Below are 56,208 nucleotides of genomic sequence, written 5' to 3'. Positions count from 1 at the left end.
GCATTTCGGGGACGTGAAAGTGACAACACAGGTGGTCTCCTTCCAGCGCAAGGCGCTGATTTCGAATGAGATCCTGGGCGAGGAACCGCTGGAGCTCGGCGCCCGGGACCTGTTCACGAAAGCTGTCTGGTTTGTGGTGGACAACCGTTCGCTGACCGGGGCCGGGCTGATCGAAGCCCAGTTCCCCGGAGCCCTGCACGCAGCCGAACACGCCGCCATCGGGCTGCTCCCGCTCGTGGCGTCCAGCGACCGCTGGGACATCGGCGGGGTCTCCACTGCCATTCACGCCGACACCGGGGTGCCCACGATCTTTGTGTACGACGGGCACCCCGGCGGCGCCGGTTTTGCCGAACGCGGCTTCGATAAGGCCAAGGTGTGGCTGTCTGCCACCCGTGACGCGATCGCCGCCTGCGAGTGCGACACCGGCTGCCCGTCCTGCGTCCAGTCGCCCAAGTGCGGCAACAAGAACAACCCGCTGGACAAGGCGGCTGCGATCACCCTGATCGACGTGCTGCTGAAAGACGCTACTGAGCAGCAGGGAGGTCCTCAGCCGGCTCCTGCAGGGCAGACGAGGCAGACGGAGGAGCACGCGGCCCCGTTCTGAGCCCGAGTTCTGGGCCCGGTCGGCTGACTACCCGCGGACTGACTGGCACATGCGACCGCACGGCTTCGTGGGAACGCGCACGTCATGGGGGCGGCCCGGCCCTGGCGTGGCCGGTGGCGGCGCCGAACATACTGCGGCTCAAGAGCTCCGTCCGGATCTCCACCGTTTCATCTCCCCCTTCCGTGCAGCCGACTACCCTTGCCCCCTGCCTGCCCGCGACATCAGCCGCGACCGAGCACGGCGCACCCGGGCTGATTCCCCGCAGGGCGTCGGCGGCCGCCAGTGCTGCAAGGTCGGCTGCCGCCGCGGCCCTGGACGCCATCACTGCGGATTGGGCGAGCAGGAGCATCAACGCCATGGCCACCATCACCACCATCCCGAGCCCGGCGGCAAGAACCGTTCCGGATCCGCGCTCATACGAACGCTTCGGACGGCTCTCCACCGGATTCCGCGGGTGAGCCATCCGTAGCCCTGCCGTCCGAGGTTCCCGATTCCGCTGTTTGGTCATGAGGCCGAAGCTTCCGGATGATGCTCCCCCGCGGGTGCGGACCATGGCACTGACTGACGAAGGCCTGCTGATTCGGCGGTTTCGCCCGGCGCCGTGGCCCGGGCGGACAGGGTCCAGGGGACCATCGACCCGACGGGACCGGAGACCCGGCCGGAAACCGTGACGCTTAGCCATGCGCCATCGGCCACGATTGACGACGACGCGGAGGCGCCAGCGAGTTGCCGGACGATTCCGTCCACTGCTCCGGCGTCCTCCCCCCGGGCCAGCGCCCTCGCCCCGGCCCTTGCCGCTTCTTCGAGCCGCAGCTGAGTAATCCCGGCCGCTGAGCCGGCGAGCAGCAGGGCGAGGAGTAGCAGGACTGCCGGCAGCGCCACCGCGAATTCGGCGGTGACAGCTCCGCGGTCCTTCCCCGGACCCCCGAGTGCCTTCCCGGCGGGTGCACCACGGTGCACGACATGGGTCATGGCAACGCCAGTGCTGTCCGGATCAGGTTCAGCAGGAAACCACGGACTTCATCGCTGCGGAGAATGAACACCAGAATCCCGGCAAAGCCCACTGCCGCCAAAGTGGCGATGGCATATTCCGCAGTGGCCATTCCCATCTCCGATCCCATCAGGCGTCCGCGCGCACGGGCGGAGACCGGTGCCGCGGCCCTGGCTCCGGGGTAGATTTCCCGGACCTCCGCTTCTTCCGATGCGGCGGGGCCAGAGGGCTCCGGCTGGGGATAGGGACGGTGGTTGGACGTGGTTGACATGGCAGTTCCTTTCATTGGTTTCCGGCTGAATTGCCGGCTGACTCGACTCTCCCGGCTCCGGCAAACGCGGATAAGGCAGAAGTTCGGCTAAGTGGAAAAGCCGGTGAAGTCCTGGCTGTGGAGGAACACTCGAACGCCGACCTCGGCCGCACAGGGGCATCGGGCTCAGGCTCCGGACGGGAGCATGGCGAGCAGTACCGGCACAACACCCAAACAGATGAAGGCGGGCAGCGAACACAGGCCGAGCGGGATAACCAGCCTGACGCCGAGCGCGGCGGCGCGCTTTTCCGCCGCGCGGAAGCGCTCCCGCCGCAGCCGGGCGGCCTGGGCGTAGAGAATGGCCGACGACGGCGCCCCGGTCAGGGCGGCAAACCCCAGCGCCTGGCGCAGGATCAGCAGCTCGGGCGTCCGGACCTCGGAACTTCGCCAGGCTGTTTCCCAGTCGGCTCCGATGGCCAGGGCCGACACAACCGGGCGCAGCGACCGGTGATACTCGGGTGAGGCTGAATCTGCGACCAGCTCCAGCGCCCGCCCGATCCCCGAACCGGCATCCAGCATCGCCCCGATCAGCTCCAGCATCATGGCCGTGTCACGCAGGCCCTCATCGGCCCGCCGATCCGGCCCGTCCGTTGTGCCGCCGTCGCCGTTTCTGCCTTCTCCCACGTGCACCTGATGCTGCCTGAGGAGCCTTCTGTGCGCACCGGCACGGCCGGTCAAAGCCAGCGTCACGGCGGCGGCCAGCGCCAGGGCGAAGAATACGGACGGCAGCCATTCCACCGTCATGGTGTTCCAATGGCAGAGCGGACCAGCCTGGCGGACCAGATCCGGCCGGTGGCTGTCAGCACCACGCCCGTGGCGAGCGCAGCCACGCCAAACGGTGTGCCGAGCAGGATGGCCAACGGATCCACGCCAAGGGCAACCCCCAACCCCAGACCCAACAGCGGCAGCCAGGTAAGGAGCGTGACGGTAGCCTTCGGCCCTGCCAAGGCAGTCTGCCGGGCGGCTTCGGCGTCATCCTCCACTTCAAGCTGGGCGGCCAAGCGGGTCAGGACGTCCGCAAGCGGGCATCCGCTGGCGGCCGCAATATCAAAGCAGGCGGCCAGCTCGCCCCAGATTCTCCGTTCCCGGTTTTGTCGCCCGGAGAAGGCAGCGGCAGACGCTGCCCGAATGGCGTCCGCTACCGGGGAACCCCTCATGGCGGCTGCCCGGGCCACCGACAGCAACGACAATGACGCAGGCGTGAGTGCCGGTCCGTCTTCGGCCCCGTGGCGCTCTTCCGCGGCATAGACCAGCCACGGTTCCTCCCACAGGCGGGCGGCCGTACGGCCGCCCTTGAGCAGTGCTGCCAACTGCTGGACAACAACCGTCATCGGCACAGAGGCGGAGCGTCGGCCGGACTTTCCTCGCCAGATTGCACGCCCGACCCCGGGTGTGTCCCGCTGGCCGACGCTTCCCGTGCCACGACCTCTGCCGGCACCCCGGCCCCGGCCGCCGCCCCTCCCCTGAGGCTCTGAGTGCCCCGGATCCAGTGTCTTGCGGATCCTGCCTGACCGGCCGCCGGGAGGCCGCAGAGCCAGCCACGCAGCAAGTGCCAACGCGGCGATCAGCAGAACCATCATTCGCTTGCCCCGTGCATTGATCCCCGCGGCACGGATCCCCGGTCCGCCGTCCCGCGTTCGCCGTCCACCACCCCGGAATCATCAAGGCCAAGCCTCCGGGCCAGCGCCGGCCATGCCGGTCCCAGACTGACGGTTCCCGCCTGCACCGCTACGGCCGCGGAAACCTCCAGTCCGTGGGCGGCATCGTCGACGACGCCGATGCATGCAACGTGGCGTCCCTCGCGGGACCGTTCAACATGCACCACGACGTCGAGAGCGCTGGCGACCTGCAACCGCATGGCGTCCTGGCCCAGCCCGGCTAGGGCGCCCAGGGCCGTGAGCCGTGCAGGCACGGCGGCCGCGGTGTTGGCATGGATGGTGCCTCCTCCTCCTGTGTGTCCGGTGTTCATGGCGGTCAGCAGTTCACGGACTTCGGCTCCGCGGCACTCGCCCACCACCAGCCGGTCGGGCCTCATCCGGAGGGACTGGCGGACCAGTTCGGCAAGGTCCACGCCACCGCCTCCTTCGAGGTTTCCGTGCCTCGATTCAAGCGACACCACGTGCGGATGGACAGGGTTCAGTTCGGAAGCATCCTCTATCAGGACCAGCCGTTCGCCAGGATGGCTCAGCCCCAGCAACGTGGAGAGAAGGGTGGTCTTGCCTGATCCGGTCGCCCCGCTGATCAGGAAGCTCAGCCGGCGGGAAACCATGCGCTCCAGCACGTCCTGGACCAGGCCGCCGAACATGCCGCCCTCCCGGAGTTCGTCCAGTGTGAACACCTCGTGCCGGCGGATACGGACGCTCAGCAGGGTTCCCGCAGTCGAAATGGGCGGCAGGACGGCGTGGATGCGGTAGCCGGCCTGGAGCCTGACGTCCACGCACGGGGAACCGTCGTCGAGGCGCCGCCCACCTGCCGCCACGAGCCTGGATGCCAGGGCGCGGACCTCGGTTTCGGAGGAAAACGATACCCCCGCATTCTCCAGGCCGTTTCCTCGGTCCAGCCAGACGGAGTCCGGGGCGTTGACGAAGATGTCCGTGACTGACGGATCCCGGGTCAACACCTGGAGAGGTCCGAGGCCGTTGAGCTCGGCACTGATTCGCTCCACCGCGGCCAGCGACCCTGCTGTCCCGAGGAGTTTGCCGGTGGCCTGCACCGCAGCGGCCACCCGGGACGGTGTCACCGGGCCGGAATCGGCCATTACTGACTCCCGGACGGATTCGAGCAGGCCCGCATCCAGGGCACGGTGCGGGCGCCGCCTGGAGTCCCCGCCAGAGCCTGGAAACCGGGACAGCCCCGGCGACTGCGGGGGTGTGCTCATGGAAGCTCACCGCCCAGCAATTCCAGGACCGACGCCGCGAACCGGCGTACGGTGCGCCGGCGGCCCATTTCCAGCAGGCGGCCGAGTTCTGTGGCGCTGGCGGTGCCTTTTACCTCCGGGACAAGTCCCTGCAGCGGCAGGCCCACGGATTCGGCGATCAGCGGCCCGTCGAGAACTGCCCCGGCCTTGCCCCTGATGACCAGCGCCGTCTCCACCGGAGGAAGCTCCTGCAGCAGCCTGGCCGAGGCAACGGCTGCTTTAAGCTGCGCAGGAGCCACCACGAGGATGCGGTCACAGTCCCACGCGAACGTCCGCAGCGGCTCCGTTCCACGCCCGATGTCCACGAGGACCAGTTCGTACCCCCGCCGGGCGGCATCGAGAACCCCGCCGACAGTGGCAGCTTCCACGCCCGACTGGCGTTCACGGCTGCCCGGCCAGGACAGGAAGGAGAACCCGCCCGCCACGGGCAGTGCATCGGATAGCTGTTCCGGATCAATGCTTCCGCTGGCATCCGAAAGGTCAGTCCAGCGAAGCCCGGGGGATTCCTCGGCGGCGAGCGCAAGCTCGAGGCCGCCGCCCCAGGGATCGCCGTCGATCAAGAGGACCCGGGCTCCCCATTCCGCGGCTGACTGCGCGATCCAGATGGCAGCGGTAGTGGCGCCGGCACCCCCGCACCCGCCGGTCACGCCCAGAACAAGTCCTCCCGCTTCCGGAGACCGGGAGCGGCTCAGGTATTCAGCCAGCCATGCGGCAGCATCGGGGAGCACTGCCACGCGTTCGGCTCCCAGGGCCGCGGCAAGGTGCCAGAGGCTGTCGCCCTCGCCGCCCAGACCCACGAGAACGGCGGGGGCCCGGCGCCGTGGCGGCAGCTCCCGGATATCGCTGCCCACCAGGACGACGGCAGCGGTGTCCCAGAAGGGAGCCGCTTCCGTGGCGTCGGCCACCACGCGGAGCTGGCCGCCGGCAGCGGCCACGATCCGTTCAACCTCGCCGCGCAGGAAGTCGAAGCCCGTCACCAGGAGCGTTTCCGCGGACTCGGCCGGAAGCCATGCGCCCGGAGCCCGTGCACCCGCCGGTGCATCCCTTGCCGGCGGAAAGGCGCGGCCAGGCGCAGTGTCCGGGCGAGGGCCAGGGCCAGGCAACTTTGCCGCCGCCGATTGCCTTGCGGGACTTTGCCGTCCCCACGCTGACCGTCCGGTCGCGGCGCGAGCAGCACGGCGTGCCGCCGGGGCCGGCTCCGGAGGGCCCGCGGCTCCACCGGAATCTTCCCGGGAAGCTCCTCCGGAAGCTGCCGCCGGTCCGGGGCCGGTAAATTCCGGCGAAGGTTTCTGAAGATGCTGCCTGCTCATCCTGACACTGTGCCCAGCAGCCTGGCGGCGCAACAGACCACCCTCGTGCCATGTGGACAACGCTCGCATCCGGGCGCCTGTGGAGGGAGAGTGCGTCGACCCAGACCCCTACGCGGACACACCCTGTCCGCAATTGACCCGCCAACGGCGCAAACCATGACGCACCACAGGGCAGAATTAGGGCTATGTATCTGCTGCTGTCCGCCCACACCGACGGCGCAGCCCTACAGGAACTCACGGCGGACGGCACGCCGGCCCCGGCGAACCCGGAAACCCGCGTGATCAGCGCCGCCGAGCTGGCAGGCGTCGTGCATGAACTCGAAAAGCGGCGCCCGCGCTGGATCTGGCACCGCACGCAGGACTGGTACCCGGCGCTGCTGAATGCCGGCGTCGAGCTGGAACGCTGCTACGACCTCACGCTCTGCGGCGCCATCCTGGCACATTCGGAATTCACCGCCCACACTGTCTACGCCCGGAACGCGGAAAAGCTCACGCAGGACGACGACCTGCAGCAACCGCCCCGGAGCCTCCAGCCACCGCCCCAGCCGGCACACCAGGGGGCTTTGTTCGAGGATTCCGGGCTCAGCCGTGCGCCCAGGCACTCGCCGGAGGAGCTGCGCACCGAGTACGGGGCCCAGCAGGAGGCCCTGGGCCAGGCGGGCACGGACGCGAACCGCAAGCAGCGGCTGCAGCTGCTTCTCGCCGCGGAATCCGCCGGTGCCATGATCGCCGCGGAAATGCAGCACACCGGCGTGCCCTGGCGGGAAGAACTGCACGAACAGATCCTTGCGGACTATCTGGGCCCCCGCCCGCCGCTGGGACACCGGCCCGCCAAGCTCGAGGCGCTGAACACCGAGCTCCGCAGGCTCCTGAACTCGCCAAGCCTGAACCCGGATTCGCCGCAGGAACTCATGCGGGCCCTGCACCGGAACGGCATCGAAGTGAAGACCACCCGGCAATGGGAGCTGAAGGAATCCAGCCATCCTGCCATCGAGCCGCTCCTTGCCTACAAGAAGCTGTCACGGCTGCATGCGGCCAACGGCTGGGCCTGGCTGGACGCCTGGGTGAAGAACGGCCGCTTCCAGCCCGAGTACGTGGTGGGCGGAGTCGTCTCCGGGCGCTGGGCTTCCCGGGGCGGCGGTGCCCTGCAGATACCGCGCCAGATCCGCGGCGCCGTGCACGCCGATCCCGGCCACAAACTCATCGTGGCTGACGCCTCACAGCTGGAGCCGCGGGTTCTGGTGGCCCTGGCCCAGGACTCCAAAATGGCCGAAGCCGCCCGAGACAAGGACATCTACGCCGGCATCGCAGCGCAAGGCTTCGGCGGTGACCGCGCCAAGGCCAAAATCGCCCTGCTCGGTGCCATCTACGGCGCCACCACCGGCGAATCCGGGCGCCTCATGCCGCAGCTGACCCGCACGTATCCGCGTGCCGTCGGCTTCGTGGAACAGGCCGCCCGCGACGGCGAAGCAGGCGGGACAGTCTCCTCACGGCTGGGCCGCAGCAGCCCGCCGCCGTCGGACCGCTGGCTGCAAAGCCAGAAGTCCACCACCGCCGAGGAACAGCGGCGGGCAGATGCGGTAGCCCGCTCGAGGGGCCGCTTCACCCGCAACTTCGTGGTCCAGGGCTCTGCCGCTGACTGGGCTGCCTGCTGGCTGGCGGAATTACGACGGCGGCTCCGCGCCATGCGGTCAGCCGGCCAACCAGCCGGCGAGCTGGTGTTCTTCCTGCATGACGAAGTCATGGTTCACTGCCCTGATGATTCGGTGGACGCCTGCATCGCGGCCATCGAGGCAGCAGCCGCTGCGGCCAAGGAGCTGCTGTTCGGCCGGATTCCGGTCGAATTTCCGGTGAGCGTTGCCGTGGTCGACTCCTACGACAAAGCCAAATAGTTCCCCATAAGACGCGGCCTGTAACGTACCCGCGGGTAGCTTTGTGAACTGTCTCACCTCCCGGTTAAGCTCAATTAGCCGGTTTGCAGCAGTGGCAGTGCAGCACCGAAAAAGAACCGGCCGATGCAATGACGCATGGATATTTGGGGAGGCACCACACAATGGCTGGCACATTCGAAATCATCAACGCTGAAGAAGAAGCTTTCTACTTCCGGCTCAAGGCCGACGACGGCACGGTAGTGGCGGTTTCGCCGCGGTTTAAGACACTCAAAGGCGTGGTCGCCGGCATTGATGCCGTCCGCGAGAACGCAGCCACAGGGCTTGTGGTCAACCGCGCCCGGCTGGAACTGGCTGCAGGGTAGGCCCCGGGCTGACAGGGCGGGCTGCCTGAGGCGGCGACCGCGTCCGGTAAGTCAGATGTCGATCTGGTGCAGCCGGGTCCGGTCCCACGGAACGGCCCAGCCCAGCTGATCGAACAGTTCGTTCAGGATCATCCCGGTGAAACCCCAGACCACTACTTTGTTCACCACAAACGCGGGGCTCAGGAACGACTGGCCGCCCCGGCTGACGGTGGCCATCACCCTGTTGTCCGGGTCCAGCAGGTCGCGGACCGGCACCCGGAACACCTGGGCCGATTCGCCGTAGTCCACCACGCGGACCGGAGAAGGCGAGTGCCACCAAGCGAGCACCGGCGTCACCAGGAAATTCCCGCGCGGCAAGGCCAGCTGAGGCATGGCGCCGAGAACCTCCACACCGGCCGAATCGAGGCCGGTCTCCTCCTCCGCTTCACGGAGGGCAGCTTCAATGGGCGTCTCGCCCGGATCGATTCCCCCGCCGGGAAACGCCACCTGGCCGGGGTGGTCGTCCAGGGTGTGGGCACGTTCGAGCAGCAGGACATCGAGGTCGGCCGGGGCCAGGTGCTTCGAGGAAACGGCGGGGACGTTATCCAGCGCACCGAACAGCATCAGTACGGCGGCCTTGCGGGCCACGGAGTCGTCGACACTCAGCTCGCGCCAGTACGGGTTGCGGGCCGGGCCGGCCCCGGCGTCAATGGCGGCAATGAGTTCGACGAGATCCTGGCGGGCGGTCATGGCTCCCGCTTTTGTGATTCCATCCGGATTTCCGCCGCCCGGTGTGTTTCCGCCAGTAATTGCGCCAGCAGGGCCTCCTGGCCCGGGGCCAACTCGTACTTGAGCAGCTTCCGCGCCTTCTCCGGATCCGTCTCCCCTGCCCCGTAGCTGGGGCACCACGTGGCCACCGCGCACGCACCGCAGGCGGGCTTGCGTGAATGGCAGACGCGGCGACCGTGGAACACCACGCGGTGCGAAAGCATGGTCCAATCCCTCGGCTCGAACAGTTCGGCCACATCCGCTTCGACGCGCACGGGATCATCCGACTCTGTCCAGCCGAAGCGCCGCGACAGCCGGCCGAAGTGCGTGTCCACTGTGATTCCGGGAATGCCGAAGGCATTGCCCAGCACCACGTTGGCGGTCTTGCGCCCCACCCCCGGAAGCGTCACCAGGTCCTGCAGCCGGGGCGGCACCTCGCCGTCGTACTCGTCCACCAGCCGGTTGCAGAGCGCCATGACGTTCCGCGCCTTCGCGCGGAAGAACCCGGTCGGCTTGAGGATCACCTCAAGCTCGGCCGGGTCCGCCTCGGCCATGCTCCGGGCATCCGGATACCGGTCGAAGAGCATCGGCGTGATCTGGTTGACCACCACGTCGGTGGTCTGGGCCGAGAGCACCGTTGCCACCAGCAGCTCGAACGGGCTGCGGAAGTCCAGCTCGGCGTGCGCATACGGGTACAGTTCCGCGAGCGCCCGGTTGATCCTGCGGGCGCGGCGCTTCAGCGCCAGCAGTGACTCCCCGGACGCCTGCGGTGTGATGCTGCCCGGCTTCGGTGTGCCGGAGTGGGTGGCCATCGGGGGCCGGCTAGCCGCGCTCGATGTGGCTGAGGTCACGCAGGACGCCCACGCGTCCATCAGTGTGCTGGACCAGGAATTCATGTCCGCGGTCTTCCAGGGCAAGAACCCAACCACCGGGTTCGATCACGAATGCCGGCGTGCCCGTCCGTTCTTCGACCGCGGTGCGGGGCTGGGCTACTGCGAACCAGAACGCCTCGTGGACCGGCTCCTCGTCGTGCTCTTCGGGGCGGCTGGACGGGTCCACTGTGGCACCGATGGGCTCCTGCGAAGTCACCTGCGGGTGCAGCATCGTCTGGGCCGGCGCCGACGCTGCGGGCACCGCGCCTGTGGCGGGACCGCTGGCGGACCCGCGGCCGGCGGCGGGAACGCCGGCCGTCTGGGTCGCTTCCGGTGCGGACGGTACGACGGCGGCGGCCTGCGTCTGCTCCGCTGCTGAAGGCACGACGTCGGCGGCCTGGGTTGTAGGCGACGCGTCGGCACCGCGGCTTGCAGCGGCGGCACCTGCCGCTGCAGCGGCCCCCGCAGAGGCAGCGGCTGCGTTGCCGGATCCGGCCGCGGCAGCGGCTGCGTTGCCGGATCCGGCGGCGGCAGCGGCCGGTGTGGCGTCAGCCTGCGGGGTGGACCGCTCGTGTGCCGAATCGGACAGGGCCCAGCTCTGCGAGGCAGAACCCTGCTGACCCGTGCCCTGCTGGGCAGCACCGAACTGCGTTGCCCCGTCGTGCGTTGCCCCATGCGGCGTTGTCCCATGCTGCGTTGTCCCATGCTGCGTTGTCCCATGCTGCGTTGTCCCATGCGGGGATTGGCCAGCCGAAGCCCCAGCTGCACCGCCCGGCGTGAGGCGCTTCGTCCAGCCGGCCAGCGCGCCGGAGCCCGGTTCCTTGGCCGGCTTGGGCTCCTTCGGGGCGCTGGGCTTGCGGAACGGCACGGCGGAGTCACGGGCAACCACGTGTGCAGGCGCCTCGGCGCGGTCCAGGAAGTCGCCGGCGAAGAAAGGAATGAAGCGCGCAAGGACGGTGGCGGCAAAAAGCCCCAGGGATCCGATCAGCGACACCAGCACGGCAGGTGCATAGGTCTCGGCACCGGCCAGGAAGAAGAAGCCGAGCGCAAAGGACGCAACCACGGACGCGAACTGGTCGATGGAAAGGGACCCGACGCGGAGCTTTGACTCCGGAGTGAGGCGGCGTGCCACAAAGAGTGCGGTGACGATCAGCGGCAGGAGGACTCCCAGCCCCAGGAAGAAGAGACTGCCCAGGTTCCACAGGTTGTACCGCGAAGCAAACATCGGGATCAGCGACCCTACAAACAGAATCAGCGTTGATCCGAAGATGGTGAGGTCCCGGATGGTGAAGGGGCCAAGGACCGTCTCATTCTTCCTGGCCGTCAGCCGGCTTCCCGCAGGCTTTGGCCCTTCTGCGTTGGCCGGCTTGCCGGCACTCGCCGGGCTGGACGCCTGACCGGGATGCGGATGGGCGGCCTTATGCTGTCCATGGCTTTGCTGGTTCATTCTGTTCTCCTTAGCACGGTGGCGCTCTGGACAGCGCCTCCTAACGGCAGGCAAGAACAGGACCGCAAGCGGTCCTGTCGCCTCCATCGGATGTCACAACTTCATCTCAGCCTAGCCAAGTGCTTGGCTGATCACTAGCTGACGGGCCGGAGGCGGGCGCGCCGGAATGCAGGCGGAATTCGCCTAGCACACGCGCCTGTTTGCGCGGTGAATGTTTTCGGTGAGGACAGGCGGGTCCAGGAATCCAGCGCCTGCGTGTAGCTCGCAGGATCATTGCGCGTCTCCGCGGACACGGCAAGGTGTCGGCTGGTGATCCGGCTGGCAAAGAACCGCGCATACGGAAGCACAACCACGGTATCCAGGCCGTTCTTCCACGGACTGTGGGGTCCGGTTCCTGCACCGCGCACCAGTCCCAGGCGCGTTCCCATGCACGGTGCGGTACGCCCCGTTCGGGAACCATTCGGCGCTTAATCCGCGCCGCTCACGGTTCACTATGTGACCCGGCACACGTGTGGTGCCGGGCAGGCGTTAGTGTGTATTTCGGAACAGCTCTTTGCGGTACAGCCGTGATCAGCCGCTGCCCGATGCCGCGCAATCGGCACGGCTGCGGCACGGTGACGGCGGGTGCCGCCAAGCAAAGATCGATGAATGATGAGGTTCACCATGTCCCAGGACACACCCAGCTCCACGGCCACTGCTGCCCACGCCGAAGTGCCACTCAACCAGTCCTCCGCCGGAGGAGCCGCAAACGCCTCGGCCAACGGGGGCAAGGCCGGGAACGGCGACGCCTTCGAGAACCTCTCCCACGAGAACCGGAAGTTCGCCCCCTCGGAAGACTTCGCCGCGAACGCGGTGGTCACCGCCGAGGATTATGCGGAGGCCGACGCCGACCGACCCGCTTTCTGGGCCAGGCAGGCCCGTGAGATGCTCACGTGGAGCAAGGACTTCACCCAAACCCTGGACTGGTCCGACCCGCCCTTCGCCAAGTGGTTCGTCGGCGGCGAGGTCAACGCCGCCTACAACGCCCTGGACCGTCACGTGGAGAACGGGCTCGGGGACCGGGTGGCCATCTATTTCGAGGGCGAACCCGGTGACAGCCGCAGCTACACGTACGCGCAGCTCACCGACGAGGTCAAGAAGGCTGCCAACGCCTTCGAGTCCCTTGGCGTGGCCAAGGGTGACCGCGTGGCCGTCTACCTGCCCATGATTCCCGAGGCCGTCATCACGCTGCTGGCCTGCGCCCGGATCGGCGCCGTCCACTCGGTGGTGTTCGGCGGCTTCTCAGCGGACGCCCTCCGCTCCCGGATCGACGACGCCGAAGCCAAGCTGGTGGTCACCGCCGACGGCACCTACCGCCGCGGCAAGCCCAGCGCCCTGAAGCCCGCGGTTGACGAGGCTCTCGCCAAGTCCGGCCACACCGTCCGGAACGTGGTGGTGGTCAAGCGCAACGGCCAGGACGTCGACTGGCACGAGGGCCGGGACCACTGGTGGGCCGACACTGTTGACGCCGCCTCCCCGGAGCACACGGCCGTGGGCCACGACTCCGAACACCCGCTGTTCATCCTCTACACCTCCGGCACCACCGGCAAGCCCAAGGGGATCCTGCACACCACCGGCGGCTACTTGGCCCAGGGCGCCTACACCCACAAGGCCGTGTTCGACCTGCACCCCGAAACAGACGTGTACTGGTGCACCGCCGACATCGGCTGGATCACCGGCCACTCCTACGTCGCCTACGCCCCGCTGATCAACGGCGCCACCCAGGTCATGTACGAGGGCACCCCGGACTCCCCGCACCAGGGCCGCTGGTGGGAAATCATCGAAAAGTACAAGGTCTCCATCCTCTACACGGCACCCACTGCGATCCGCACTTTCATGAAGTGGGGCAAGGACATCCCGGCCAAGTTCGACCTCTCCTCCATCCGCGTCCTGGGCTCCGTGGGCGAACCCATCAACCCCGAAGCCTGGATGTGGTACCGCGACGTCATCGGCGCCAACGCCGGCAAGAACGGCGAGAAGAAGGACAACCCGGCACCGATCGTGGACACCTGGTGGCAGACCGAAACCGGCGCCCAGATGATCGCCCCGCTGCCCGGCGTCACCGCCACCAAGCCCGGCTCGGCGCAGGTCCCGCTGCCCGGCATCGCCGTGGACGTGGTGGATGAAGCCGGTGAGTCCGTGCCCAACGGCCACGGCGGCTTCCTGGTGATCCGCGAACCGTGGCCCGCGATGCTGCGCGGCATCTGGGGCGATCCGGAACGGTTCAAGGAAACCTACTGGTCACGCTTCGAGACCATGTACTTCGCCGGTGACGGCGCCAAGAAGGACGAGGACGGCGACGTCTGGCTCCTGGGCCGCGTGGACGACGTCATGAACATCTCCGGCCACCGCTTGTCCACCGCGGAAATCGAATCGGCCCTGGTCAGCCACCCGGCTGTGGCCGAGGCCGCCGTCGTGGGCGCCGCGGATGAAACCACCGGCCAGGCCGTCGTCGCGTTCGTGATCCTCCGCGAGGACGCCGTGGACTCCGGCGACGCGATCGTCCAGGAGCTCCGCAACCATGTCGGCAAGGAGATCGGCCCGATCGCCAAGCCCAAAACCATCCTGGTGGTGCCCGAACTGCCCAAGACCCGCTCCGGCAAGATCATGCGCCGCCTGCTTAAGGACGTCGCGGAAGGGCGCGAAGTGGGCGACGCCACCACCCTGGCAGATAACACGGTCATGACCCAGATCGCGGCCTCACTCAAGAAGTAACAGCAGTTCCCACAGGCCTGCCGCCGAGGCAGCATACGGCTCCGTTTACCCCGCCGGGCGGGTGTAAACGGGGCCGTTGTGTTTTGTGACGATTCAAACACGGACTGCGGCCAAGATGTTGTTTCCCGTTCTTTCCTGTTCTCTTTTGAGAGGTTATAGTCATGAGCATGTGAGGTCCCTCACATGCAGCTATTTTTCAAGGGAGAGAACATGGCAGCACAGTTTGACGCGTCGGCAGCTGGATATCCGAGCCGGCGGACCATCCTCAAGACCGTCGGCGTCGGGGCGGCAGGACTGGCCGGCATTCCGTTCCTCGCAGCCTGCACCGGCGGCAGCGGGCCGTCAGCCACAGGCTCCGACTCCCCCGGACTGACGTTCGGTTCGGGGTCCTCGGACGATGTCCCCAAACGGGCGTACCAGGCCGTCACCGATGCATTTACCGCCAAGACCGGAAAGAAAGTCACCACCAACGTGGTGCCGCACAACGATTTCCAGAACAAGATCAACTCCTACCTGCAAGGCTCCCCGGACGACACCTTCACGTGGTTCGCCGGCTACCGCATGCAGTATTACGCGGAGAAAGGACTACTGGCCCCCATCGACGACGTCTGGGAGAGCATCGGGGGCAACTACTCGGAGGCGCTGAAGAAAGCCTCTACCGGCCCCGACGGCAAGTTGTACTTCGTACCCAACTACAACTACCCGTGGGGATTCTTCTACCGGAAGAGCCTCTGGACCGAGAGGGGCTATGAAGTTCCCGAGACCTTCGACGCCCTCAAGTCCCTGGCCACGAAGATGAAGGCCGACGGTATCATTCCCATCGGCTTTGCGGACAAGGACGGCTGGCCGGCCATGGGCACCTTCGACTACATCAACATGCGGCTCAACGGCTACCAGTTCCACGTGGACCTGTGCGCCCACAAGGAGTCCTGGGACCAGCAAAAGGTCAGCGCCGTTTTTGACACGTGGGCCGAGCTGCTCCCCTTCCAGGACCCGGCGGCCCTCGGCCAGACCTGGCAGGATGCCGCCAAGGCCCTCGAGGCCAAGAAGACCGGAATGTACCTGCTGGGTTCCTTCGTGACGCAGCAATTCACTGATCCTGCAGTCCTGGCTGATATCGGATTCTTCGCCTTCCCGGAGATCGCCATGGAAGGCCGGGACGCCGTCGAGGCCCCCATCGACGGACTTCTGCTGTCCAAGAAGGGCGGCGAGAACAAGGCTGCCCGCGACTTCATGGCGTTCCTTGGAACCCCCGAGGCGCAGGACGCGTACGCTGCGGTGGATGCGTCGAACATCGCCACCGCCAAGGGTACGGACACGTCCAAGTTCTCCCCGCTCAACAAGACGTGCGCGGATACCATCGCTAACGCCAAATACATCAGCCAGTTCTTCGACCGCGACGCCCTGCCGGCCATGGCCAACAACGTGATGATCCCGGCGCTGCAGACCTTCATCAAGGACGGCAAGATGGACGTCAAAAACCTCGAAACCCAGGCCAAGACACTTTACGCCGCCCAGTAGCGAGGGAAGACTTCCATGAGCAGCACCGCAAGAGACCTGGTTCCGCCCGAAGCGAGGGAGCCCGAGGGGGCTTCCTCGAAGTTGTCCAGAACCAGGCGGGCCAAGGGCGGGCGGGTCCGCCGCCTGTCCGGACGCGACAAGCTTGTCCTGTCGCTGATGGTGGGCATTCCCACCCTGATCGAGCTGACGCTCGTGTGGCTACCGACCCTGATGTCGGTGGGCCTCAGCTTCACCCGGTGGAACGGCCTGGACCTGGGCGCCATCCGCCCGGCTGGACTGGACAACTACCAGTACGTCACCCAGGACTACCCGCCGTTCTGGCCCGCTGTGCAGCACAACCTGCTGTGGCTCCTGTTCCTGGCCCTCGTGGCCACACCGCTGGGTCTGCTGCTGGCCGTGCTGCTGGACCAGAACATCCGCGGCGGCAAGATCTACCAGAGCATCTTCTTTGCGCCGGTCATGCTCTCGCTGGCCCTCATCGGCATCATCTGGCAGCTCTTCTACCAGCGGGACAACGGGCTGCTGAACTTCCTCCTGGGCACAGCCGGGACGCCGCAGGCCGTGGACTGGTTCGGGGACTCCTCCGTCAATATCTGGGCCGCGATGATCGCGGCCACGTGGCGGCATGCCGGCTATGTCATGCTCCTGTACCTGGCCGGGCTGAAGGGCGTGGATCCCAGCCTCAAGGAGGCTGCGGCCATTGACGGGGCCAACGGCTTCCAGACCTTTTTCCGGGTGGTCTTTCCCGCCATGCGGCCCATCAACATCGTGATTGTGGTCATCACCATCATCGAATCGCTGCGCGCCTTCGACGTCGTCTACGTCATCAACCGCGGCACCAACGGCCTGGAAATGCTCAGCGCCCTGGTGATCCAGAACCTCGTGGGTGAAGGCCAGGTGATCGGCGTGGGCTCGGCGCTGGCCGTGGTGCTGCTGGTCATTTCCCTTGTCCCCATCGTCTTCTACCTCAGCCGCACCTTCGGCAAGGAGGGCAAAGCATGAGCACCACCACACGGACCGGCAGAACCGATACCACGGCCGGACTCCGCTCCGGCAGCCGGCCGAAGCGCCACTACGGCACCCATATCTTCCTCACCGTCATGGCCGTCATGTGGCTGGTCCCGCTGGGCTGGTCGCTCTTCACGGCCCTCCGCCCGGTGGCGTCGACCAACGAGCACGGCTATTTCAGCCTGGCCGGCGACTTCAACTTCAACAACTTCACCCAGGCCTGGACGCAGGGCGGGTTTTCCACGTATTTCTGGAACTCCGTCATCATCACGGTTCCGGCCGTGCTGCTGACGCTCTTCCTGGCGTCCCTGATGGCCTTCGCCGTGAGCCGTGTGAGCTGGAAGTTCAACATCACGCTGCTGATCATGTTCACCGCCGGAAACCTGCTGCCGCCGCAGGTCCTCGCCGCGCCGCTGTTCGAAATGGCAAAGCATTTCCAGGTGCCGTACTCCTTCAGCGATTCCGGCAACATGCTGAATACGTACATCGTGGTGATCGCCGTCAACACGGCTTTCCAGATGGGTTTCTGCACCTTCGTCCTGTCGAACTACATGAAGGCCCTCTCCGCCGACCTGACGGAAGCCGCACTGGTGGACGGCGCCGGTATCTGGCGGCAGTACCGGGAGATCATCATGCCGTTGTGCCGGCCGGCGTTTGCCGCCCTCGGCACCTTGCAGGTCATCTTCATTTACAACGACTACTTCTGGCCGCTGATTTTCATCCAGAGCGGCAACCGGCTCCCGATCACCACGGCCATCAACAACCTCCAGGGCCAGTTCCTGAACAACTACAACCTCCTGGCCGCCGGTGCCGTCATCACTGTCATTCCCACCTTGGTGATCTACCTGCTCCTGCAACGGCAGTTTGTTGCAGGGCTGACTCTTGGTTCCAGCAAGGGGTAGACCATGATGGACTCTGACGGGGACCGCATCCCCCCAGCCGCAGCCCGAAAGGAACTCCATGCTCCCCGCAGCACGCCACCAGGCAATCGTGGACGCCGTCCAGCGCGAACGGGTTGTCCGCGTCTCGGACCTCGCCCAGCAGCTGGGTGTGTCGCTCATGACCGTCCGGCGGGACATCGAGCTGCTCGAGGAAGGCGGCCGGGTGGAGCGGATCCATGGCGGCGCCAAGCTGCCGGGCGATGCCAGCACCCATGAACCCGGCTTCGAGCAGAAGTCCACGCAGCTGACGGCGGAGAAAAGGGCCATCGCAGTGGAAGCGGCTTCCCTGGTCCATGAGGGCATGGCGGTGGGACTGGGCGCCGGAACCACCACGTGGGCGCTGGCGAAGGAACTTGTCAACGGCCCGCGCATCACCGTGGTGACCAACTCCATCCGCATTGCCGATGTCTTCCATCACGGCTCGTCGTCCGGCGCGGGACGTTACGGCTCCACGGTGATCCTGATCGGCGGCGAGCGCACGCCGTCGGACGCGCTGGTGGGGCCCATTGCGACGGCGGCGCTGAAGCAGCTGCATCTGGACCTGCTGTTCCTGGGCGTGCACGGCATGGATCCCGATGCCGGGTTCACCACCCCCAACCTGCTGGAGGCCGAGACTGACCGGGCGTTCGTGGCAGCCTCACGCAAGGTGGTGGTGGTTGCCGACCACACCAAGTGGGGCACGCAGGGAATGAGCACCATCGCGGGGTTCGAGGAAGCCGACGAAGTCATCAGCGACGCCGGCCTCAGCGGGGACGCGCGGCGTCGCCTCCAGGAAAGCGTCAGCCGGCTGCGGATCGTCAGCGCCGGGTAGCCCGGCCACTCGACCGCTCGGGGCCAGCAAAGGGCCCAACCGGCAGGCCAGGAGGGAGCCTACGGGCAGCCGCAGGACTGCCTGATGCGCAGTTTGGTGGGGAACAGCCTGTGTTCGGGCGGGCTGCCCTTCGTCTCCCCCACCAACGCACTGACGGCTGCCTCGGCCATGGCCCGCACGGGCTGCTCCACCGTGGTCAGCGCGGGCCAGCTGAATTCCGCCTCTGCCGAACCGTCGAAGGACGTCAGCGCCATGTCCTGTGGCACGGAGAGGCCTGCTTCGTGCAGGGCCCGGAGGATCCCGATGGCCTGCATGTCGGAGCTCGCAAAAACAGCCGTCGGGCGGCCTGCCGAAGCGACCAGGCGCTGCCCCGCCTTGTAGCCGCCCTCGCGGGTGAATTCGCCGCGGACAACGGGGCCCTCCGGTAACCCGGCGCCGGCCAGGGCCTGAAGCCAGCCCTGCTCGCGTCCATCGAACTCGTTGGAGACGTTGGAACCCATGGCAAGTGCGATGTTGGTGTGGCCGTGGCCGATCAGGTGCTCCACCCCGATCTTCGCTCCGGCGGCCAGGTCCACGCCGACGCTGTTGAATCCGGGCGATTCGCCGCCGTGGTTGAGCAGGACCGAGGGGATCTCTGCCGATTCGAGGTCCGCCAGGTCAGGTTCAAAAAGGACACTGGCCAGCACCACTCCGTCCACCTGACGGGCCGCCAGGTTGCGGATGTTCCGGCGTTCCTTCGCCACACTGCCGTCTGAGTTCGTTAGGAACAGCGCAAATCCGCGGTCAGCGGCTGCGTCCTCCACAGCGTGGGCCAGCAACGAAAAGAACGGGTTGCTGTTGTCCGGAATGATCAGGCCGATGGTCTCACTGGACCCCAGTTTCAGCGCGCGTGCGGCGGCGTTGGGGCGGTAGCCCAGGACGCGGATTGCGTCCTGGACCTTCGCCTCAGTGGCCGGCGCAACCCGTTTGGGCCCGCCGTTCACCACGTAACTGACCACAGCCGTACTCACGCCTGCATAGCGGGCAACATCCTTGCGGGTTACCGGGCTTCGGGGCGGGTGGGTTGCGGAAGTGGTCATGGAGTACATGCTAGCTATCCACCCTGCGGAGCGTCGCCAAAATCGCGGATGGGGAGGCGTTCGCCGTTCTGCCGGGCCGAGGCGTGGGCCACGATCCCGGGAAGCGTGAACCGCGCGGCGACCCAGGCATTGACCGGCGGCAGCGATCCTGCGTTGACCGCGGTCACGAAGTCGTCCACCAGGAACTGGTGGCTTCCCTCGTGCCCGTTCGGGGCGCCACGGAATTCCTCCGGCAGGCGGCTGCGGTCGTGCACGGGCGCAAGGCCGGAGATGAAGGCGTCCCGCAGTTCGGGTGCGACGTCCGCCAACGACGGGTCATCGAGCGCGATACTCGGTTTGGTCTCCACCTGCTCGGAGATGTCGTGGACGTTTTCCTTGTCCTGCCACACCGTGACCTTCGCCAGCTGCTCGAAACTGGCTTCGGTGCCGAAGAAGCGGAACCGCGACTCCCGGATGTGGGACGGGTAGCCCACCCGGCGCATCTCGTTGGTGCGCATGGCACCGCCGTCGTTCAGTTCAAAGAGCGCCGTAGCGTTGGAGAAGTCGTTGCCGAACATGCTCACCTCTTTGTCGAAGACGCCGTCTTCCCGGTCGTCCTTGACGCCGATGCAGCTGACACTGACCGCGTGGGCGGGAAGCGCACCCAGGACACCGCCGATTGCGTGGGTGGGGTACAGCATCGGCGGGTAGCTCGCCGTCGCCTTCCATGCGTCTCCGCCGCTGTACTGGTAGGCGTCGTAGAAGCCGAGGTCCATGTCGTGGACGTAGTCGCCCTCGCTGTAGAAGATCCGGCCGAACTTGCCGGCGGCGTGCTGGTTGCGTGCGTAGACCGTGGCCGGGTTGTAGTAGCTTGTCTCGCCCATGGCGTAGACGAGCCCGGTTTCCTTCACCGCCTCGATGATGCGTTCGATCTCGTCTTCCGAAACAGCCATGGGAACAGCGGAGTAGACATGCTTGCCGGCGCGCAGCGCCTGCTCCACCAGCGGCCCGTGGGTCCAGCGCTGCGTGAAAATGGCGACGGCGTCGACGTCGGACGCCAGCAGCTCCTCGAAGCTCGCCTTGGTGCCGTCGAGCCCCCAGCGCTCCAGCGCGGCGGCGGCGCGTTCCGGCCGCTCGTCAACGACATAAACCTCGCTCACGCCCGGGTGGAGCTTGAAGAGGTGGGCAAAGTGGCCGCCGAACTGTCCGACACCGACGACTCCGATAGAAAACGTCATTGTTACCTTTCCTGGGTTGCCCGCAGGTCCGGGCATGAAGAGCCCCGTGCGGGCCTGCCGAAAGTCTTTCACCGCAATCTACTCGAGTCAACAGATTGAGAACGTTTCAAAGGTAACTTTCAATGTTTTCAAGAAATAAGGCTTGCTCTACGAAATCTACTCGTGTAGATTCCTATCCAGTTGTTACCCACATCACAGTCAGGAAAGGGTCGAAGATGACCACCCTTACCAAGCAGCAACAGGACCCGTCAGCACGGGCCCGCGGCCCCCAGCCAGCGAAACCTGTCCCGAAAAGCCTCATCCACCGCCTCGGCGACCTGAAGGTGGCACTGTTCTTCATCTTCCCGGCGATGATCGGTTTTGTTCTCTTCTATCTGGTCCCCACCGTCAGGGGCGTCTACCTCAGCTTTACCGAGTACAGCATCCTGGGTGAGCCCACCTGGATCGGCATGAAGAACTACACCGCCATGCTCGGCGATGAACTGTTCTGGAACGCCATGGCAGTCACCATCCAGTACGTCGGGCTGAACATCGGATTCCAGACCGTGATCGCCCTCGGACTGGCACTCCTGATGCACCGGGTGGCAAAGTCCACCTTTATCCGCGGCGCGCTGCTGCTGCCCTTCCTGGTGGCAAACGTGATCGTGGCGCTGCTGTGGTTCTGGATGCTCGACTACCAGATGGGCATCGTCAACGAAATCATCAACTGGATGGGCCTGCCGCGCATCGCCTTCTTCGGCAGCGAACAGTGGGCCATTCCCACCATCGCCGCCGTCAACGTCTGGCGCCACATGGGCTACACCGCCCTGCTGATCTTCGCCGGACTCCAGTCGATCCCCAACCACGTCTACGAGGTTGCATCGCTCGACGGCTCATCGGCCACCCGGACCTTCTGGAGCATCACCATGCCGCTGCTGCGCCCTGTCATGGTGCTCGTGCTGGTGGTCACCGTGATCGGCTCCTTCCAGGTGTTCGACACCGTCGCGGTGACCACCGCCGGCGGCCCCATCAACGCCTCCCGCGTCATCCAGATGTACATCTACCAAAAGGCCTTCGGAGAATCGGACTTCGGCTACGCCTCGGCCCTGTCCGTCATTCTCTTCCTCATTCTTGCCCTGGTGGCCTTCGTACAAATGAAGTTCCTCAAGGGCAACGAATCGGATCTGGACTAAGGAACCCCTGCCATGAGCACCTCCACACTTACCCGCAAGAAGTCCGTCAGCATCGTTCCCGTCAAGAAGCCGGTCAATTGGCGCCGCGTCGGCGCCTGGGCCCTGGTGGCCATCGCCGTAGCTGTCACCGTGGCGCCCTTCCTCTGGATGCTCCGCACTGCGCTGTCCACCAATGCCTCGCTGGCATCCAACGCCGGCAACCTGTTGCCCGCAGACTTCAACCTCGGCGCCTTCAAACGCGTCCTCGGCATGCAGACCCCGGAAGAGGCCATTGCGGAGGGAGGCTCGGGAGCCGCCATCAACTTCTGGCTCTACCTGCGGAACTCGGTCATCTTCGCCACGGTCACCACCGCGGGGCAGGTCTTCTTCAGTGCGATGGCCGCCTACGCCTTCTCCCGGCTCCGCTGGCCCGGACGGAACGTGGTGTTCAGCCTCTTCCTGGCCACCATGATGGTCCCACCGATCTTCACCGCGCTGCCCAACTTCCTCATGATCAAGAACCTGGGGCTGCTCAACACGTTCGCCGGCATGACGCTGCCGTTCCTGTTCATGACACCGTTCGCCATCTTCTTCCTGCGGCAGTTCTTCCTCAGCATGTCCCGGGAAGTCGAGGAAGCCGCCATGCTCGACGGCGCCAAGCACCTGCGCATCTTCTTCCAGATCGTCCTGCCCAACGCCGCCGCACCTCTGGCCACCCTGGCCCTGCTGACCTTCATCGGCCAGTGGAACGAATACTTCTGGCCGCTGCTGGTGGGCCAGGACGAAAGCGTCCGTGTCCTCACCGTCGGCCTGGGCGTCTTCAAGTCCCAGTCCCCGCAGGGCGCCCCTGACTGGACCGGACTGATGGCCGCAACCCTGGTGGCCGCGATCCCGGTGCTGCTGCTGTTCATTGCCTTCGGCAAGAAGGTGGTCAACTCCATCGGCTTCTCCGGCATCAAGTAATCCCCTTCACTTTCACCCCTCCCCTGAAACACCCTCGAAAGGTTCATCATGAAGAAAACCATCGGCGCCGCAGCTGTCGCCGCAGCCATCGCGCTCTCCCTCTCGGCCTGCGGCGGCGGAAGTCCCGCCTCCAGCGAAGCCAAGGGCGAGATCAACTACTGGCTGTGGGACGCCAACCAGCTTCCCGCCTACCAGCAGTGCGCTGACGACTTCACCAAGGCCAACCCGGACATCAAGGTCAAGATCACCCAGCGCGGCTGGGACGACTACTGGACCACGCTCACCAACGGCTTCGTCGCCGGCACCGCCCCGGATGTCTTCACCAACCACCTCTCGAAGTACCCCGAGTACGCCGCAAAGAAGCAGCTCCTCTCCCTCGATGAGGCCGTCTCCAAGGACGGCATCAAGCTGGACAGCTACACCAAGGGCCTGCCCGAACTCTGGGTCGGCCAGGACGGCAAGCGCTACGGCCTGCCCAAGGACTGGGACACCGTAGGCCTGTTCTACAACACGGCCCTGACCGACTCCGCCGGCATCAGCGCCGAAGACATGGCCAGCCTGGACTGGAACCCCTCCGACGGCGGCAGCTACGAGAAGACCATTGCCCACCTGACCGTGGACAAGAATGGCGTGCGCGGCGACGAAGCAGGTTTCGACAAGAACAACGTGGCCACCTACGGCCTGGGCCTGGCAGGCAGCGGCTCCGGCCAGGGCCAGACCGAGTGGAGCTTCCTGAGCGCCACCACGGGATGGACCCACACAGACAAGAACCCCTGGGGCACCAAGTTCAACTACGACGACCCCAAGTTCCAGGAAACCATCGCCTGGTGGGCCGGCCTCGTCGAGAAGGGCTACATGCCCAAGCTGGAAACCACCGTCGGCGCCAGCCTTGCCGACAACTTTGGTGCCGGCAAGGCCGCCATCAACACCACCGGCGACTGGCTGATCGGCCAGTACCAGAGCTACAAGGGCGTGAAAACCGCGTTCGCGCCCACCCCCACGGGCCCCGACGGCAAGCGCGCGTCCATGTTCAACGGCCTGGCCGACTCCGTCTGGGCCGGCACCAAGAACCCGGCTGCATCGGTCAAGTGGGTTGAATACCTCGCCTCCACCGATTGCCAGGACGTCGTGGCCTCCAAGGCCGTAGTCTTCCCCGCCATCACCAGCTCCTCCGAGAAGGCAGCCGAGGCATTCAAGGCCAAGGGCACCGATGTCTCGGCCTTCACCACGCACGTCAAGGAAGGCACCACCTTCCTCTTCCCCATCGCGGACAAAGCGGCCAAAGTTGATGGCATCATGAAGCCTGCAATGGACGCCGTGCTCTCCGGCAAGAAGCCTGCCAGCTCCCTGACCGAAGCCAACAACCAGGTGAACGCCCTCTTCAAGTAGGCCGAACCTGACGTGGCTGCGTAAGTGGTCGCAGCCACAGCCCCGGGTGCCGCTGTTTCTTCCTCGCGAAGCAGCGGCATCCGGGGGAACCCAACTCAACATTTAGAATCCGACGGAGCAGCGCCACATACGCTCACCGCCACAACGAAAGAGAACGCCCTATGAATCCCCTGCACCTCCGCTCCGCCGGCACCAGCCTGGTGATCAGCTTCGACAGCGGGGAGGCCGAGGTCATTCACTGGGGCGCCGATCTGGGCGCTTCACTCCCTGATCTGGCCATCCTCGGCGAAGCTATCCCCAATTCAGCCATCGACGCCACCGTCCCTGCCGGGCTGCTGCCGCAGGCATCCTCCAGTTGGCGCGGACGCCCGGCACTGCGCGGGCACCGGATCGCCGACGGCGTTCCCGGCTACGACTTCTCCGTCCGCCTCCGCGCTTCGGCCGTCGAATTCGGCGGAAAATCCGCCGTCATTCTTCAGTCCGATCCTGATGCCGGCATCACCGTGGAGTCCACGCTGGAACTGCACGACGGCGGCCTGCTGGAAATGCGCCACACCGTCACCAACACCGGCACATCACCCTTTCAGCTCGACGAGCTGGCCACCGTGCTGCCGGTGGCTCCTGACGCCGTCGAACTCCTTGACCTGACCGGCCGCTGGTGCCGTGAACGCCACCCGCAGCGCCGGGCCATCCAGCAGGGCACCTGGGTGCGGACCGGCCGGCACGGACGCACCGGCCACGACTCCTCCCTGGTGCTGGCCGCCGGCACGGCAGGCTTCGGCAACCGCCACGGCAAAGTCTGGGCCACCCACCTCGCCTGGAGCGGCAACCACGAACAGTTCGCGGACAGCATCGGGGACGGACGTACCATGATCGGCGGCTCCGAGCTGCTGGGCCCGGCCGAAGTCGTGCTCCAGCCGAACGGCAGCTACACCACTCCCGCGCTTTTCGCGGCGTACTCGGACCGCGGCCTGGACGGCATCAGCGAAGCCTTCTACAGCTGGTTCAGGAACCGTCCGCACCACGTGCTGCCAGCGGCTTCAGCCAAGTCAGCAGCCGGCAAGGCCGGATCCGGCAAGGCCCGCCCGGTGGTGCTGAATGTCTGGGAAGCCGTCTACTTCAACCACAATCTCGACACGCTGATCGAACTGGCAGACTCCGCGGCGGACCTGGGCGTGGAGCGCTTTGTCCTCGACGACGGCTGGTTCCGCGGCCGCCGCAACGACCAGGCCGGACTGGGCGACTGGTACGTCGACGAAGGCCTGTGGCCCGACGGCCTGACCCCCCTGATCGATGCCGTCACCTCCCGGGGCATGGAGTTCGGCCTCTGGGTCGAGCCGGAGATGATCAACCTGGACTCCGACATCGCGCGCGCCCACCCGGACTGGATCGTCGGCCCCGCCGCGCTGTCGCACAAGGACGGCGGCCGGCTGCCGCTGACGTGGCGCCACCAGCACATCATTGACCTGGTCAACCCCGAGGCCTGGCAGTACATCTTCGACCGCATCGACGCCCTGCTCCGCGAGAACAACGTCAGCTACCTGAAGTGGGACCAGAACCGGGACCTGACCGAGCACGGCCACGCCGGACGATCCTCCGTCCACGAACAGACCCTGGCCGCCTACCGGCTGTTCGACGAACTCAAGAAGGCGCACCCGGGCATCGAGATTGAAAGCTGCTCCTCCGGCGGGGCACGCGTGGACCTGGGCATCCTGGAACGGACCGACCGGATCTGGGGCTCGGACTGCAACGACGCCCTGGAACGCCAGACCATCCAGCGCTGGACCGGGCTCGTGGTACCGCCGGAACTGGTGGGCGGCCACGTCGGCCCCACCACGTCCCACACCACGGCCCGCACGCACGACGTTTCGTTCCGCGCCCTCACTGCCCTGTTCGGCCACTTCGGCCTGGAATGGGACGTCCGCCAGGTGCACGGCGCCGAGCGGGAGGAGCTCAAGCGCTTCATCGGCATCTACAAGGAGCACCGCGGCCTCATCCACTCGGGCCGGATGGTCCACGCGGATGTGGCCGAGGATTCGCTGATGTTCCATGGTGTGGTTTCGCAGCATCCCGCCGCACCGGGTGAAACTGCCGCCCTGTTCACCTTGGTCAGCACCAGGACTGCTTTTGCCGAGCAGCCGGGACGCATCACCGTGCCGGGACTTGAACCGGAGGGCAACTACCGCGTGGAGGCCATCTTCCCGACGCCGGGCGACGCCGACTATGCGCACAACTTCACGCAGGTGCAGCCGCCGGCGTGGCTGGCCGCCGGAGCAGAAGCCAACGGCCGGTTCCTGGCCGAGGTGGGCCTGCCGATGCCCGTCCTCAACCCGGAGCACGCGCTGCTCCTGCGCTTCACCGCCGTGTAAGTCACCGCCGCGCGGGTCACGGCTTGGCCGTTTCACCCAAAAGCCTGCCGTCCGGGTAACCACCCGGCCGGCAGGCTTTTTGGCCCTCAGGCTCACTTAGCGGGCGTCGACCAGGACCACTTCGTACGTGCTTGCCCCTTGAACGCCGAACTTCGCGTTGACCACGGCGAGGGTATCGCCGAACAGGGCCGCCGTCGTCGGGATCTGGAAGTCAGCGCTGGTGATGACGTCCTTGACCTCGAAGGAATCCAGCCGGGAGTCCAGCCGGACGCGGCTCACCTGGTTGATCATGTTCTGCACGGCCCAGAGGGTGTTCCCCTTCACCACAATCCCGTCCACGTAAGGCAGGCTGTCGCCGGTGATGCCAGCACTGGCGCCCGAGTCCGGGTCCACCGTGTACAGGGCCTGGTTGGCGGTGTGTGCCACGATCAGTGTCCGGCCGCCCCGGACGGCCGCAATGCCGTTCAGGTTGAAGTCGGCGGGAGTCTCTGCAGCCGGGCCGGTCAGCGTGAGCGTCCTGACCTCGTCGCCCGGTTTGCCGTGGCGATCCACGGCGACGAAGTAGAGCTCGCCTTTCGCGGAGTTGGTGAACCAGGCGCCGTCGTCCGTCACCGCGACGTCGTTGATGAAGGCCGGCTCCCCGGTCAGCTGGTAGGTGGCCACAGTCTTCCGCGAGTCGGTGTCATAGACGTAGGCCTGGCCGCTGGTGCCGCCGGCAACGAAGAGCAGGCCGTTCTCCACGTCCGCTTTCATGCCAACCGCCATCCGGCCGTCCGGAACGTCGATGAAGAGCCTGGCGGTTCCGCGGCGGGTATCTCCGCGGTAGATGTCCCCCTTGAACAGGTCCCCGGCGAAAAAGGTGGTGCCCTCCCCCTCAGCAATGCCTTCGGCGGACGAGGCCCCCGGAAGCTCAATCACCTTGTCATCGCCCTTCGTGGTCGGCGGACCGGCAGACGCCACGGGTGCCGGAATGATGAGTGCTGCGAGGGCCACGAGTCCCACGGCGGCACGGCGAATTGTTTGTCCTGAATCCTCATTTTTCCGGCGCATGATGACGCTCTCTCCAGATCGGGCTTTCCGCGCGAGCTGACCGGTACGGGAGCTCCGCACGATGGTCCTTCAAGTGTAGGCACCGCCACAACGGGTGGCCAGAGGCGCAGGCTGGCCTACGCCCGCGTGCTGTGGCCGGCCCGCTCGGGCAGCTGTAAAGAACAGCGCGCACGGCGCGCATAGCGATAGATTGGCACACATGACTGAAGCCTCCCCCGCCACCGATGCCGGCCGCGGCACCATCCTGGTCCTCAACGGGCCCAACCTGAACCTGCTGGGAACCCGTGAGCCGGAGAAGTACGGCACGGCAACCCTGGCCGACGTCGAACAGCTCGCCAAGGACGCCGGGGTGGCCCACGGCGTGGAGGTTGAATGCTTCCAGTCCAACCACGAGGGTGCGCTGGTTGATGCGATCCACGCCGCGCGGGGCAGGGCCATCGGCATCGTCCTCAACGCCGGAGCGTACACGCACACGTCCGTGGCCATCCGCGATGCCATCTCCGCAGTGCAAGTACCGGCCGTGGAGGTTCACATCACCAACGTGCACGCCCGCGAGGAATTCCGGCACCACTCCTACCTCTCGGACATCAGCAAGGCCGTGATCGCCGGCGCCGGCGTCATGGGCTACCGCTTCGCCGTCGAATACCTCGCAGAGCTGCACGCCGGCAGGGCCTGAGATGCCATCCGCCGGTGCGGGAGGGCGGGCACGGCGGACTGGTACCGGAACTTCGGCACTGTCGACGCGCCGGGTGCCTCCCCTTGCTACGCCGAATGGTCGCTGGGAATCGAGGCAGGCCGCTGCGCCACCCTGCTGCCGTCCCTCGCCGGCATCGCCGCGGCCGAAGGCCGTCCGCATGCCCTGATCGAGGTGGGAGCGTCGGCCGGCCTGGCGCTGTTCCGGACAAATATGCCTACGAGTACGACAACGGCACGACCGTCACGCGGCTGGCTCCCGACCCCGATGCCCGGCCAGCGGCGGACGGCCCGCCTGTCCTGCGGTGCGCCGTGTCAGGTGCCGTCCCGCTGCCCACGGAACTCCCCGAGGTGGTGTGGCGGGCCGGAATCGACCTGAACCCCCTCGACGTCAGCAATCCCGACGACGTCGCCTGGCTGGAAGCCCTAGTCTGGCCCGAGCAGGACTTCCGCCGCGACCGGCTGCGCCGGGCCATCGCCGTAGCGCAGCAGGACCCGCCGCTCCGGGTGGCGGGTGACCTGAACGGACGGCAAGCCTTCAGAGCGACGCTCGGCAGGCTGGCGGCAGCCCGGCTATATCTGGAGGGCCGGCTATTTCTGGATGCACTGCCCGGACGACACGGCGCTGCTCAGCCCCGGTGCCTGTGCAGCGACCGGTCCAAGATCGTCCATGGTGATGGCAAAGCCCATGTCGGCATCCGAGGTGGCCTTGGCGAAGATCACACCGGCGACCAGGCCGTCGGTGGTCAGGAGCGGCCCGCCCGAGTTGCCCGGCTGGACATCGCCGGCAAGCCGGTAGACGTCTTCGGACGCCGCATTATTGCCGTAGATGTCCGGCACCAGGACGGTGGCGATGTCCTGCACTGTGGCCGGTTTGGACTGGAACGGCCCGCCATGCGGGTACCCGGCGAAAGCGGCCGGGCTGCCCGCAGGAAGGTCCGCACTCAGCTGGAGCGGGGACGACGGCAGGCCGTCAACGGCAAGGATGGCAAGGTCGTGCTGGCTGTCGAAGTAGACCACCCTGCCTGGCAGGGCCCCGCCGCCGGGGATCTCCACCACGGGCTGCGACACGCCCGCGACCACATGGGCATTGGTCACAACGCGTCCCGGTGACACCACGAAGCCGCTCCCGGTCTGGTTCTGGCCGCACTGGTAGGCGGTACCGGCGATTTTCAGGACCGACTCCCCCGCCCGGTTCAGGGCCGGAGTGTCGGTGTTCGCGTTGGGAACGGCCACCTGCCGGCCTTGGCCGAGACCCTCGATCAGCGTGGGAATGCCGTCACCGATCACTGTGGAGCGCAGCTGCGCCACGGCCGTTTTCACCGGCACGGGGGTGAGGCCGTCAATGAAGCGGATGACCTTGGACTCCGCCAGCTGCTGGGACACAAACGGAACGCCCAGCGCGCTGATGCTGAAGGACAGCATGGACATGACCAGTGCGGCAACCACCACGTTGACGCCGCCGCCCACCACACGGTCCATGGCCCGCAGCGGCTGGATCCGCACGGCACTGCGGATTTTGCGGCCGATCATGGTTCCCAGCGCATGCCCCAGGACCATCAGCACGACGGCGGTGGCCACAATCGCGGTGAGCCTCCAGCCGCTGTCCTCCACGAGGTCGCTGACGATGGGCACGGACACGAAGGCGGCCACGGCTCCGACAACAAACCCGGCGATGCCGCCAAGCGTCACCAGGAAGCCATTGCGAAGGCCATAGATCAGGTAGGACAGCAGCGTCAGGATCAACGCCAGGTCCAGGATGGTCAAGCCAAACACACGGGCTCCTCACGAAACAGGTAAGCCCCAATTCTAGTGGCGAAGCCTGACAGTTTGCCGACGACGGGCGGACCCCGGCGCATCCCGCCGGACGCTCCCAAACGCTCCGCAAAACCCTCCCAAAGCCCGCTCCGGTAGGCCCGGTTCGGCCCGGGAAGGGCCTCCAGGGCCCCGTTTCAGGCGTTTCACGTGCCAAGTACGTCACAGAAGCTTCAAAATTCTGAAACAATGGCTGAAGCGCCCCAGCCGACACATTTACTCAGGAGATTTCATGGACATCGAGGTATTGCGCCGCGCACCCCTATTTGCCACGCTCGACGACGAAGCATTCCGTCTGCTCACGGACGAACTCACAGAGGTGGACCTGTCACGCGGAGCATCGGTCTTCCGTGAAGGCGACCAGGGTGATCAGCTGTACTTCATCGTCTCCGGCAAGGTGAAGCTTGGCCGCACGTCCCCGGACGGACGCGAGTCCCTGCTGGCCATCCTCGGCCCGGGCGAGCTCTTCGGCGAAATGGCACTGTTTGACCCGAGCCCGCGCACGGCCACGGCAACTGCCGTCTCGGAAACACGCCTCGCCGGCCTGAAGAACGAAAGCCTCAACGCCCTGCTGCGCACCCGCCCGGAGGTCTCGGCCCAGCTGCTGCAGGCCCTGGCCCGCCGTCTGCGCCGCACCAACGATTCCCTTTCGGACCTCGTGTTCTCCGACGTTCCGGGCCGCGTGGCCAAGGCACTGCTGGACCTGGCCGACCGCTTCGGCCGCCCGGCAACCGACGGCGTCCTGGTGGCCCACGAGCTAACGCAGGAAGAACTGGCCCAGCTGGTGGGTGCGTCCCGCGAAACCGTGAACAAGGCCCTGGCCGAGTTCGTGCAGCGCGGCTGGCTCCGCCTCGAAGCCCGCGCCGTTGTGATCTTGGACATGCAGCGCCTCCGCCAGCGCTCCCGCTAGTTCCGGACGCGCAAAATACGCTGCGAACAATAATAAAGAATGGCGACACCCGGACCCGGTGTCGCCATTCTTATTGTGCGTCTTCAGGAAAATAGTGCGTCGTCAGCGCTCCCGCTGGGGCTCGCCGGCGACCGTCTTGGCGGCCTCGACTTCGAGCATCAGGGTGCCGTTTTCTTCGACCAGCTTCGGCTGGTACACGTGGGCCTTGCGCTTGTAGCTCAGGTACGCGATGCAGCCGTTGGCGGCAGCCATTTTCTCGAGCATGATTTCGGACCCGGGGACCAGCAGCTGGCCGAGCTTCAGGCCGATGGTGTTTTCCTGGCCCACTTCGTCGCCCAGGGCAGTGGTGTCACGTTCGGCGATGACCTTGCTGGCGCAGACCCAGCGGCCCCATACGCCTTTGCTTCCCAGCAGGGTAGGCTGCTGGTTCACGGGCACGGTGGCGGCAAAGTAGCGGGTGTTGAAGCGGCGGTGGGCGAAGTCCGGGCTGAGCCAGTTGACCAGCGGTTTGAGCAGGTCGGTGCGGATGGACAGGCCGCGCTTGGCCAGGACGTCAGTGAAGGATTTCTCCTGATTGGCCACGGCTTCGCGCGCGCGCATCCATTCCGGGGTGGACGTCGCTTCCACCGTGGTGGACAAGTCCGGGCCGGCCAGCAGGACGCCGGTCTCCTCGAAGAGTTCGCGGATGGCGCCCACCACGTAGCGGCGCGCCAGCCCGACGTCGTCCGTTCCCATCTGCTCCGCCCAATGCTGCGCGGTGGGGCCAAGCCAGCCCACGGCGTCGTCGTCGGACGCCTCGAGGGAGCCGCCGGGAAAGGCGAGCACACCGAGCGGGGAAGAACCCGGGCGGTAGCCCAGCCAGGTTTCCAGTCCTGTGGGCGCATCGCGCAACAGGACAACGGAGGAAGCGGGACGGGCGGCACGTGGTGTCCGCTCGCCGTGATCGAGCCAGCTTTGTGCTGCCCCCTCGAGATCGGGAGGCAGCACAAACAGGCGACGGGCTAACTGGGGCAAGGGAAGTGACCGGCCTTTAGCTAAATTCGGCGATCAGTTCGACTTCCACCGGCGAGTCCAGCGGCAGGACCGACACGCCGACGGCGGAGCGGGCGTGCTGGCCGGCGTCGCCCAGGACTTTGCCCAGGAGCTCCGACGCGCCGTTGATGACTCCCGGCTGGCCCGTAAAGGACGGATCGGAGGCCACAAAGCCAACCACCTTGACGATCCGGGTGATGCGGTCGAGGTCGCCGATCACGCTTTTGACGGCCGCCAGCGCGTTCACGGCGCAGACTGCGGCGAAGCGCTTGGCGTCTTCCGGAGACACTGTGGGCTCGTCCGCGAAGCCTTCAGTGCCCGTGGAAACCTTGCCCGTAGCTTCGAGTTTGCCGTTAATAAAGGGCAGCTGACCGGAGGTGTAAACGTGGTTCCCGGAGATGATGGCCGGAACGTAGGCAGCCACCGGGGCCGCGACCTCCGGAAGGGCCAGTCCCAGCTCGGCCAGGCGCTGTTCGACGGCGGATGCCGGCGCTCCGTTTTCCGCGCCGGAGGCCGGATTTTCGGCGTGGGCCGGGGTTTCCGGCGCCGTGCCTGCAGGGCTTGTCATAACTACTGCTTCTCCCTCTTGAGGTAGGCAACGAGGCCGTTGCCGTCAGGACCCGTGACGACCTGGACGAGCTCCCAGCCGTCCTCTCCCCACTGGTCCAGGATCTGCTTCGTGGCGTGAATAATGAGCGGAATCGTGGCGTACTCCCATTTGGTCATGAGCTAAAGACTAGTCCTTGCCGGTAAAGTGGAAAACATGGCGACTGGTAAGAACCCTTTATTCGACACGGCCACCACCCTCGGAAAGATCCTTGCTTTCCTTGGCGTGAGCGCGATTTGTGGTGTCCTGGTGGCAGGCCTGCTGGTCCCGGCGGCGGCTGTTTCCGGCAGCACAGCCAGCGGTTCCATCGAGTTCTTCGACACTCTCCCGGCAGAGCTGCAGGTAGATCCGCCCAGCCAGTCCACCAAGATCCTTGCCGCTGACGGCAGCCTGATCGCCAACCTTTATGCCGAAAACCGCACGCGTGTTTCGCTGGACCAGATGTCGCCATACATCAAGGACGCCGTGATCGCCATCGAGGACAGCCGCTTCTATGAGCACGGCGGTGTGGACACCACAGGCATCATGCGTGCGCTGGTCAGCACGGCCCGCGGCAACAAGCAGGGCGCGTCCACCATCACGCAGCAGTACGTAAACAACGTCATCAACGCGTCGCTCGAGGCCGAAGGCAACACCGAGGACATCAAGCTCAACGGCGTCAACAAGGGCGTGGGAGACAAGCTCCGCGAGATGAAGCTGGCCATCGCCCTGGAGAAGAAGTTCACCAAGGAGCAGATCCTTGAGGGCTACCTCAACATCGTGTTCTTCAACCGGGACGCCTACGGCATCGAAGCCGCGTCCAAGTTCTTCTTCAGCACTCCGGCCAAGGACCTCACGCTCCCCCAGGCCGCACTGCTGGCCGGCGTGGTGAACAGCCCGTCGTTCTACGACCCCACCACCAACCCGGACAACGCGAAGAACCGCCGCGACCAGGTGCTGAACGCCATGTATACCCAGGGCAAGATCAACCAGGCCGACTATGAGGCGGCTGTGGCCACACCGGTGGAAACCAAGGTCACCCCCGCCCGCCAGGGTTGCGCGTACGCCTCCACGGCCCCGTACTTCTGTGACTACGTCCTGCACCTGCTGCTGAACGACCCCGCCTACGGCGCCGATGCCACCGAGCGAGAGCGTAAGATCTTCCGCGGCGGCCTGACCATCACCACCACCCTTGACCCGAACGCCCAGAACGCGGCGCAGGCCCAGGTTGACGGTGCTGCCGGCGCCAACCCGGACAAGTGGGGCGCTTCCATGGTGTCGGTCCAACCGAACACCGGCAAGATCACCAATATGGCCCAAAACACGGTATGGCTGCCCTCGGACGGCAAATTCCAGGCCGAACAGAACTTCAACGTGGACACCCTCGACAAAGACGGCAACGACCTAAACGGCCTGGGCGGGTTCCAGCCCGGTTCCACCATGAAGCCGTTCACGTTTGCGGAGTGGCTCAATGAGGGCAAGTCCATGAACACCGTGGTCAACGGCGCCGTGCGGAAGTACCCGCTGAGCTACAAGTTCCGGAACAGCTGCGGCGTGACCACAGGCGCCTACAACTCTGCGGAAGCGGGCCTCGGCGCGGCGGATGACCTGCAAAACGCCGAGGAAGGCTACTACCGTCCGATGTCGGTGCTGCAGGGCCTTTACAACTCCATCAACACCATCACGTTCGCCTCGGCGGCACAGCTGGACTTCTGCGGAATCCAGAAGGTTGTTGACGCCGTAGGACTGCACTCCGGCCTGCCCCAGCGGGACGACACCGGCAAGGTGGTCGAGGCACAGCCGAAGATCAACATGTTCACGCTGGCCAACCTGCTCGGCTCCACGCAGACCTCGCCGCTGACCATGGCCAGCGCATTCGCCACGTTCTCCAATGACGGCAAGTACTGCGCTCCGATCGCCATCACCTCCATTACGGACCAGACCGGCGCGCAGCTGCCTGCCCAGTCCACCAACTGCCGGGACGCCCTCAAACCCGAAGTCGCGCGCGGCGTGAACTATGCGCTCCAGGAAGTGCTCAACCAGGGATCCGGTTCACTCATCCAGCCCCGGATTTCGACCAAAACCAGCTTCCCCATCGCGGCGAAGACCGGTACCTCCAACAACAACGGATCCACCTGGGTGGTGGGCCACACTACCGGCCTTGCCACAGCGGCCTGGTTCGGCGATCCCCTGGGTGACCAGAAGCGTGCGGGCCAGAACGTCACCATCAACGGCAAGTTCTACAAGGGCATCGACGGCTACATGATCGCCGGCCCGATGTTCTCCAACTTCATGTCCCAGGTGGCTCCGGCCTACGGAACCAACCCGTTCACGGCGCCGCCGTCCAACATGATCGGCGGGGCGCCCACCACCCGGCAGACCACACCGTCAACGCAGAGCACGGCGCCGGCACCCTCCACGCCTGCGCCGGAGCCCAGCAAGGACAACGGCAAGGGCAACGGGTAGCGCACTGATGGGGGACACAACGTCGCTGGTGAGCCGCGCCCGAAGCATCGGGCGCGGCTTTGCCGTCACCGCCGCGGCCGGCGCAGCCGTAGGACTGGCAACGGCGGGTTACGGACTGTGGGAAAAGAACCAGTTCGTCCTCCGTGAGGAAACCCTGCCCATCCTGCCCGCCGGATTCGGACCGTTCCGGATCCTGCACCTGAGTGACATCCACTTTGTCCCGGGGCAGGACCGGAAAGCCCAATGGCTGTCTTCGCTGGCAGAACTGGAACCGGACCTGGTGGTCAACACCGGCGACAACCTCAGCCACGTCAAGGCAATTGACCCGCTGCTGAAGGCACTGGCGCCGCTGCTGGAGTATCCGGGCGTATTCGTGCCGGGCTCCAACGACTACTTCGCGCCCACCATCAAGAACCCCGCCTCCTACTTGCTGGGTCCCTCAAAGGCCCAGAAGAAACCCGTGGAGCTTGACTGGCCGCGGCTGCGCTCCTACTTCGGGATGTCCGGCTGGGTGGACCTGACCAACCGCAACCAGTCCGTCGTGCTGAACGGCCTGCGCTTCGATTTCTCCGGGGTGGACGACCCCCACTTGAAGCTGGAGCGCTACGCAGGCTGGCCCCGCGGGACCAAGGGTCAGGACACCACCCCCCATCTTCGGGTGGCGGTCATCCACGCCCCGTACCAGCGCGTGCTGGACCACTTCACCGAGGACGGCGCGGACCTGCTGCTGGCTGGCCACACCCACGGCGGCCAGATCTGCGTGCCCGGATACGGCGCCCTGGTGGCCAACTGCGACATCCCCACGTGGCGCGCCAAGGGCCTCAACGACTGGGAGAGCAACGGAAGCACGACGCCGGTCAACGTCTCGGGCGGGATTGGCACCTCACGCTTCGCGCCCGTGCGCATCGCCTGCCGGCCTGAGGCCGTGCTGCTGACGCTGACCTCGCCCTGACGGGTTTCGACACGCTCAACCACGGGGCGGACCAGGCCTGACCGCGGCCCGGTCGTATTGCGAAACGCAATGACTGACCAAGATTCCCGCGCCGCCCGGAATCCTGTGAACCGTGTCACTGCATGGCCTAAGGTAGTTGCTAAAGGAAACTACATTCGCAGTTGAGCTTTAAGAAGCGGGCATGGCCAAGCAGACTCCATTCTTCACGTCAATCAGCCGACTCTATCCCCATGTGAAGCCGATCATCCCGCGGCTTTTTATGGGGCTTCTGTGCGCACTCCTGGCCAGCATCGTGGCGCTGGCCATCCCGCAGGTGCTGCGGGTGCTCATCAATGACTCCCTCCAGCCGGGCGGCGCAACGGACGCAGTCTGGATTGCCTCGCTCATCATCCTGGGCCTGGGCGTCGCCGAAGCCGGGCTTGTTGCCCTCCGCCGCCAGTTCGTCATCAACCCGGCAACCACCGTGGAAACGCGGATGCGGGTATCCCTCTACGGCCACCTCCAGGACCTGACGGTGTCCTTCCACGACCGCTGGGGCTCCGGGCAGCTGCTGTCCCGGGCAATGACGGACCTGAACTTCCTGCGGCGCTGGATGGCGTTCGGCGCCATCATGCTGGTGGTGACCACCCTGACGGTGGTGATCGGCGTCGTCGTGATGTTTTCCATGAGCTGGCAGCTGGCACTGATCTTCCTGGCCGCCGCGGCGCCCATCATGATCTACGGTTTCCGGTTCCGGACGCGCTTCAGCAAGGTGGCCCGTCGGAGCCAGGACCAGGCCGGCGACCTCGCCACCACCGTGGAGGAATCAGTGCACGGCATCCGGGTGCTGAAGGCGTTCGGCCGCAGCCGCGAAGCCTTGGAAAGCTTCAACGAGCAGGCCGAGGAACTGCGGCAGACCGAGATCGCGAAGGCCAAGCACCTCGCGACCTTCAGCATGGTGGTCACCCTCCTCCCGGAACTCGCGCTGGGCGCCGGGCTGGTGGTGGGCGTCATGCTGGCCGCGGACGGCCAGCTCAGCATCGGCTCCCTGGTGGCGTTCTTCGCCACCGCTGCCGTCATCGCCGCTCCGGTGGAATTCTGCGGCATGCTGCTGGCCATGGCGCTGACGGCCAAAACGGCCATTGACCGGCACTTTGAGGTCATGGACGCGGCCAACACCATCACCAGCCCTGAGCAGCCCCGGAATCCTGCGCGGCTCAAGGGGGCCCTCAGTTTCAACTCCGCCACGTTCGCGTTCGAGGACGCTCCGGACAAACCCATCCTCAAGGAAGTCAGCCTGGCCATCCGGCCCGGCGAAACCATGGCACTGGTGGGCATCACCGGCAGCGGCAAGAGCGCGCTGCTCCAGCTGGTCCCCCGGCTTTATGACGTCACCGCCGGCTCCATCACCATCGACGGCGTGGACCTGCGCGAGTTCTCCGTGGAGGAACTGCGCACGGAGGTGGGCGTCGCGTTCGAAGACACCACGCTGTTTTCCAATTCCGTCCGGGACAACGTCCTGCTTGGCGCAAGGGAGCGGAGCGAGGAAACGCTGGAGGAAGCCCTCGACGTTGCCCAGGCACACTTTGCCTACTCCCTCCCCGAGGGCCTGGACACCCTGATCGGCGAGGAAGGGCTCAGCCTTTCCGGCGGCCAGCGGCAGCGCATTGCCCTGGCCCGCGCCATCGCCGCCAAGCCCAAGGTGCTGGTTTTGGACGATCCCCTGTCCGCCCTGGACGTCAACACCGAGGAACTCGTCGAAGCGAGGCTGCGCGAAGTCCTGGCCGACACCACCACACTCATCGTCGCCCACCGGCCGTCCACCGTGGCGCTGGCCGACCGGGTGGCGCTGCTCGAGGAAGGGCGGATCGCCGCCGTCGGAACCCATGCGGAACTGCTGGCGCACAACGAGCACTACCGCTACGTGATTGCCAGCCTGGAAACCGGGCCCAGGGACCTGGATTCCGAACTGTCGGACCTCTCAGAATTAAGGGACGAGTCCGAGGAGATTTCGCGATGAGCACCGCAACGTTCGGCACCGCCAACGAGGACAACGCCCACCTGACCAAAAGCGAAAGCAAGACCGTCCGACGGCGCTCGCTCGCCTTGCTCGGGTCCCTGATCCGTCCGGTCCGGCTGAGGTTCTGGCTCACCATCGCCATGGTGGTCCTCTCGCAGGCCGCCCGGGTCGCCGGACCGGCGCTGATCGCCTTCGGCATCGACCACGCCCTGCCGGCGCTCCGGGCCGGTGACAACGTGCCGCTGGTGCTCACCGGCGTCGCGTACCTGGCCGCGGCGATCGCCACCGCCGGCCTCACCGCCCTGTACGTGACCTCGACGGCCAAACTGAGCCAGGCGATGCTGCTGGACCTGCGGGTCCGCGTCTTCCGGCACACCCAGCGGCTCAGCCTTGAATTCCATGAGAAGTACACGTCCGGCCGCATCATTGCCCGGCAGACCTCGGACCTCGAAGCACTGCGTGAGCTCCTGGACTCCGGCGTCAGTTCGCTGGCCTCGGGGATGCTTTTTATGGTGTTCACCGCCATCACGGTGTTCGCCCTGGACTGGCGCAGCGGCCTCATTGTGCTGGCCGCCGGCGTTCCCATGTTCTTCCTGGCCCGCTGGTACCAGAAGCACTCCCAGATTGCCTTCCGCGAATCCCGTGTGGTGTCCGCGCGCCTGATCGTGCACTTCGTGGAAACCATGACCGGCATCCGGGCAGTCAAGGCGTTCCGCAAGGAGCGCGAAAACGCAGCCCGCTACGGCGAACTGTCCGAGGACTACCGAAAGGTCACCGTCCGGTCGATCAACCTCAACGGCGTCTTCCAGCCGGGGCTGGTGCTGATCGGCAACGTCTGCGTCGCTGTGGTGCTGCTCTTCGGCGGTTTCCGGGTGCTGGGCGGGGAGCTCGCCGTCGGCGTGCTGTTGGCCCTGATCCTGTCCACCAAGCGCTTTTTCCAGCCCGTGGACCAGATGGCCATGTTCTATAACTCCTTCCAGAGCGCCCAGGCGGCCTTGGAGAAGGTCTCCGGCCTCCTGGAGGAGGTGCCCACTGTAAGGCCCCCGAAGAACCCCGTAGCGCTCCCCGATGCCCGCGGTACCATCGCCTTCAACGGGGTGGCGTTCCGGTACGGCGACGGCCCCGTGATCATTCCGACGCTTGACCTGCACATCCCGGCCGGGCAGATCGTTGCCCTGGTGGGCCAGACCGGCGCCGGCAAGTCCACGCTGGCCAAGCTGATCGCCCGCTTCTACGACGTGTCCGAGGGCTCGGTGACCCTGGACGGCGTGGACCTCCGGAGCCTCACCACGCCGGACCTGCGGCGGAACGTGGTGATGGTGACCCAGGAGGCCTTCCTGTTCAGCGGGTCCGTGGCGGACAACATTGCGCTCGGCCGTCCGGAGGCGTCCCGGGAGGAAATCGAGGAAGCCGCGCGGGCGGTGGGCGCCGAGGAATTCATCAGGGAACTGCCGGAAGGCTTCGACACCGACGTGAACAAGCGCGGCGGGCGTGTCTCCGCCGGCCAGCGCCAGCTCATCAGCTTTGCCCGGGCCTTCCTGGCCCGGCCGGCGGTGCTCATCCTCGACGAGGCCACGTCCTCCCTGGACATCCCCTCGGAGCGCCTGGTCCAGCACGGTCTCGCCAGCCTCCTGGCGGGCGTGGCGGGGCACGACGCCGGGCGCACGGCGCTGATCATCGCCCACCGCCTGTCCACGGTGGAGACCGCGGACCGTGTGCTGGTGGTTCATGACGGCCGGGTCGTGGAGGACGGCACGCCGGAGGAGCTGATCGGCGGGGGCGGGCGGTTCGCGCAGCTGCACGGGGCGTGGAAGGACTCGCTCGTCTAGAACTGATTCGGCGCTGGTGGGAGAGCCAATCAGGCGTCGATTTCACATGGGGGCCGGAATCGGATACTCTTGTGAAGTTGCTTTTGCAGCAACGGATCGGGATGTGGCGCAGCTTGGTAGCGCGCGTCGTTCGGGACGACGAGGTCGCAGGTTCAAATCCTGTCATCCCGACCAAAAGCAAAGAGGGTCTTCCATTCGGAAGGCCCTCTTTGCTTTGTCCTGCCGCCCCGCCGGGCCCGGTGTCAGAGGCTGTCGAATGTGGTTCTCTGGCCGGCCTGGCCGTCGCCCAGCAGGGGAATCCCGGGCCGGTTGGAGCCGTCATCCTCCCGGTAGTCCCCTCGCGTGTCGTAGGTCTGGACCTGGTTGAGGTACCGGTGCCGGAGCCGCAGCCCGTAGCCCGTAGCCAAAGAGCACCAGGGTCTCCAGCAGCGCCGCGATGCCAACGACGCCCCACACCAGCGTTCCGGCGTCGGCCGTCCCGGCGAACACGGCGAAGATCGCGGACCCGGCCACAGCGGCCACGATCAGTGATGTCCCCGCTATGGTCCACACGGCGTAGGCACGCTTCAAGTCATTCGATTCCCTGCGCTTCATGACACTCCCCCTGCGTCGTTTGGGTAAAAAAATGGCTCCGGGACATGGTTCGCGCATGTCCCGGAGCCTGCGTTCCCTTGCGGGAGGTACGGCAGCTGCCTACATCGGGTCCGGCCAGTTGCCAATGGAAGCCTGGAACGACATGGGATCCGGCCAGTTGCCGATCGCCTGCATGGGATCGGGCCAGTTGCCGATGGCCGTCGTAGTGCTTCCCAGCTGATCCGCCCAGTTACCGACGGGACCTGCAGACAACACTGCGGGGGCCGCCGCTGAAAACGCCAGTGCGCCTGCCAAAGCGGCGGCGGCTGCGATCTTCTTCAACATTAGGTTTCCTCAATACGAGTCGGATTCGTTACAAAGTCAGCACTGCCCTTGTTGACATACATTGTAAAATGTTTTCCACAGAGACTGTCAAGCATTTGGTATAAAGACTGTCCGGAATAAGGAGGAAACCCGTGGGGAACGGATTCGGGGAGAAGCTCCGCGCCGAACGACTCGAACGTGGGTTGACGCAAGCAGAACTGGGAAAGGACCTCTATTCTCCCAGCTACATCTCCCTCTTGGAAACAGGTCGGCGTGAACCAACCGCCGATGTTATAGAAGAGTTAGCACGCAGGCTTGAACTCGCCCCCAAAGCGTTGGAGGCCTGGAGCCAGCCCATCTCGGTCAGCGACGCCGAGTACGTACTGGCGGGGCTCTACGCACGCCAGGCCTGGGATCTCCGGGATTACCCGCTCGCTGCGGCCCACGCCGCCACCGCCGCCCAGATAGCCCTCGAGGGCAAGAACACCAGCGCCTGGTGGAACATGACCTACATGCAGGCGGAATGCCTCATGAAGCAGGGCCAGCTGCAGGAATGCCAGAACATCATGCTGCACCTCCTCGAACACCCCATGGCCACTGAGTCCGCCGGCCTGGGGGTGCGCGCCCGGCAGATGCTCGCCGCGGTGTGCCACGGGCAGGGCCAGCTGGCCACCGCCGTCGAACATGCCCAAAAGGCCGTGGAACTGTGCTCCCAGCTGCCGAAGGGGTCAACGCTGATCATCGGTGCACTGCGCGCGCTGATCGGCGCCCTGGCCGAAAGCGGGCGGCTGGACGAAGCCTGGACCTACTGCCAGGCCATGAACGACCAGATGGACGACCAGTCCATCTCGCAGCTCGCAGGCGAAGTGGCCTGGGTGATCGGCAATGTGGCCTTTATGCGGCATGACTATCCCGAAGGCATCAAGTACCACGAGCGGGCCGCCAAACTGCTCTCGCCGGCCAATGACATCGAGCTCTGGGCCCGCTTCAACAAGGCCTCCGCCGCCGTCCGGCTCTCGTCCGGCATCGTGGAACCGGAAACCCTCTCCGCGATCGAGCGCGCCGAACTGGCACTGTCCATCGTGGGCGGAAACAAAACGGACCAGCTGGAGGTGGCGTTCATCCGCGCACGCTGGCTGTACCTCACCGGTGACATCCCTGCCGCGGTGGAGAAGCTACGCGAGATACATGCCGAGCGCAAGGCCCTGGCCCGTCACACCGCAGGCGAAGTGTCGCTCCTGCTGGGGAAGTCGCTCAAGGCCGCCGGGGAGTCCGAGGAGGCGCTGGTGCTCCTCGAAGAGGCCCAGAAGGAATTCAGTGCCGCCGGCGCCTCCGACCGCGTGCAGCAGGCCATGGACGCCGTGCTGGAAATCAAACTGGCCCAGCGGCGCGCTGCCGCGGCCGAAGCCGCGGCAGAGGCCAGCTAAGCGGGTCCGTTAGGCGAACCTGTCAGACGAACGTGAGCCCGGTGAGTTTTTCGTACGCCTCGACGTAGCGGCCGCGCGTCCGGCTCACCACGTCCTCCGGCAGGGCTGGCGGCGGCACATCCGAGGCCCGGTCCCAGCCGGACTCGGCGGACGTCAGCCAGTCGCGGACGTACTGCTTGTCGTAGGAGGGCTGTGACTTGCCCGGCTCGTAGGTGGCCGCATCCCAGAACCGCGACGAGTCCGGGGTCAGGACCTCATCACCCAGGGTGATGACGCCGGTGGCCACGTCGAAGCCGAACTCCACTTTGGTGTCCGCCAGGATGATGCCGCGTTCACGGGCAATTTCCTCGGCCCTGGTGTAGATCTTCAATGTCAGCTCACGCAGGCGCGCGGCAACGTCGTCGCCAACAAGGCCCACTACGGCGTCATAGGTGATGTTTTCGTCGTGCTCCCCCACCTCCGCCTTGGCGGACGGCGTGAAGATGGCCTTATCGAGGCGTGAACCGTCCACCAGGCCCTCCGGCAGCGGAATGCTGCACACAGTGCGGGACTGCTGGTACTCCAGGAGTCCGGAACCGGTGAGGTAGCCGCGGGCGATGCACTCCACCGGGAACATATCCAGCTTCTTGCAGATCATGGCGCGGCCCTCGACCGCAGCAGGAACGCCGTCCTGCACGGTCGATGCCAGCACGTGGTGCTCCACGCCCAGCTGCCCGAACCACCACAGGCTGAGCTGGGTGAGGATGCGGCCCTTGTCCGGGATCTCGCTCGACAGCACGTGGTCGTAGGCGCTGATGCGGTCGCTGGCCACTACCAGGATGCAGTCCTGGCCGAACTTCGCTGTGAGGGAATCGTCCGCCGGAACGTACAGGTCCCGGACTTTCCCGGAGTACACGTGGCGCCAGCCCGGCAGGTCCAGCGTTTCGGTGTCGAGGCCTGCTTTGGGAGCCGCGTCCGGCTGGGAATTCTCAGTCATGCTATGCCTTTGCCTTCGTCACGGGCAGCGTTCCGGTGGCCGGGGACGTTACCTTGATTTCGCCGCGCGCCGCCTTCCGCCCGATATCGGTGCGGAACTGTCCGCCTTCAAGCTGCACCAGCTCCACGCCGTCGTACGCCCGTTCCCGGGCCTCCACGAGGTCGGTTCCCAGCGCCACCACGGCGAGCACGCGGCCGCCGGCGGACACTACCTTGCCTTCCTCATCCAGCTTGGTGCCGGCGTGGATCACGTGCACGCCCTCCAGCTCATCAACCTTCTTGAGCCCGCGGATGCGGTCCCCGGTCCGCGGGGTGTCCGGGTAGTTTTCGGAGGCCACCACGACGGCGACTGCTGTGTCCTTGGACCAGCGCAGCTCTTCCGCCTTGTCCAGTTCGCCCTTGGCGGCTGCCAGCAGCAGCGAGCCGAGCGGGGTCTTTAGCCGGGCCAGGACGGCCTGGGTTTCGGGATCGCCGAAGCGGACGTTGAACTCGATGACGCGGGTACCGCGCTTGGTCAGGGCAAGGCCCACGAACAGCACGCCGACGAACGGGGTGCCGCGGTGCGCCATCTCATTGACCGTGGGCTGGGCCACGCGGTCAATGACCTCCTGGACCAGGCCCTCCGGAGCCCACTCCAGCGGGGTGTACGCGCCCATGCCGCCGGTGTTGGGGCCCTCGTCATTGTCGAAGATGCGCTTGAAGTCCTGCGCCGGGGAGAGCGCCACGGTGTTGCGGCCGTCGCACAGGACGAACACGGAAACCTCGGGGCCATCCAGGAACTCCTCGATGACCACGGAGCCGCCCACGTCAAAGCAGGTCTGGGCGTGGGCCAGGGCTTCGTCCCGGTTCCTGGTGACCACAACGCCCTTGCCCGCCGCGAGGCCGTCGTCCTTCACCACGTATGGGGCGCCGAAGGTGTCCAGAGCATCGGCGGCTTCCTCGGCGTTGCTGGCGACGCGCGCCATGGCCGTCGGAACGCCGGCCTCGGCCATGACCTGCTTGGCGAAGGCCTTGGAGGCCTCGAGCTGGGCGGCGGCCTTGCTGGGCCCGAACACCGGGATCCCGGCTGCACGGACGGCGTCGGACACTCCAGCCGCCAGGGGCGCCTCGGGACCAACCACCACCAGGTCCACCGTCAGCTTGGTGGCCAGGGCGGCAACAGCGTCCGGGTCATTGGCGTCGATGGCGTGCGTGGGGACCAGTTTGCCGATGCCCGCATTGCCCGGAGCCGCATGGACTTCCGAAACGTTGGGGTCTGCAAGCAGGGAACGGACAATGGCGTGTTCGCGGCCACCAGGGCCAATGACTAGTACCTTCACAGTCTCCAAGGGTACTTTGTGCACCCGGTCCGGTCCTAAGCCGTGACCTGCCCCATCAATCCTTAAAGCCGGCAGCTACGAACCCCCGGCATGAAGAAGCTCACGAACTGGCTCAAGGGCCCCACCGCGCTGGCCGCTTTGGCAGGCGTGGCCGCGGCCGCCGTCGTCCTTTCCGTTGCGGAACTGATCGGCGCCTTCTTCACGGCGCGGGCAACGCCGCTCATTGCCCTCGGCTCCACCTTCATCGACTTCACACCGCCAGGGCTGAAGGATTTTGCGATCGCGACGTTTGGCACCAATGACAAGGCGGCACTCTTCGCGGGCATGGGGCTGACCATCCTCCTGCTGGCCTGTGTGCTGGGCGTTGTGGCCTACCGGAAGTGGGCGCTGGGCGTGGCCGGCGTCCTGCTGATGGGCGCGGTCATTGTTGCCAGCGTGGTCACCCGGGCCAGCGTGAAGCCGCTGGACGCCATCCCCTCGCTGATCGGCACCGTGGCCGGGCTGGTGGTGCTGCGCCTGCTGATGACGCGGCTGTGGCGGATGCACCCCTGGCCTGGAGTCGCCGCCGATGTGGCAGCCAAGGACACCGAACGTCCGGCCACAACGCGCCGTGCCTTCTTCGCCGCGTCCGGGATTACTGCTGCGGCGGCGGCCATCGCGGCCACCGGGGGCCGCTTGCTCAGCGCGGCACGCAGCAACGTGGCCCAGGCCCGCGAATCGCTCCAGCTGCCTTCGCCGGCCAGGGCCGCCCCAGCCGTCCCGGCCGGCGTGCAGTCAGCCGCTCAGGGCGTCACGCCGTGGGTCACTCCCAACAATGAGTTCTACCGGATCGACACCGCCCTGAGCGTGCCGGAGATCAACGCCCAGGACTGGGAGCTCCGCGTCCACGGCCTGGTGGAGCAGGAAGTCACGCTGACCTTCCAGGACCTGCTTGACGCCGAGCTGATCGAGTCACATGTGACCCTGACCTGTGTGTCGAATCCCGTCGGCGGAAACCTCGCCGGCAACGCCAAATGGCTGGGTCTGCCCCTCCGCGAGGTCCTCAAGATGGCCCGCCCCAAGGATGGCGCGGACATGGTGCTGTCCACCTCCGAGGATGGCTTCAGCGCGTCGACTCCGCTCGAGGTGCTGCAGGACGACCGGGACGCCATGCTGGCGATCGGCATGAACGGCGAGCCCCTGCCGCTGGAACACGGCTACCCCGTGCGCATGGTGGTCCCGGGCCTGTACGGCTTTGTCTCCGCCACCAAGTGGGTTGTGGACCTGGAGGTCACCCGCTTCGCCGACAGCAAGGCGTACTGGACGGACCGCGGCTGGTCCGAGCGCGGCCCCATCAAGACCATGGCCCGGGTGGAGGTGCCCAAATCCTTCGCGCAGGTCCCGGCCGGCAAGGTCGCCATCGGCGGTACGGCGTGGGCGCAGACCCGGGGGATCACCAAGGTCGAAGTGCAGATCGACAACGGCCCCTGGACCGAGGCGATGCTGTCCACGGAAGCCTCCGTGGTCACGTGGCGCCAGTGGTCGTTCGAATGGGACGCCACGCCCGGGCCGCACTACATCAAGGCCCGCGCCACCGACGGCACCGGCGAGGTCCAGACGGACAAGCGCGCCGATCCCGTGCCCGACGGCGCTTCCGGCTGGCAGTCAGTCATGGTGACGGTGCAATAGCCCGGGAACGGCCCCGGATTGCCTGGGTTTCCGGCACCTGCACCATAGACTTTAGCCATGCCAGAAAATCCGCATGCCACATTCACAGTGGAGTCCGCCGTCGAACTGGCAGTCGTGGAACGAAGCGGTTTCGTCGAATCCCGGCACATCGGCTCAGCCGTGGTCCTCGCCGCCGACGGAACGGTCGTCACGCAGCTCGGCGACATCACCACCCCCATCTACGCCCGCTCTGCGCTGAAGCCGCTACAGGCCCTGGCGGCCATGCAGGCCGGCGTCCCACTGCGCGGCGCCCAGGTTGCCCTGGCCTGCGCCAGCCACACCGGGTCGCTGGACCACATGGATGTGGTGGAGGGGATGCTCAAGGCCGCCGGCGTCAAGGAAGAGCAGCTGCAGTGCCCCACCGCCTGGCCGCAGGACGAGAACGCCCGCCACTGGCTGATCCGGTCGGAGCAGGGCCGGTCCAAGCTCGCGTTCAACTGCTCGGGCAAACATGCGGCGTTCCTGTGGGCATGCACGGAGAACGGCTGGGACACGCACAGCTACCTTGAGCCCAACCATCCGCTGCAGCAGCGCGTCCGGTCCGCGATCGAGGAGTACGCCGGCGAGCGGATTGCACACCTGGGCATCGACGGCTGCGGCGCTCCCGTAGCGGCCATCTCCCTGACAGGGCTGGCACGGGCCTTCTCCCGGCTGGCCAAGGCTCCCGGGGACAAGAATTCGAACGCGCGTGCCGCCACCATCGCCACGTCCATGCTTGACTATCCGTGGGCCGTCCAGGGCAAGGGCGAGCCCAACACCATCGTGATGGACGAACTGGAGATCATTGCCAAGATCGGCGCCGAAGGCGTGCTGGCCATGGCCACCGCCACCGGCGTTTCCGTGGCCATCAAGGTCCTGGACGGAAACCTGCGCGCCACCACCCTGGTAGGACTCACCCTGCTGGCTGCCTCCGGCGCGGTGGACATCCCGGGCGTCTCCAGCGTGCTGGAAAAAGTCGTGGAGCCCGTGCTCGGCGGAGGACGGCCCGTGGGCAAGATCCGGCTCGGCCACGCCGTCTCGGCGCTGCTGGACTGACATGGCAATTTCACGCCGACGCATCGATATCGACGAGGGCCGCGCCGCGCTGGCCGCCTGGCTGGACGCGGGCGTTCCGGCGTCGGGCGTTCCGGCGTCGGGCGTTCCGCGTGCGGTGACCGCGACGGCGGTGCGCTACTCCCTGGAAGAAGTCACCGCGAGGGCGCCGGGCAACTCCGTCGAGGTGCGCGTTCCGCCGTTCGGCGTCACGCAGTGCGTGGAGGGCCCGCGCCATACGCGCGGGACTCCCCCGAACGTCATAGAGTGCGACGCCGCCACCTGGCTGGCGATGGTCACCGGCCGGTTGAGCTGGTCGGACGCCGTGGCGTCCGGGAAGGTAGCCGCGTCGGGACTGCGTGCGGACCTGTCGGAGCTGCTCCCGCTGTAGCCCCCCTTGGCCCGGCCAGCCCGAACATCCTAGCGGATGGCCGGAACCTCCGCAGCCGGGTGCGGGACGGTGTTCTGGAGCCTGGTGGACAGCGCAATCACCACGGCCAGGACAAACGCCAGCACCGCGATCAGCAGGGACATGATTGCCACGTGTCCGTAGCCGTCGATCCGTGGATCAAGGAACGGGTAGGGGTACCAGTCCGCGAAAGGACCGCGGAGCAGGCTGTACGCCAGGTATGCCAGCGGGAAAGCCAGCCAGATCAGGGATTCCCTGAGCGAGATCCGTTTCCGGGGAAGGTCCACGAGCCAGTCGATCACGATCACGGTGGGCATGGTGTAGTGCAGCACCACGTTAATCCAGGGGACCGCCGTGTCCACTTCGATATTGCTCAGCAGCAGGCTGTAGGTGATCCCGGTGATGGTCATATACATGGTGGCCGCGCCGCGCAACAGCTCCAGCCACCGGGTGGTCCGGCCCTGCCAGGCGTACCAGCCCGCGATGCCGAACGTTGCGGTGGCGATGATGTTCGACTCGACAGTGAAGAAGCTGAAGAAGTTCAGCGGCCGGTAGTTGTCGATGTTCTGGAGGTTGTACGTGAACTGTCCCACGAGCGCGGCCAGGCAAAGCGCCGCGAAGAAAAACCTGAATAGTGCAAGCCCCCTGTTTGCAGTCATGAGGAAATCCTAGGCGACGCGGCCGGCTCAGGCTCAGCAACGCGCAGCCCCGCCCCGGTGATTTCCGGGGCGGGGCTGCGTTTGTGCCGGTTCTGAATTTTTCCGGTTGCGCGGGGTGCGCTGTTTTGGGGCGTTCCGCTATTCGTGGTTGATGGCGGCCGAGCTGCGCTCCGGCGGCCCGGCGTGGGCGCCGGCGGGCCGGCTCATCTGGAATCCGGGAATGTCCTCAGGGTTGGGACCGCCGCGGAATTTGGGCGACGGCGCCCCTCCGCCGCTGATCCGCTCGAGTTCCTGGTCCTCGAAGTCATCCTCGACGCCGAGCATGATGGCTGAGTCGTGGTTGGTGATTTCGCCCCGGAATGCACGGACCATGACGCTGCGGTCGAACTGGCCCTCCCATTTGGAGACCACGAAGGTGGCCACGCAGTTGCCCAGCAGGTTGACCACGACCCGCATGGAGTCCATCAGGCGGTCCGCACCGAGGAGCAGGGCCACGCCGGCAACCGGGAAGATCCCGAGGGCGGCCGCGGTGGCGGACAGCGCAAGGAACGAGGAGCCGGGAACACCGGCCATGCCCTTGGAGGTCAGGAGCAGGACACCGAGCGCAGCCAGCTGCTGGCCGAGGTCCAGGTGGTGGCCGAAGGCCTGCGCCAGGAAGAGCAGGGAGATCGAAAGGTAGATCGCGGCGCCGTCAAGGTTGAACGAATAGCCGGTGGGAACCACCAGGCCGGTGGTGGCCCGTGAGCAGCCGGCGTTGGTCAGCTTGGTCATGATGCGCGGCATCACAGCCTCGGTGGAGGCGGTGCCGAGCGCCAGCAGGAACTCCTCGCGGGTGTACTTCAGGAAGTGCCAGAGCGGGACGCGGGCAAAACCCCAGGCCACGAGGAACAGCAGTGCGATGAAGACGACGGCGGCACCGTAGCAGGCGGCAATCAGCTTGGCGTAGGTGCCGAGCGTACCCAGGCCGTACTGGCCGATGATGAACGCCATGGCACCGAAGGCACCGATGGGCGCCACCTTCATGATCCAGGACATGATCTTGAAGATGAGCTCCAGGACGGTCTCCATGAGGCTGATGACCGGCATGCAGCGCTCGCGTCCGATGACCACGATGGCTGCGCCGAAGAACACCGAGAAGAACAGGACCTGCAGCAGGCTGTTGCTGGCGAAGGCGCCGATCACGCTGGTGGGGATGATGTCCAGGATGAAGGACGCCGCATCCTTGGCCACGGCATGGCCGGTCTTGGCGTCCACGGCTTCCTGGGACAGCGTGCTCGGGTCAATGTTCAGCCCGGCACCGGGCTGGACGATGTTGCCTACGATCAGGCCGAAAACCAGAGCGAAAAGCGTGGCCGCGGTGAAGTAGAGAAGGGCTTTGACTCCGACCCTTCCGACCGCCTTGACGTCGCCTACGGCCGAGATGCCGGTGACAATCACCAGGAAAATCAGCGGCGCGATGATCATCTTGATGAGCTGGATAAATCCATCACCGAGAGGCCTCAGCTGCGAGCCGAGGTCCGGCCAGAAATGTCCGATAAGAACACCTGCCACGACGGCGATCAGAATTTGGAAGAAGAGCGACCTATACAGGGGCTTCTTCTTCTGCGGGGCCGAACTCGCCTTCAGCGCCGCGGAATCTGGGATCTTCATTGATCTGTACCTATCAATCGGGAACAGCCCCGGAGATCGGGGTCTGTTTCCAAAGTAACCCCGCTCACATTATTCCGCAAGGGGAAATTGAGTTTTCACAATGTGGAAAACAAGAGGAAGTTGCGAAAGTCTTGCTGCGTCCCCGTTTTCGAGTTTTTGTCCACATCGAGGGACTTGAAAGCGCCTGAAGTCACGTCATCTGGACAAAAACTCCCTAGCGCCGCCAGCCCTGCTTGCGGAGTGTCTGCGTCACCCTTGACGCCACCCACTCGGGACCCCGCTCCATGTCGATCCTGTTGATCCTGACCTGCCGCCAGCCCGCGTCCGCAACGCGCTGATCCCGGTATGCGTCCATGGCCTGCTGCTCCGGGTCCAGATGATGCAGGCCCTCGTATTCGACGCAGGTCCGGTACCGCGCGTTGCCTAAGTCCGTCCAGACCGGCCTGCCCAGGGCATCGTCCACGCGGCAGTTGGGGGTGAACTCCGGAAGACCCGCGCCGTGGAGCATCAGGCGAAGTCTGCTTTCGGGCGGCGAATCGACGCCGACGCGCAGCAGGTCCAGGGCAAGCCGGGCCTTACGGACACCGTGGATGCCGTTGGCGTTGTCCACGAACTTCCGGAGTTCAGCCAGCGGCACCATGGCAACTTTTGGCGGACCGAACAACCTGGCGTGTTCGCTGACGATGGCGTCGCCCGCCACCACCAGGTCATCCAAGGGCAGCAGTGAGCCAAGATCCACCCAGGTCCGGGCAACAGACGTAAGTCTCAGCCCATCGATTTCGACGACGTCGCCATCGCGGATCCTGAGCCGGTGTCCCGCCACTCCCTTGCGCCGGGGCAGCGTTCCGCCGCCCCGGCGCGAAAGGTGCAGGAAGCGCCCGGGCTCGCGGAAGTGCGGGCCGGTTTTCTTACCCCAGGGAACAGGTTCGACGACGGCGGTCACCGGGCCGCCGCCGTCGGGCCGGAATTCCGCCCACGGCGGCAGCGGAACGCCGTGGATCTCAGCAGCGCTGACAAGGCTGCAGAAGGTAACCGCGTCCAACCGGGTGTGGGACCGGACGAGCGCCGCGAGGTCAGTCCGTCCGGCCTTGGGCACACGGATTCCGCGGCTTGGCCGGTGCAGGTCGGCGCCCAGCAGCCTGCTGGTTCCGACGCCGGCAGCGGTGGCCTCCGCAACAGCAAAGGGACGCCGGCCGACCTCTTCTGGAAGGGGAGACAATCTGCTCATGGTCCATTGAGGCACCCCTCCGCATGCTCGCAGAGGTTATCCACAGGCCAACATCCCGGCTCGCGAGTTTTTGTCCACATCGGGGGACTTAGAGGCCTCCCAGGTCGCGATATGTGGACAAAAACTCGAAGAAGGAGGTTAGCCGCGGCCGATGAACGGCATGCCGGCCGCCGTAATGACCACCGAGCCGACGCTGGCCGTAGGCGGCATGCCTGCCATCAGCAGCACCGCGCGGGCGGCATCCTGCACCGGAAACGTGGGCTCCACCCTGCGGCTGCCGTCAGCCTGCAGGGCGCCGGAGTCCACGCCGATGGCGCCCATGATGTCCGTGGCCGTATTGCCGATGTCGATCTGGCCGCAGGTGATGCCGAAGCCCCTGCCGTCCAGCTCGATGCTCTTGGTCAGGCCTGTCATGGCGTGCTTGGTGACCGTGTAGGCCACTGTCCGGGGCCGCGGCGAATGCGCGGAAATGGACCCGTTGTTGATGATCCGGCCGCCCTGCGGCTCCTGGGCCTTCATGGCCCGCACGGCCGCAGCAGCGCACAGCATGGACCCGGTGAGGTTCACCGCCACCACTGCGTCCCAGTCGGCCACGCTGATTTCATCCACCGACGCCGCCGGGCCGAACACGCCCGCGTTATTGAAGAGGACATCGATCCTCCCCCACTTCCCGAGGGCCGCAGCGAAAAGCCGCCCGACGTCGTCGGGCACCGTGACGTCGCAGGGCACCGTCAGTGCCTGGCGGTGGCCGGCCGCGGACTCCAGCAGCGGAGCCTCGCGGCGGCCGGCCAGCACCACGCGGTAGCCCTCGGCCAGCATGAGCCTCGCCACCGCCCTGCCAATCCCGGAGCCCGCACCGGTCACGACGGCGACCGGCCCCGGCCGGTGGGGTGGTACGGGCCGGTGGGTTGCAGTCATTGGTCGCTCCTAGCGTTGAGGGCCGGGCTGCCGACGCCCGGGCTACCGTGCAGCGGGCACTTCCGCTGCCGTTATGGGCCAGCCTATGACTGTCTTGGGCCGCGGGGTGGCGTAGGTCCGGACTTTGGACGTGGACAGCCCCAGCCGCACGAGGGATTCCGCGATGGTGACGGCCGCCGCCACTCCATCCACCACGGGAACGCCGGCACGCTTGCGGATCTCCTCGTCCAGCCCGGCCATACCGCCGCAGCCCAGGACAATGACCTCGGCTTTGTCCTCGCGGACGGCAAGCAGCGCCTGTTCGATGATCGCCTCGACGGCCCGTTCCGGTTCTTCTTCCAGTTCCAGGACGGCCATGCCGCTGGCCCGCACCGAGGCGCACCGCGCATCGAGGCCGGCCAGCTTAAGCCGGTCCTCGATGAGCGGAACCGCCCGGTCCAGGGTGGTGACCACGGAGTATTTGTGGCCCAGGAACATGGCCGTGGAGGCCGCGGCCTCGGTGATGTCGACGACGGGAACGTCCAGGAGCTCCTGCAGCCCTTCGCGGCCGTGCTCGCCGTATCCGGCCTGGATGACGGCGTCGAACGGTTCGGGATAGTTGACCACTGCGTCCATGACGGCGATCGCCGCGAGGTAGCTTTCGAAGTTGCCCTCGCAGGAGTCCGCTCCGAACCGCGGCGTGATCCCGATGATCTCAGTGCCCGGGGCGGCGGCGGACCGCGCCTGGGCGGCGATGGAATCGGTCATGGACTGCGTGGTGTTCACGTTGGCGACAAGTATGCGCATGGTGGGGTCTTTCGTTTTCGGATCCGGAGGGGCGGGTCGTCAGTGGGTGCTGGCCACGGCGATGGCTTCGCCATCGACGTCTTCCAGCCGCTGCGAGCGGTCGGCGATGAAGTAGTACACCACCGCGGCGATGCCGGCCGCGAAGAACCACGCGAACGGGGCTGCGGCCTCCAGCGCGGGAACGAACGCAATCAGGAGCGCGACGGTGGCCGCCGGGACCAGTGCGATGATCGCCCGGGGGTTGAAGCCCTTCTTGTAGTAGTACGCTCCGGAGGGGTCTTCCGAGTACAGCTCCAGGACGTTGACCCGGCCGCGGCGCAGCAGCCAGTAGTCGGCCATGACGACGCCGAACAGCGGACCGAGCAGCGCCCCGAGACCGCCCAGGAAGTACACGATCACGAGCGGATTGTTGTACAGGTTCCACGGCAGGATGATGAGCCCGATGGTGCCGCTGACCCAAGCCGCCTTGCGGAAGTTCAGGTGCTTTGGGAAGAGGTTGGTCAGGGCGTAGACGGGGGCCACGAAGTTGGCCATCAGGTTCACGGCGATGGTCAGGATGAGCAGCGCGAGGCAGGCCAGGACCAGGAACAGCGTGTTCGGAATGGTCTGGACAATGTCGGACGGGCTCTGGATGACCGTGCCGTTGATCTTGAACTGGCCGCCTGCCATGACCACCACGATGGCGCCGAAGAGGAGCATGTTGATGGGGATGCCCCAGAAGTTGCCGCGCACCACCGCCTTCTTGGAGACGGCCGAGCGGGTGAAGTCGCAGAAGTTCAGGACGAAGGTTCCGTAGATGGCCACCCAGAGGGCGCCGCCGGCGAAGATGGTGCGCCACATGTCCGCGCCTTCGAGGGCGTTGTCCGATGCCCAGGCGATGGAGCCGCCGGCTTCAACGAAGATCCAGATGGCGATGGACGCCATGGTCACCAGGATGATGGGGCCGGCAAAGGCCTCGTACTTGCGGATCATTTCCATGCCGAAGCTGACGATGACCAGCTGGACGATCCAGAGGAACGCAAAGGCGGCCCAGCCGAGCGTGGACAGGCCCAGGATGGAGTTGGTGTCCATTTCGTGGAGCGAAGGGACCATGGCCACAAGCATGACGCGGAGAACCACGGATGCCAGGTAGGTCTGGATGCCGAACCAGGCCACGGCCACGGCGCCGCGGAGGAGGCTGGCGATCTGGGCGCCCCTGATGCCGAAGCTGATCCTGCTCATGACGGGGAACGGCACGCCGGTCTTGACGCCCATGAACCCTGAGAAGCTCAGGAGGGCGAACAGCAGGATGGCACCGACGCCCAGGGCCAGCAGGATCTGCCAGCCGCCGAGACCAAGTGCGAAGAGGCCGATGGCGAAGGCATAGTTTCCAAGGCTGTGGACGTCATTGGCCCAGAGGGTGAAGATGCTGTAGCTGGTCCAGCGTCGGCCTTCCCGCTTCGTCGGGGCAAGGTCGATGTTGTAGAGGCTGGGACTAATGGTGCGCCCGGCTGCAGCGCTTGCTGTTTCGCACAGGGCATCTACGCCCGTTGCGGGATGGACCGGCTGGCCCGACAACTCTGTCGGGACGGGAGCCGTTTCGACGCCGACTGATGGGGTCGTCTGCATCTGGATCTCCAGTTCTAAGGGATGGGTGGAGGATGGAAGTCTGTGCTTCCGGCGACTAATTCCATAAAGCGGAAATTAGGTTTTGAAGAGTGGAATAACTGTATGACCTGGATCACCTCCGGGTCAAGGAGTTCCCGCGGGTGGCGGTGGTCACAATCGGTCCATAGGCCCGCCCTGCGCACTTGGCGGACTGGCCATGCGTCATCACCTTGACCACGCGCACTCTTCTGCATAATCTCGAATGGCAAGAATGTTTTCTCACAATATGAAAACTAAGAGCCCAGACATTCAAAGATGAAAAGAGGCTGCCGTGGCTGCAGGAGAAGATTCCTCCCATATCCTCAGCGGGTTGACTAACCAGCTGCCTGATCGTGATCCGGAAGAGACCGCCGAATGGATTGAGTCCCTGGATACGCTGATCAGGGAACAGGGCACCGAGCGTGCCCAGTACATCATGCGCAGTCTCCTGCAGCGTGCCGGCGCCCAGAGCGTCGGGGTTCCGATGGTCACCACCACGGACTATGTGAACACGATCCCCGCGGACCAGGAAGCGCCGTTCCCGGGGAACGAGGAGTACGAGCGCMGGTACCGGGCGTACATGCGCTGGAACGCCGCGGTGATGGTGCACCGGTCCCAGCGGCCGAACATCGGCGTGGGCGGGCACATCTCCACCTACGCCGGGGCCGCGACCCTGTACGAGGTCGGCTTCAACCACTTCTTCCGCGGCAARGACCACCCCGGCGGCGGGGACCAGRTCTTCTTCCAGGGCCAYGCCTCCCCGGGMATGTACGCGAGGGCGTTCATGGAAGGCCGCCTGACCGAGGAGGACCTGGACGGGTTCCGGCAGGAGAAGTCCAGGGCCGGGCACGCACTGTCCTCCTACCCGCACCCGCGGCTGATGCCGGARTTCTGGGAGTTCCCCACCGTGTCCATGGGCATCGGGCCGATGAACGCGATCTACCAGGCCCAGTCCAACCGGTACCTGCACAACCGCGGACTGAAGGACACCTCGGACCAGCAGGTCTGGGCGTTCCTGGGCGACGGCGAAATGGACGAGCCCGAGTCCCGCGGCCTGCTCCAGCTCGCCGCGAACGAGAACCTGGACAACCTGAACTTCGTGATCAACTGCAACCTCCAGCGCCTSGACGGGCCGGTCCGGGGCAACGGCAAGATCATGCAGGAACTCGAAGCGTTCTTCCGCGGCGCGGGCTGGAACGTCATCAAGGTCGTCTGGGGCCGGGAATGGGATGACCTGCTCGGCCGTGACCAGGACGGGTCGCTGGTGAAGATCATGAACGAAACCCCGGACGGGGACTACCAGACCTACAAGGCCGAGTCCGGCGGGTTCGTCCGCGAGCACTTCTTCGGGAAGACCCCGCAGACCAAGGAAATGGTCGCGGACCTGACCGATGACCAGATCTGGAACCTCAAGCGCGGCGGCCACGACTACCGCAAGGTCTACGCCGCGTACAAGGCAGCGACCGAATTCAAGGGCAAACCCACCGTGATCCTGGCCAAAACGGTCAAGGGCTACGGACTCGGACCGCACTTCGAAGGCCGCAACGCCACCCACCAGATGAAGAAACTCACCCTCGACGACCTCAAG

49 protein-coding genes, 1 tRNA gene and 2 pseudogenes (1 of these 52 only partly in view) are annotated in these 56,208 nt (G+C 66.1%); 25 read left to right on the top strand and 27 right to left on the bottom strand.

Annotated elements, in window-relative coordinates:
• A protein-coding gene (locus tag AC1DRE_RS08405) for a DEAD/DEAH box helicase (protein WP_476984199.1) crosses the window boundary here: on the top strand, positions 1-604 show its end. It extends 1,811 nt beyond the left edge of the window; only the last 604 of its 2,415 coding nucleotides appear in the window; the start codon falls outside the window, past its left edge; it ends in the stop codon at positions 602-604.
• Positions 605-686: 82 nt separating this feature from the next.
• Here AC1DRE_RS08405 and AC1DRE_RS08400 read toward each other — a convergent pair whose 3' ends face one another.
• The 7 genes from AC1DRE_RS08400 to ssd all read right to left on the bottom strand — a co-directional run bounded on the left by AC1DRE_RS08400 (position 687) and on the right by ssd (position 5,799).
• Positions 687-1,067 (bottom strand): Rv3654c family TadE-like protein, encoded by a 381-nt coding sequence (locus AC1DRE_RS08400; protein ID WP_476984198.1) that lies wholly within the window; start codon positions 1,065-1,067, stop codon positions 687-689.
• A 41-nt stretch (positions 1,068-1,108) separates the two neighbouring features.
• Positions 1,109-1,576, bottom strand: a complete 468-nt coding sequence (locus AC1DRE_RS08395; protein ID WP_476984197.1) for a TadE family type IV pilus minor pilin — start codon at positions 1,574-1,576, stop codon at positions 1,109-1,111.
• The gene (locus AC1DRE_RS08390; protein ID WP_476984196.1) at positions 1,573-1,866 is read right to left on the bottom strand and encodes a DUF4244 domain-containing protein; all 294 of its coding nucleotides are present in this window, start codon (positions 1,864-1,866) and stop codon (positions 1,573-1,575) included. Before AC1DRE_RS08390 ends, AC1DRE_RS08395 begins: the two co-directional genes overlap by 4 nt.
• Positions 1,867-2,031: 165 nt before the next feature.
• Complete coding sequence (locus AC1DRE_RS08385; protein WP_476984195.1) at positions 2,032-2,649, bottom strand: type II secretion system F family protein; 618 nt, start codon at positions 2,647-2,649, stop codon at positions 2,032-2,034.
• Positions 2,646-3,485 (bottom strand): hypothetical protein, encoded by an 840-nt coding sequence (locus AC1DRE_RS08380; RefSeq protein WP_476984194.1) that lies wholly within the window; start codon positions 3,483-3,485, stop codon positions 2,646-2,648. The genes AC1DRE_RS08385 and AC1DRE_RS08380 overlap by 4 nt, the downstream gene beginning before the upstream one ends.
• The gene (locus tag AC1DRE_RS08375; protein ID WP_476984193.1) at positions 3,482-4,783 is read right to left on the bottom strand and encodes a TadA family conjugal transfer-associated ATPase; all 1,302 of its coding nucleotides are present in this window, start codon (positions 4,781-4,783) and stop codon (positions 3,482-3,484) included. The genes AC1DRE_RS08380 and AC1DRE_RS08375 overlap by 4 nt, the downstream gene beginning before the upstream one ends.
• Positions 4,780-5,799: a septum site-determining protein Ssd gene (ssd, locus tag AC1DRE_RS08370; RefSeq protein ID WP_476984192.1), complete on the bottom strand. Its 1,020-nt coding sequence runs from the start codon at positions 5,797-5,799 to the stop codon at positions 4,780-4,782. Before ssd ends, AC1DRE_RS08375 begins: the two co-directional genes overlap by 4 nt.
• A 518-nt stretch (positions 5,800-6,317) precedes the next feature.
• Here ssd and AC1DRE_RS08365 point away from each other — a divergent pair.
• Together AC1DRE_RS08365 and AC1DRE_RS08360 are read left to right on the top strand one after the other, a co-directional pair.
• Positions 6,318-8,024 (top strand): bifunctional 3'-5' exonuclease/DNA polymerase, encoded by a 1,707-nt coding sequence (locus AC1DRE_RS08365; RefSeq protein ID WP_476984191.1) that lies wholly within the window; start codon positions 6,318-6,320, stop codon positions 8,022-8,024.
• Positions 8,025-8,185: 161 nt separating this feature from the next.
• Positions 8,186-8,386 carry a YegP family protein gene (locus tag AC1DRE_RS08360; protein ID WP_476984190.1) on the top strand — a complete coding sequence of 67 codons (201 nt, stop codon included), beginning with the start codon at positions 8,186-8,188 and terminating at the stop codon, positions 8,384-8,386.
• A 51-nt stretch (positions 8,387-8,437) separates the two neighbouring features.
• On the opposite strand, the gene AC1DRE_RS08355 is transcribed toward AC1DRE_RS08360, so the two are convergent.
• Genes AC1DRE_RS08355 through AC1DRE_RS08345 form a run of 3 tightly spaced genes read right to left on the bottom strand, consistent with a single transcriptional unit; the run spans position 8,438 to position 11,452 of the window.
• Entirely contained in the window at positions 8,438-9,115 is a 678-nt protein-coding gene (locus AC1DRE_RS08355; RefSeq protein ID WP_476984189.1) for an NUDIX hydrolase, read from the bottom strand.
• Positions 9,112-9,945 (bottom strand): endonuclease III, encoded by an 834-nt coding sequence (gene nth / locus AC1DRE_RS08350; RefSeq protein WP_476984188.1) that lies wholly within the window; start codon positions 9,943-9,945, stop codon positions 9,112-9,114. Before nth ends, AC1DRE_RS08355 begins: the two co-directional genes overlap by 4 nt.
• A 10-nt stretch (positions 9,946-9,955) precedes the next feature.
• Positions 9,956-11,452: a hypothetical protein gene (locus tag AC1DRE_RS08345; protein ID WP_476984187.1), complete on the bottom strand. Its 1,497-nt coding sequence runs from the start codon at positions 11,450-11,452 to the stop codon at positions 9,956-9,958.
• 663 nt (positions 11,453-12,115) lie between these two features.
• On the opposite strand from AC1DRE_RS08345, the gene acs reads away from it, so the two are divergent.
• From acs to AC1DRE_RS08320, 5 genes are all read left to right on the top strand, one after another.
• A complete protein-coding gene (gene acs / locus AC1DRE_RS08340; RefSeq protein WP_476984559.1) occupies positions 12,116-14,206 on the top strand; it encodes an acetate--CoA ligase in 2,091 nt (696 codons plus the stop codon).
• A gap of 210 nt (positions 14,207-14,416) precedes the next feature.
• Complete coding sequence (locus tag AC1DRE_RS08335) at positions 14,417-15,727, top strand: ABC transporter substrate-binding protein (RefSeq protein WP_476984186.1); 1,311 nt, start codon at positions 14,417-14,419, stop codon at positions 15,725-15,727.
• A 15-nt stretch (positions 15,728-15,742) separates the two neighbouring features.
• Entirely contained in the window at positions 15,743-16,729 is a 987-nt protein-coding gene (locus AC1DRE_RS08330; RefSeq protein ID WP_476984185.1) for a carbohydrate ABC transporter permease, read from the top strand.
• The gene (locus AC1DRE_RS08325) at positions 16,726-17,637 is read left to right on the top strand and encodes a carbohydrate ABC transporter permease (protein ID WP_476984184.1); all 912 of its coding nucleotides are present in this window, start codon (positions 16,726-16,728) and stop codon (positions 17,635-17,637) included. Before AC1DRE_RS08330 ends, AC1DRE_RS08325 begins: the two co-directional genes overlap by 4 nt.
• A 58-nt stretch (positions 17,638-17,695) precedes the next feature.
• On the top strand, positions 17,696-18,487 hold the full coding sequence (locus tag AC1DRE_RS08320) for a DeoR/GlpR family DNA-binding transcription regulator (protein ID WP_476984183.1): 792 nt from the start codon (positions 17,696-17,698) through the stop codon (positions 18,485-18,487).
• A 59-nt stretch (positions 18,488-18,546) separates the two neighbouring features.
• Here AC1DRE_RS08320 and AC1DRE_RS08315 read toward each other — a convergent pair whose 3' ends face one another.
• Together AC1DRE_RS08315 and AC1DRE_RS08310 are read right to left on the bottom strand one after the other, a co-directional pair.
• A complete protein-coding gene (locus AC1DRE_RS08315) occupies positions 18,547-19,575 on the bottom strand; it encodes a LacI family DNA-binding transcriptional regulator (RefSeq protein WP_476984182.1) in 1,029 nt (342 codons plus the stop codon).
• Positions 19,576-19,580: 5 nt separating this feature from the next.
• Positions 19,581-20,783, bottom strand: a complete 1,203-nt coding sequence (locus AC1DRE_RS08310) for a Gfo/Idh/MocA family protein (protein ID WP_476984181.1) — start codon at positions 20,781-20,783, stop codon at positions 19,581-19,583.
• A 215-nt stretch (positions 20,784-20,998) separates the two neighbouring features.
• Between AC1DRE_RS08310 and AC1DRE_RS08305 the strand changes: the two genes are divergently transcribed.
• From AC1DRE_RS08305 to AC1DRE_RS08290, 4 genes are all read left to right on the top strand, one after another.
• Complete coding sequence (locus AC1DRE_RS08305) at positions 20,999-21,955, top strand: carbohydrate ABC transporter permease (RefSeq protein WP_476984180.1); 957 nt, start codon at positions 20,999-21,001, stop codon at positions 21,953-21,955.
• A gap of 12 nt (positions 21,956-21,967) precedes the next feature.
• Positions 21,968-22,897, top strand: coding sequence for a carbohydrate ABC transporter permease (locus AC1DRE_RS08300; protein WP_476984179.1), 930 nt, complete (start codon positions 21,968-21,970; stop codon positions 22,895-22,897).
• 48 nt (positions 22,898-22,945) lie between these two features.
• The gene (locus AC1DRE_RS08295; protein ID WP_476984178.1) at positions 22,946-24,286 is read left to right on the top strand and encodes an ABC transporter substrate-binding protein; all 1,341 of its coding nucleotides are present in this window, start codon (positions 22,946-22,948) and stop codon (positions 24,284-24,286) included.
• Positions 24,287-24,447: 161 nt separating this feature from the next.
• The gene (locus AC1DRE_RS08290) at positions 24,448-26,655 is read left to right on the top strand and encodes an alpha-galactosidase (protein ID WP_476984177.1); all 2,208 of its coding nucleotides are present in this window, start codon (positions 24,448-24,450) and stop codon (positions 26,653-26,655) included.
• Between the two features lie 96 nt (positions 26,656-26,751).
• Here AC1DRE_RS08290 and AC1DRE_RS08285 read toward each other — a convergent pair whose 3' ends face one another.
• Positions 26,752-27,705: an SMP-30/gluconolactonase/LRE family protein gene (locus AC1DRE_RS08285; RefSeq protein WP_476984176.1), complete on the bottom strand. Its 954-nt coding sequence runs from the start codon at positions 27,703-27,705 to the stop codon at positions 26,752-26,754.
• A gap of 199 nt (positions 27,706-27,904) precedes the next feature.
• Between AC1DRE_RS08285 and aroQ the strand changes: the two genes are divergently transcribed.
• Together aroQ and AC1DRE_RS08275 are read left to right on the top strand one after the other, a co-directional pair.
• Positions 27,905-28,381, top strand: a complete 477-nt coding sequence (aroQ, locus tag AC1DRE_RS08280; protein ID WP_476984175.1) for a type II 3-dehydroquinate dehydratase — start codon at positions 27,905-27,907, stop codon at positions 28,379-28,381.
• A 6-nt stretch (positions 28,382-28,387) separates the two neighbouring features.
• Positions 28,388-28,908: pseudogene (locus tag AC1DRE_RS08275) on the top strand (DUF2332 family protein); the annotation flags it as partial.
• Positions 28,909-28,989: 81 nt separating this feature from the next.
• Here AC1DRE_RS08275 and AC1DRE_RS08270 read toward each other — a convergent pair.
• Positions 28,990-30,174, bottom strand: coding sequence for a MarP family serine protease (locus AC1DRE_RS08270; RefSeq protein WP_476984174.1), 1,185 nt, complete (start codon positions 30,172-30,174; stop codon positions 28,990-28,992).
• Between the two features lie 271 nt (positions 30,175-30,445).
• Here AC1DRE_RS08270 and AC1DRE_RS08265 point away from each other — a divergent pair, with 271 nt between their 5' ends.
• Entirely contained in the window at positions 30,446-31,123 is a 678-nt protein-coding gene (locus AC1DRE_RS08265; protein ID WP_011693220.1) for a Crp/Fnr family transcriptional regulator, read from the top strand.
• Positions 31,124-31,225: 102 nt separating this feature from the next.
• Here the strand turns inward: AC1DRE_RS08265 and AC1DRE_RS08260 are convergent, their stop codons facing one another.
• Genes AC1DRE_RS08260 through AC1DRE_RS08250 form a run of 3 tightly spaced genes read right to left on the bottom strand, consistent with a single transcriptional unit; the run spans position 31,226 to position 32,881 of the window.
• Positions 31,226-32,137, bottom strand: coding sequence for an NUDIX hydrolase (locus AC1DRE_RS08260; RefSeq protein WP_476984173.1), 912 nt, complete (start codon positions 32,135-32,137; stop codon positions 31,226-31,228).
• Positions 32,138-32,153: 16 nt separating this feature from the next.
• Positions 32,154-32,723: a RidA family protein gene (locus AC1DRE_RS08255; protein WP_364124718.1), complete on the bottom strand. Its 570-nt coding sequence runs from the start codon at positions 32,721-32,723 to the stop codon at positions 32,154-32,156.
• A 2-nt stretch (positions 32,724-32,725) separates the two neighbouring features.
• Complete coding sequence (locus AC1DRE_RS08250) at positions 32,726-32,881, bottom strand: DUF4177 domain-containing protein (RefSeq protein WP_011693223.1); 156 nt, start codon at positions 32,879-32,881, stop codon at positions 32,726-32,728.
• A 37-nt stretch (positions 32,882-32,918) separates the two neighbouring features.
• On the opposite strand from AC1DRE_RS08250, the gene AC1DRE_RS08245 reads away from it, so the two are divergent.
• From AC1DRE_RS08245 to AC1DRE_RS08225, 5 genes are all read left to right on the top strand, one after another.
• The gene (locus AC1DRE_RS08245; protein ID WP_476984172.1) at positions 32,919-35,207 is read left to right on the top strand and encodes a transglycosylase domain-containing protein; all 2,289 of its coding nucleotides are present in this window, start codon (positions 32,919-32,921) and stop codon (positions 35,205-35,207) included.
• 7 nt (positions 35,208-35,214) lie between these two features.
• Positions 35,215-36,159, top strand: a complete 945-nt coding sequence (locus tag AC1DRE_RS08240) for a metallophosphoesterase (protein WP_476984171.1) — start codon at positions 35,215-35,217, stop codon at positions 36,157-36,159.
• A gap of 181 nt (positions 36,160-36,340) precedes the next feature.
• Positions 36,341-38,158 (top strand): ABC transporter ATP-binding protein, encoded by a 1,818-nt coding sequence (locus AC1DRE_RS08235; RefSeq protein WP_476984170.1) that lies wholly within the window; start codon positions 36,341-36,343, stop codon positions 38,156-38,158.
• On the top strand, positions 38,155-39,987 hold the full coding sequence (locus AC1DRE_RS08230; RefSeq protein WP_476984169.1) for an ABC transporter ATP-binding protein: 1,833 nt from the start codon (positions 38,155-38,157) through the stop codon (positions 39,985-39,987). Before AC1DRE_RS08235 ends, AC1DRE_RS08230 begins: the two co-directional genes overlap by 4 nt.
• A gap of 97 nt (positions 39,988-40,084) precedes the next feature.
• Positions 40,085-40,161, top strand: a tRNA-Pro gene (locus tag AC1DRE_RS08225).
• 144 nt (positions 40,162-40,305) lie between these two features.
• On the opposite strand, the gene AC1DRE_RS08220 is transcribed toward AC1DRE_RS08225, so the two are convergent.
• Together AC1DRE_RS08220 and AC1DRE_RS08215 are read right to left on the bottom strand one after the other, a co-directional pair.
• Positions 40,306-40,581, bottom strand: coding sequence for a hypothetical protein (locus tag AC1DRE_RS08220; RefSeq protein ID WP_476984168.1), 276 nt, complete (start codon positions 40,579-40,581; stop codon positions 40,306-40,308).
• Between the two features lie 99 nt (positions 40,582-40,680).
• A complete protein-coding gene (locus AC1DRE_RS08215; RefSeq protein ID WP_307052247.1) occupies positions 40,681-40,905 on the bottom strand; it encodes a hypothetical protein in 225 nt (74 codons plus the stop codon).
• Positions 40,906-41,036: 131 nt separating this feature from the next.
• On the opposite strand from AC1DRE_RS08215, the gene AC1DRE_RS08210 reads away from it, so the two are divergent.
• Positions 41,037-42,311 (top strand): helix-turn-helix domain-containing protein, encoded by a 1,275-nt coding sequence (locus tag AC1DRE_RS08210; protein WP_364124705.1) that lies wholly within the window; start codon positions 41,037-41,039, stop codon positions 42,309-42,311.
• Positions 42,312-42,333: 22 nt separating this feature from the next.
• Here AC1DRE_RS08210 and AC1DRE_RS08205 read toward each other — a convergent pair whose 3' ends face one another.
• Together AC1DRE_RS08205 and purD are read right to left on the bottom strand one after the other, a co-directional pair.
• Positions 42,334-43,287, bottom strand: a complete 954-nt coding sequence (locus AC1DRE_RS08205) for a phosphoribosylaminoimidazolesuccinocarboxamide synthase (RefSeq protein ID WP_476984167.1) — start codon at positions 43,285-43,287, stop codon at positions 42,334-42,336.
• Position 43,288: 1 nt separating this feature from the next.
• A complete protein-coding gene (gene purD / locus AC1DRE_RS08200) occupies positions 43,289-44,605 on the bottom strand; it encodes a phosphoribosylamine--glycine ligase (RefSeq protein WP_476984166.1) in 1,317 nt (438 codons plus the stop codon).
• Positions 44,606-44,695: 90 nt separating this feature from the next.
• Between purD and AC1DRE_RS08195 the strand changes: the two genes are divergently transcribed.
• Genes AC1DRE_RS08195 through AC1DRE_RS08185 form a run of 3 tightly spaced genes read left to right on the top strand, consistent with a single transcriptional unit; the run spans position 44,696 to position 47,735 of the window.
• A complete protein-coding gene (locus tag AC1DRE_RS08195; protein WP_476984165.1) occupies positions 44,696-46,273 on the top strand; it encodes a molybdopterin-dependent oxidoreductase in 1,578 nt (525 codons plus the stop codon).
• A gap of 57 nt (positions 46,274-46,330) precedes the next feature.
• A complete protein-coding gene (locus AC1DRE_RS08190; RefSeq protein ID WP_476984164.1) occupies positions 46,331-47,347 on the top strand; it encodes an asparaginase in 1,017 nt (338 codons plus the stop codon).
• Position 47,348: 1 nt separating this feature from the next.
• Positions 47,349-47,735 (top strand): sterol carrier family protein, encoded by a 387-nt coding sequence (locus AC1DRE_RS08185; RefSeq protein WP_476984163.1) that lies wholly within the window; start codon positions 47,349-47,351, stop codon positions 47,733-47,735.
• Positions 47,736-47,764: 29 nt separating this feature from the next.
• Here AC1DRE_RS08185 and AC1DRE_RS08180 read toward each other — a convergent pair whose 3' ends face one another.
• From AC1DRE_RS08180 to AC1DRE_RS08155, 6 genes are all read right to left on the bottom strand, one after another.
• Positions 47,765-48,412: a Pr6Pr family membrane protein gene (locus tag AC1DRE_RS08180; protein ID WP_476984162.1), complete on the bottom strand. Its 648-nt coding sequence runs from the start codon at positions 48,410-48,412 to the stop codon at positions 47,765-47,767.
• A 138-nt stretch (positions 48,413-48,550) separates the two neighbouring features.
• Complete coding sequence (gene dctA, locus AC1DRE_RS08175; protein ID WP_476984161.1) at positions 48,551-50,062, bottom strand: C4-dicarboxylate transporter DctA; 1,512 nt, start codon at positions 50,060-50,062, stop codon at positions 48,551-48,553.
• A gap of 214 nt (positions 50,063-50,276) precedes the next feature.
• Positions 50,277-51,281, bottom strand: a complete 1,005-nt coding sequence (locus tag AC1DRE_RS08170) for a hypothetical protein (protein ID WP_476984160.1) — start codon at positions 51,279-51,281, stop codon at positions 50,277-50,279.
• Between the two features lie 147 nt (positions 51,282-51,428).
• A complete protein-coding gene (locus AC1DRE_RS08165) occupies positions 51,429-52,208 on the bottom strand; it encodes an SDR family oxidoreductase (RefSeq protein WP_476984159.1) in 780 nt (259 codons plus the stop codon).
• Between the two features lie 42 nt (positions 52,209-52,250).
• A complete protein-coding gene (locus AC1DRE_RS08160) occupies positions 52,251-52,994 on the bottom strand; it encodes an aspartate/glutamate racemase family protein (RefSeq protein ID WP_476984158.1) in 744 nt (247 codons plus the stop codon).
• A 39-nt stretch (positions 52,995-53,033) separates the two neighbouring features.
• Positions 53,034-54,602 (bottom strand): NCS1 family nucleobase:cation symporter-1, encoded by a 1,569-nt coding sequence (locus AC1DRE_RS08155; protein WP_476984157.1) that lies wholly within the window; start codon positions 54,600-54,602, stop codon positions 53,034-53,036.
• Between the two features lie 310 nt (positions 54,603-54,912).
• On the opposite strand from AC1DRE_RS08155, the pseudogene AC1DRE_RS08150 reads away from it, so the two are divergent.
• A pseudogene (locus AC1DRE_RS08150) lies at positions 54,913-56,208 on the top strand (pyruvate dehydrogenase (acetyl-transferring), homodimeric type); the annotation flags it as partial.

This window comes from Arthrobacter sp. P4_H3, from assembly GCF_056400885.1.
This window is presented reverse-complemented; position numbering and strand designations above follow the sequence as displayed.

What these genes read in the sequence shown, in the direction of transcription:
- AC1DRE_RS08235 (WP_476984170.1), top strand. Translation starts at nt 36,341, where the DNA reads ATGGCCAAGCAGACTCCATTCTTCACGTCAATCAGCCGACTCTATCCC.
- AC1DRE_RS08265 (WP_011693220.1), top strand. Translation starts at nt 30,446, where the DNA reads ATGGACATCGAGGTATTGCGCCGCGCACCCCTATTTGCCACGCTCGAC.
- AC1DRE_RS08255 (WP_364124718.1), bottom strand. Translation starts at nt 32,723, where the DNA reads ATGACAAGCCCTGCAGGCACGGCGCCGGAAACCCCGGCCCACGCCGAA.
- AC1DRE_RS08155 (WP_476984157.1), bottom strand. Translation starts at nt 54,602, where the DNA reads ATGCAGACGACCCCATCAGTCGGCGTCGAAACGGCTCCCGTCCCGACA.
- AC1DRE_RS08290 (WP_476984177.1), top strand. Translation starts at nt 24,448, where the DNA reads ATGAATCCCCTGCACCTCCGCTCCGCCGGCACCAGCCTGGTGATCAGC.
- AC1DRE_RS08325 (WP_476984184.1), top strand. Translation starts at nt 16,726, where the DNA reads ATGAGCACCACCACACGGACCGGCAGAACCGATACCACGGCCGGACTC.
- AC1DRE_RS08400 (WP_476984198.1), bottom strand. Translation starts at nt 1,067, where the DNA reads ATGGCTCACCCGCGGAATCCGGTGGAGAGCCGTCCGAAGCGTTCGTAT.
- AC1DRE_RS08335 (WP_476984186.1), top strand. Translation starts at nt 14,417, where the DNA reads ATGGCAGCACAGTTTGACGCGTCGGCAGCTGGATATCCGAGCCGGCGG.
- AC1DRE_RS08330 (WP_476984185.1), top strand. Translation starts at nt 15,743, where the DNA reads ATGAGCAGCACCGCAAGAGACCTGGTTCCGCCCGAAGCGAGGGAGCCC.
- AC1DRE_RS08305 (WP_476984180.1), top strand. Translation starts at nt 20,999, where the DNA reads ATGACCACCCTTACCAAGCAGCAACAGGACCCGTCAGCACGGGCCCGC.
- AC1DRE_RS08380 (WP_476984194.1), bottom strand. Translation starts at nt 3,485, where the DNA reads ATGATGGTTCTGCTGATCGCCGCGTTGGCACTTGCTGCGTGGCTGGCT.
- AC1DRE_RS08395 (WP_476984197.1), bottom strand. Translation starts at nt 1,576, where the DNA reads ATGACCCATGTCGTGCACCGTGGTGCACCCGCCGGGAAGGCACTCGGG.
- AC1DRE_RS08285 (WP_476984176.1), bottom strand. Translation starts at nt 27,705, where the DNA reads ATGCGCCGGAAAAATGAGGATTCAGGACAAACAATTCGCCGTGCCGCC.
- nth (WP_476984188.1), bottom strand. Translation starts at nt 9,945, where the DNA reads ATGGCCACCCACTCCGGCACACCGAAGCCGGGCAGCATCACACCGCAG.
- AC1DRE_RS08320 (WP_476984183.1), top strand. Translation starts at nt 17,696, where the DNA reads ATGCTCCCCGCAGCACGCCACCAGGCAATCGTGGACGCCGTCCAGCGC.
- AC1DRE_RS08195 (WP_476984165.1), top strand. Translation starts at nt 44,696, where the DNA reads ATGAAGAAGCTCACGAACTGGCTCAAGGGCCCCACCGCGCTGGCCGCT.
- AC1DRE_RS08375 (WP_476984193.1), bottom strand. Translation starts at nt 4,783, where the DNA reads ATGAGCACACCCCCGCAGTCGCCGGGGCTGTCCCGGTTTCCAGGCTCT.
- AC1DRE_RS08385 (WP_476984195.1), bottom strand. Translation starts at nt 2,649, where the DNA reads ATGACGGTGGAATGGCTGCCGTCCGTATTCTTCGCCCTGGCGCTGGCC.
- AC1DRE_RS08180 (WP_476984162.1), bottom strand. Translation starts at nt 48,412, where the DNA reads ATGACTGCAAACAGGGGGCTTGCACTATTCAGGTTTTTCTTCGCGGCG.
- AC1DRE_RS08295 (WP_476984178.1), top strand. Translation starts at nt 22,946, where the DNA reads ATGAAGAAAACCATCGGCGCCGCAGCTGTCGCCGCAGCCATCGCGCTC.
- AC1DRE_RS08360 (WP_476984190.1), top strand. Translation starts at nt 8,186, where the DNA reads ATGGCTGGCACATTCGAAATCATCAACGCTGAAGAAGAAGCTTTCTAC.
- acs (WP_476984559.1), top strand. Translation starts at nt 12,116, where the DNA reads ATGTCCCAGGACACACCCAGCTCCACGGCCACTGCTGCCCACGCCGAA.
- AC1DRE_RS08345 (WP_476984187.1), bottom strand. Translation starts at nt 11,452, where the DNA reads ATGAACCAGCAAAGCCATGGACAGCATAAGGCCGCCCATCCGCATCCC.
- AC1DRE_RS08165 (WP_476984159.1), bottom strand. Translation starts at nt 52,208, where the DNA reads ATGACTGCAACCCACCGGCCCGTACCACCCCACCGGCCGGGGCCGGTC.
- AC1DRE_RS08190 (WP_476984164.1), top strand. Translation starts at nt 46,331, where the DNA reads ATGCCAGAAAATCCGCATGCCACATTCACAGTGGAGTCCGCCGTCGAA.
- AC1DRE_RS08215 (WP_307052247.1), bottom strand. Translation starts at nt 40,905, where the DNA reads ATGTTGAAGAAGATCGCAGCCGCCGCCGCTTTGGCAGGCGCACTGGCG.
- AC1DRE_RS08160 (WP_476984158.1), bottom strand. Translation starts at nt 52,994, where the DNA reads ATGCGCATACTTGTCGCCAACGTGAACACCACGCAGTCCATGACCGAT.
- AC1DRE_RS08205 (WP_476984167.1), bottom strand. Translation starts at nt 43,287, where the DNA reads ATGACTGAGAATTCCCAGCCGGACGCGGCTCCCAAAGCAGGCCTCGAC.
- AC1DRE_RS08220 (WP_476984168.1), bottom strand. Translation starts at nt 40,581, where the DNA reads ATGAAGCGCAGGGAATCGAATGACTTGAAGCGTGCCTACGCCGTGTGG.
- aroQ (WP_476984175.1), top strand. Translation starts at nt 27,905, where the DNA reads ATGACTGAAGCCTCCCCCGCCACCGATGCCGGCCGCGGCACCATCCTG.
- AC1DRE_RS08250 (WP_011693223.1), bottom strand. Translation starts at nt 32,881, where the DNA reads ATGACCAAATGGGAGTACGCCACGATTCCGCTCATTATTCACGCCACG.
- AC1DRE_RS08240 (WP_476984171.1), top strand. Translation starts at nt 35,215, where the DNA reads ATGGGGGACACAACGTCGCTGGTGAGCCGCGCCCGAAGCATCGGGCGC.
- AC1DRE_RS08230 (WP_476984169.1), top strand. Translation starts at nt 38,155, where the DNA reads ATGAGCACCGCAACGTTCGGCACCGCCAACGAGGACAACGCCCACCTG.
- AC1DRE_RS08355 (WP_476984189.1), bottom strand. Translation starts at nt 9,115, where the DNA reads ATGACCGCCCGCCAGGATCTCGTCGAACTCATTGCCGCCATTGACGCC.
- AC1DRE_RS08310 (WP_476984181.1), bottom strand. Translation starts at nt 20,783, where the DNA reads ATGACGTTTTCTATCGGAGTCGTCGGTGTCGGACAGTTCGGCGGCCAC.
- AC1DRE_RS08245 (WP_476984172.1), top strand. Translation starts at nt 32,919, where the DNA reads ATGGCGACTGGTAAGAACCCTTTATTCGACACGGCCACCACCCTCGGA.
- AC1DRE_RS08315 (WP_476984182.1), bottom strand. Translation starts at nt 19,575, where the DNA reads ATGTACTCCATGACCACTTCCGCAACCCACCCGCCCCGAAGCCCGGTA.
- AC1DRE_RS08365 (WP_476984191.1), top strand. Translation starts at nt 6,318, where the DNA reads ATGTATCTGCTGCTGTCCGCCCACACCGACGGCGCAGCCCTACAGGAA.
- AC1DRE_RS08300 (WP_476984179.1), top strand. Translation starts at nt 21,968, where the DNA reads ATGAGCACCTCCACACTTACCCGCAAGAAGTCCGTCAGCATCGTTCCC.
- AC1DRE_RS08185 (WP_476984163.1), top strand. Translation starts at nt 47,349, where the DNA reads ATGGCAATTTCACGCCGACGCATCGATATCGACGAGGGCCGCGCCGCG.
- AC1DRE_RS08390 (WP_476984196.1), bottom strand. Translation starts at nt 1,866, where the DNA reads ATGTCAACCACGTCCAACCACCGTCCCTATCCCCAGCCGGAGCCCTCT.
- dctA (WP_476984161.1), bottom strand. Translation starts at nt 50,062, where the DNA reads ATGAAGATCCCAGATTCCGCGGCGCTGAAGGCGAGTTCGGCCCCGCAG.